The following is a 50,910-nucleotide window of genomic DNA, read 5'->3' as shown; positions in this document are numbered from 1 at the left end:
GATCGGCTTCCCCGTCTCCTCAACGATCCGGACAGCTCCCTCACGGAACTCCCGGTCGTACTTCTTCCGCTTCTCTGACATCACCACTCCTTATAGCTGATGCCTCTACGGTCCGGGGGGAACCTCAGCCGCCGCCGGGGCCGCCATCGTGCCCAGGGCCTTCCCCTTCCACCTCGCCTACAACCTGGCCGAAGAACTCGTCCGCGACGCCAAAAGAATCGGTAAAGAACCTGGACAGGAATGCTCCACACTCACCTACCACGCCCTTTTCGACTCCACCATTACTGACCCGCATCAACTCCTCGAGGGCTACCAGGACTTCACCGCCCGCCCCTACCGGCTCCACGCGCCCGCCGCCGGGCCGCCAACGGGCGGCCACGCCCCCGCGGCTGAGCCCACGAGGGGCGAGCGCACTGCCGCCTCCCCCCTGCGCGGCGCCCCCTGGCCAACGATGATCGACCGAAGCACCTGGTTCACGGGGCTGAGCACCGCCCCCGGGGCGAAAGAACCCGTGGCCTTCCCCAAAACACGCGCCGCCCGCATTCGCAAGCTCCTCTCCGACCAGGCGCACACCCCGCCGGGCGCAGAACCCGTCACGCCCCAAGACATTGACTCCGAGTGGCAGGACGCCCGGCGCGTCCTCGGACCCATGGTCACCGCGCTCGGGGACGCCGCACTCGTCTTCGACCTCATTGAACTCTCCGAGCTGCTTCCCATCCCCTATCTGGAGCAGTCCGCGAAACAGCCCCCAACGGCCCCGGCCCCCGACACCACCACCCACGCGCAGGAGGACCAGTGACATCCGCAGCCGGCTTCTCCCTCCGCCTCCGCCTGACCACCGACTGGGGAGTCTCAACCGGCATCGGCCTGGCCGGCGGCGTCGACGCCGCCGTGGAAAAGGACTCCCAGGGCCGCCCCGTTATCCGGGGGACCGTCATCGCCGGGATTATGCGCGAACAGGCATTCAACGCCGCCCACGCCCTGGACAATGCGAGCCCCACCGGCCCATGGCAGGACCTCGCCGGGGCGCTGTTCGGCAACGACCGGGCGCCGCGCCTGGTGTCCTTCTCCGACGCCGCCGTCACCCCCGCCGGCCAACGCACGGACCCGCCCGGCAGCGACTCCCCGGGCGCCGGCGCGCCCCCGCGCACCGGCACCCACGAGGTCATGAGCGTCTCCATTGACGACGACACCGGGACGGCCCTCCCGGACCACCTGCGCCTCATTGAGCGCGCCGCCGGGGGTGAGGGCAGGTCCACCGTCACTCTTCACATCGACGGCGCCTCCGGCGCCCAACTCGCCTGGACCCCCGCCCAAGTCAGGGCCGCCCGCCTCATCCTCGCCCTAGCGGCCCAACTGGTGTCCGCCATTGGCTCAGACCGGACCAGTGGCGATGGGCGCTGCCGCGCCACCCTCATGGAGGGGAACACCGCCCTCGACCGCCACTGGTGCGCCAACAACCTCGACGCACTCCAACTCGGCGCCTCCGGCGTGGACCCCACCGTCCCCAAGGCCGCAAGCCACCGGCCCGCTCGGCTCTCAAAGGCGGCCGGAAGCCGGCTCCCCCAGGGGGAAGGCGCGACCGCGCCCCTCAGGATCCGCCTGGACACGCCGCTGGTCGCCTACGAGGTCCCCTTCTCCAACGAGGTGAAATCCCTGGAGTTCCTGCGCGGGACCGTCCTGCTGTCCTGGGTGCACCGGTGCCTGCGCGGCGCCCTCCCGGACCATGCGCTCGTGCGCGACGCCGTCGTCCTCGGGCACCTGGAACTCTCCGACGCCACCCCCGTCATAGGCGGGGTCCGCGGGCTCCCAGTGCCCTTCATCCTCTCCAAGGAGAAGAACGCCCCGGCCACCGGCAACGGCGAGGGCTTTCAGGCGTTGAACCGGATGCTGGCGGCCGACCCGCGGACGGCGCACATCCCGCTGCGCCGTGAGGGCTTCGTCTACTGGGGCGCCGCCGGACAGGCGGGCCCCACACCGGTCGGCAAGCCGGCCCTGGTGGGGCGCCAGTCCACCGCCATTAATACCGCCACCGGGGCGGCCAGCACGGGCCAGCTGTTCCTCGTGCGCGCCCTGCCCGCAGGATGCCTCCTCGAGGCGGAGCTGCGCCTGTCCGACGAACTCCTCCAGGTGGTGGGGGAGGAGAGGCTCGCGGACCTGCTCACCGGCCCGGCCCTCCTCGGCTCCCGGCGGCTGTCGGGCACCTACGGGAACGTGCACTGCCACCTGGGGAGACTCAGCCGCGTCGCGGCCGGACCCGGCGCGCGGCCCTGGGACTGGGACGAGGAGGGCGCCACCACCATCTGGCTCACCTCCGACCTGATCCTGCGCTCAGCCACCCTGGGGGCGGCGGGCGGAATCACAGACCTCATGAAGGCCCTGGAGGCCGAGGGCGCCGCTGTTCACCTTCACCAGGACCGTGCCGCGAAGCCGGGCGCACGCGCGGGGGCCCGGTACGCCGCGGGCGTGCGCCACCGGCGTGTCGACTCGTGGTCCGCAGCCGATCACCAACCGCGCCCCAGCCGAATAGCCATCCAGGCCGGCTCAGTCATCCGAGTCCGCCCCGCCGACCCGGGCGCGGACGCAGAGGTCCGCAGGGCGCTGAGCAGAATCGAGCGCAATGGCCTCGGACAACTCAAAGGCCAAGGGTTTGGCCGTATCGCCGTCGGGCACCCGCTCCTGGCGCAGCAGAGCATTGCCATGCGCATGGCGGACCAGGCCGAGTTCCTGAAGACAGGGGTGGGGCAGTGAGCATCACACGCTATGAGCTCGAGGTTGAACTGCGGGCGCAGTCGCCCATCCACTCGGGAGGGACCGAGGAGAGAGTCGACCGCGGAGCGCAACGTTGCTACGGGGATGAGACGCGCCAATGCGAGCCCCGACTCTTCGCCCGGGACGCCACGGGCACCCCGGTCCTTCCGGGGCGCTCCGTGAAGGGCTCCCTGCGGGCCGCCTGCGAGGAGGCCTTTGGCGCAACCACGGCGCACCTGTGGGGCGGCCAGGACCGCGCCAGCGCCATGACCGTCCACGCCATTGCGCTCGACAGGGTTGAGGCCGGGACGGAACTGGCCGAGCGCACCGGCATCGCCGTGGACCGGTACTGGGGCATGGCCGGCGATGGCGCGCTTTTCGTCCACGAAATCCTCCCGCCTGGGGCCAGGTTGAGCCTGCGCCTCAGCGGCCGGGTGGGAGGCCTCGACGACGACGGCGACACCGACGGCTTCGAGGAGCTGCTGGGGCAGATCCTGGGAGTGCTCAAAGCGGGGCGCGTGAGTTTCGGAGGCCGGCAGAACGCCGGCTGGGGCCGCGTCGGCCTCGCCGGCGGGAAGCGGGCCTGGCGCGTTGAGAAAACGACGCTGGACTCCAAGGAGGCCCTGCGCGGGTTCCTCGATGACACGCCTCCCGGCATTGACATTGAGGCCGCCCCAGTCCCAGTGGCCAACCAAGTCCGCATAGATATCGCCTGGAACAGCCCGACCGGAATACTGGTCGCCGAGCCGCGCCCACCGGAGCGCGACCCGGACGGGCAGGAGACCGATCCCGCGCTCCCCCTGCGGGCCCGCCCCGCCCGCCCCGAGGAGCCCGCCCCGCCACTGGTGTTGCCGGGGAGCTCAGTGCGAGGAGCGCTCCGGAGCCGGGCCACCAGAATCGCCCGCACCATCCTCCTGGCCGACGACGGCGCCGCGGCCCCGGCGGATTGGTCGAGCACAGAGGTCCACGCCCAGCTCGCCCAGGATCCGCAACTGGTGCGCGACCTTTTCGGAAGCACACAGCGGCGGGGGGCCCTCATGGTCCTCGACACCCTGGCGCAGGGCAAGGAGCCCAAGGCCGTGAAGCGCACCCACAACGCCGGTGACCGCTGGACCGGGGGAGTCGCCAACGGGTTGCTGTTCAGTGAGGAGGTTCCCCTGGTGAAGTGGAACCGCATCCGCCTGGCCCTGGACCTCAACCGAATCCAGGGCGGAGACGATCAGCGCCGCGCGGCCATGTGCCTCCTCGGCCTGACTCTCGCCGAACTCGCCGCCGGGACCCTGCCCCTGGGCAGCCGCGGGACCCGGGGGCTAGGGCAGGTGAGAGTCACCGGGATCACCGTCACCGGGGCTGAGAACCTGCTGGGGGACGGGTGGAGCCTCAAAGCCGACGGCGACGACGCCACGGGGTTGGCGCGGGCCCTTCTTGACCGATTGCGGGCCGTGAACGACCTCATTGGCGCCTCTGAGGCGGGTGGCTCCTCGTGGGCGGACTACCTCAATGGACCCCCCAAGACCAATGCGGCCGAGGCCGCCCAAGACGTGGAAGGCGCGTGACACTCATGGACACCAGTAAGCTCCCACCCCTGATGGAGGGGTCCTGGACGACGTCCGCGCACACCGCGCCGGAGGTGCGCGCCGTGATTGAGCAGGCCGAGGACGAGTGGGTCGGACTGGCCCTCACCACGCACGGCGCCGTCGCCGTGCGCAGGGCTCGGGGAGCGTCGCTTACAGCGACCGACGGCAGTGAGGTGGACCTCGGCACCGTCTTCGAACTGCGCCTGTGGGCGCCGGACTCGAAGCGCGCCCGGGGAGTGCTCGCCCACGAGGCGCGGTGGCTCAACGGCTCCGGGGGCGCCACAACCACAGTCTTCGACAACCCCACCGCGGGTGAGGCGCCGTGCTGGACACGGAGCAACGAGTACCTGCAGCACGACACCCGGGAGCGGCCCGAGGGGCCGCTGACAATGACCGCCGTCGAGGTGTTCATTGAAGAACCGGGCTACTCCAACACCGTGTTCGTCGACGAATTCTTCACAGGGAGGTGGGGGTGAGATGAACGCATTTCACTCGGCCGTCAATCGCATCCCGGTTCTACGCGATTCCGCTAAGCGCCTTGAGGACGATGGCCGCCTGCCATCGGGCCTATTCGCCGACGGGCAGGCGGCCGGCCATGATCACATAGCCGCGGACCGGTGGTCGGGCACTATTGATGTGCGGATAACGGTCAAGACGCCCTTGGTGTTCGGTGAGCAGAGCCCCCCTGACGATCCGCACCAGGCGGCGACCGTTGAGCTGCCGCGCGACGCGCAGGGGCACGTGCTCGTCCCGCCCACCATGGTCAAAGGCGCTATCTCCCGCGCCTATGAGACTCTTACGGCTTCGCGGTTCCGCGTGTTCGGGGACCACAGCGACCGGCTCACATACCGAGCGGATCCCGCCGCCGCCCTACGACTCGTTCCGCTCAGAATCCTGGGGGAGAAGGAGGACGGCGACCTTGACGCCGAACTCCTACTCGGCGACGAGTACACCGTGCACGACACCGGATACAGCCGGTACCCCGTCATGCGGGCGGCCGCATTGCAAGGCGCCGACCAAGGGCACGCCCACAGGGTGTTCCGCGACGGCCCGCGCCGGCTGGCCGCACTGGCACGGCACGGTCGGAAGGTGACCTGCCACATGTCCTTGTGCCTGCATGGCGAACCCGACCACCCCAACCGGTACGCCTACTGGCAGGTCACTCACATCGCCCCGGCCGGGGATGAACCCGTTGAGGCATTTCAAATCAAAAGACATATCAAGGTGGTGGACACCCTCGACTACGTCACTGGTTACGTGTATCGAACGGCCCGTGACGGGGATGCGCCGCACGCTCTTTTCAACGGTAAACGCGACGAGCGCTTCTTCTTCAGCACCGCAGCGAATCCGGCAGAGCCCGTGACGGTCGGCTGTGATATCGCTGAGAGTTACAAGATTATTGCCAATAGTTATCTCAAGCAGCGCGATGAGGAGTCGGAGCAGGAAAAGCATCAGACCCCGAACCGGGTCACGGAGGAGGCCCGCGCGGGGGAGGGGGCACAACACCCGGGGCTCAAGTGCGGCGACCTTGCCTACGCCGTGCTCGCCGACGTCAACTACGGCACCGGGATGGAACTCGTCAAGGGCGCCGGGTACACCGTGTGCGAGGTGGTGCCCACCATGATCGGGCGGCGCGCCTACTCAGTCTCGCCCCGTGACCTTGCCGCCGCCCAGGGAGTCCTCCCCGCCGCCTCCCGTGATGAGGCGTCCGCGGCGGACCGGCTCTTCGGATATGTGGTGCCCAATGCTCAAGAGGACGCGCAGGGCGGGGATGTCGCCCTGCGCGGGCACGTGAGCGTGGGGCCGGTCAATGCCGCGGGCGCGGTCGTTGGGGACCAGCCGAAACTCTTGACGCCGCTGCTCAGTCCCAAACCGGAATCCGCCCGCCGGTTCCTCACCTCAGCGCGGGGAACCGCACCGGTGTCCGCACAGCGCGGCCCACTGCCGCGAAGCGGCTACTACGTTGCCGGGCAGCGCCTAGGCGCGGCCGCCTACCCGGTGGCGCGCCGAGTGCTCACGCAGAACGGGTTCCCCACCACCGCGACCCGGGTTTGGGTGCCACGAGGAACGAAGCGGCCCCGGGACTCGGTGCGATTGCGCGCGAAGTCCTGGGTCAAGGCCGGCAGCGTGCTCACCTGCACCATGAGCTTCAGTAACCTGACGAGGAACGAAGTGGCTGCGCTCATGTGGGTGCTTACCCCCTCGAACCTGGTGCCGCAGTCGGTTAGAGCCGGCAACCCGAACGCCGAGGGGTATCTGCGCATGGGGCTGGGCAAGCCCCTCGGGCTCGGCGTCATCAAGGTTGAGGTGCCCAAGGGCGGCCTCAGGGCCCGTCTGGGGTCGCAGTTGGCGCAGGACTACAGGAGCCTGACCGGATGCCTGGGGACTTCCGAGGAGCGAACCGAGCCCCCGCGGTTCAACGACGTTTTCAGGAAAAACCTCGACATGCTGCCCTGGGTCAAGGCCATGCAGAGAGCCGCCTACGGCTATACGGACAATGTAGAGGTCCGGCACATGCATTTGGAGGAGAACAAGACGAACAACCGGACCGACAGGCGCACCGGACGGCCGGTTGAGGGACTGGGGCTCTCCCCCGAAGACCTGGCCGGAACCAACCCCCGACCGATCAGCATTGATGTCCCCAGGGACAAGTTAGGACGTTATGCATGAGCCGCGACCCGGTACGCCTTATTAACCTGACGCCCCACGAGGTGACGCTCTTCGCTGAAGAAGGGGCGCGACTGGTTCTTCCACCGGCCGGTGGCGCCCCCCGCCTGATACTGGGCGAGGGCTCCTCGTCCAGTATTGAGGCGACCGGCCCCGCCCAGGCGCAGGGCGCGCAGGAACCGGTAACAATACGGCTGACATACGGCGAGCACGTCCAGTCCATCGACCCGCCCCTGCCCGCGCCCCAAGGCGGAGTCCTCTACGTGACCAGCCGAGTAGTGGCCGAACAGCATCCCGAGCGGACGGACCTTGTCTGGCCCAATGAGCTTGTTCGCGACGGCGCCGGCCGCCCTGCGGGTGCCCGTGCCCTCTCCAGCCTGCACGCGCCGAGAACCACGAAGGCCGAATCATGACTCTGCTGGTGCATATTGTCGGCGACAGCGATCTGGGAATCGACATCCAAAAATTCATCGGGCCGAACCGGGTTGAGATGCGCAAGAAGCGGATAGCGGTCCTGGAGCGGTTCTGCGGGCGCGGCGACGCCGAGAGCGCGATCTCCGCGGTGGTGGACCTCGACTTCGGCGACGGGACCCGATCACAAGACTTCATGAACTCGCCCCTGGGGAGCATCTTCGAGAGACTTCATGATGATGCGGAAGAAGGAGCGGGGAGTTCAACGGGCGACAATAGTCGACTGCATATCCTGCTTCTCGGATCGACAACCGGAAAGGAGGGCACGGAAACCGCCGCCATCGCCCGGGCCCTGGGAAAGGCGTTCACGGCCGAGGGCGCAGGTCGACTGCTCGAGGAAAAATATGGGCGGCGTGTGACCTGCGAAGTCTTCCATGAGGCGGACCTGCAAGAAGGGGCTTGTTTCCCTCAAGTCCAGGACCGTGTCCGCACATGGTTCAGCGGCCATCCGGCCGACTCCGCCATTGTGACCTCGATCGGCGGGGCAACTCGGATCGTTTTCATGGCCATGGGGGCAGTGGACGGGCTCGGCGTGCCCTGGCGCCTCGCTCTGGTCGCCGAGCGCGGTGAGTCGAAGGCCCGTATGGGGCGTCTCGAGGATTACCCGGAGGCCGTGACCCACTGGCTCCGATCGCTGGGGCACGTGCAAGAGGCGCGGGCGAATTCGAGGCGCGAAGCCGGGGCGGCGGGGATGGGCGGCCGCCCGGAGGAGGAGGCGCGCAAGGAGGAGGCGCTTCTGCGAACCCTGGAGCGCGCGGAGGGCGATCCGCGGGCTCTTAGCGCAGACGACCTCGGCCTCATTGTCGCATTGGAGATGGTGAGGGCCGATATCGGCGCCGCCATTCCACTGCGGGCCTGGGTGGAGAAGCAGTTCGTGGAAATGCGGGACCGTGAGGAGCCGGCTGTTCTCAGCGCCTTACCGGAAGAATTAAGGCGCCCGTATGGGGCGGCCGGCATGCTCGGACCATTGATAATGGCCGCCAAGAAACATGTGGCGAAGAATAAGGGCGCCGGTGGGGCGGCGGCCTGGCTGGCGCGACAGAAGCAACTTAATCGCATTGGAATCCAAGGCACGCATTATGCGTCGGCGCCGACGTACACCGAGGCGCTGAGTGCGCTTAAAGGTGAACTCGCGTTATACGAGCAGAAGTTGCCGACCTACGTGAAACGCCCCTGGCAGCGCACAGTCCTGTATATAGCGGCGTGCGGCCGCAGATCCGATGGCGAGCTGATCACGGAACGAGTGCTCAGGGCGAGCCCTGATGCGGAACTACTGCAGGCCCTGCCCGGAGCCGGACTGACATGCGCCCGACCGCCTTCGCCCGCTTTTCTTCTTCTGCACTCCGGGAACGAGGAGTCCTGTGCTGTGGCCAAGCGGAACGCGGACGCCGCTCGGGCGTTGCGCGCAGATGCCCGCCCCGCCTGGGGGCCGACCGCGAAGGCGGCCACGATTTGCTACAGCTCTCCCGGCGGAGGGGCGGCCGAATCCGGGGGGCGGGCATCGACAATTGCCGACCGGGTTGAGGCGGAGATCCTGGCGGAACTTGAGGAGATCAACCCGGCGGCAATAGTCCTGTGGAGCACGGGGGAGAAGCCGGTGGTCATCGGCACTTTTCTCGCCGTTCAGAAATGGTGCCTGGAACACGCGGCTCCGTTGTTCCTGCAGAGCCACGTAGAGGGATCCGGGGGGCAGTACCACCGCATCGGTCTGCGACGGGACTCTCGGGAGGCATTGCTGACCACCGCCGCTTCAGCGATGCGGAGCTTCAACTTCTTAGAGGCCGTCCGAATACTGCGGGCCGGAGATGAGGAGATGGACCGCCTTAGCGATCGGTGTAAAGAGCTGGGAAGCGCCTACGCGAATGCGGTGAGCGCCGAGGATCCTGACGCGCATGCGGCCCGCATCCTTGACGTCTTGACAACGATCGCCGCCCTGTGGGGGGAGGATCTGGACTGGATTGCCCGGTCGCGGTTAGTGGTTGTGGCATCGGAAGTGACAAGTTTCAAACACAATCGGGTGCTCATCGTTCGAAATACGAGTCTGGGAAGAAGGGGCGGAGAGGGCGAGCGCATAATACTTTCCGGCGCTCAGCAGCCGATCGGGCGATCCGGCGGGGAGAGGATGGCGAATCACAAGGACCTCTTGGAGGTTCTCGCGCGCGTCCGGAACTCTATTATTTTTACGCACGGCAACCACTCCGTGGAAGAGGTGCTGCACCGAGTCCTCAATGAGGCGAACATTCAGGTCCCCGCGGAGTTCACCTACCGCAACCTGCTTGAGCGGACTGCCGGCCTGGTTAGGGCGGCCGCCGGCACCAAGAAATACCCCGCTTTGGGGTCATCGTGCTGGGCGGACGAATTCCGTGATGCACTCAATGAGATGACGGGCGGGTGACGGCCGTTCCTGAGCCGCGCGTTCGTTCGCGCGACTCTTCCCCGCACCCGGCTGCCCACCCACGTAGACGACGACGGGCGGCTGCGACTGACCGCCCGACGCCTGCACACGATACCCCTCAAGATACGGAACGACACGCTGATCGAATCGAGCGCGCAGTTGTTCCGCGCCCAGCTCTCCGCTCATGTCAGAACCGGTGCGTACCGGGGCATCGCCGCCAGTTCCGCGCGCAACGCCGCCGTGTGCGCCTCAATCGCCTCCCGACTATCCGGGTCGACCGCACGCGCCTCACGCATCACACGAAAATGCTCAGCCCGCCAATGGTCCTCATCTGCCTTAGTATTCGCTTCATCCATCCACTCGACATACCGGCCACTGAGCTGCGTAGCCAACTCGCGCATCACATCATAGATCATCGGACTGAAATCCCGGTCATCACCAGTCATCCCGATTCCCTTCTCCCAGGCTTTTAATCATCCTACCGAAACGGCAGCCGAGCACTCCACGCGCCATAGCGCTCACCCCACGGTTTCAACATCGAGCACCCCCATCCCATAGCTGGTGTGCGAGCCGACGTTGGTGAACCGGGCCAGGGCCATGAGCTGGGAGAAGACGCGGGTGCTCTCCGCCCCGGTGAGGCCAGTGATCCGCAGGCGGCCCTCGTAGGCCTCGATTCGACGGGTGGCGAGCCGGCCGCGGCGATCCGTCCGGGGCATCCCCAGCGACGTCGTCACTGGATGCGTGAAATCCTGTGTGGCCAGAACCCGGGAGAACGCCTCCCGGTCGGGAAGCCGCGGTGCGGTTGCCGGGCTCCAGTTCCTCCACCGCCCGCACAGGCTCGTGGCCAGTGACGCCGGTGAGATCCCGGATACGTGCCGGCCTCGCGAGGTGAACACTGTCGGGCTGAGAAGATGGATCTCCCATGTGGTCGCATTATTGAGCTCCCGAAGCTCCTCCCAGGACAGCTGGTCGACCACCTGGGCGCCGGTGGCGGCGAGCGTCACATTGTTCGCCCCGCTGTCGCCCAGTCGCAGAACGCCGCCCCAGGCGAGCCAACCGTCGAGGGTGTCGAGAAGACGGTCGTCGAGGAAGCGCAACTCAATGCCGAACAAGCGCGGGCCGGCCGTCATAGCGCCCAGGCAGTAGGGCTTCGAGCCGGCCCGGTCGTGTGCCGGTCGCGCCGCCAGCGCGGGGAGGCGAGCCGCCCGCTCGGGCGACACCCCTTCAGGCAAGTCGAACACGCGCCCCCACGCCGCGTGAAGGCGCCGTGGCGTCGCGGCTGGAGCGGTCGGCGCATCGAACTGAACGAACACGGTAGAGGGCACGGTGCTGGGGGCTCCATCGGCTCAGACGGGTGGTCGGCCTCGTCCAAATTAAGAACCAAGGCAACCATGCCACGTGCGCCGTCCCGACATGGCACAGTTCGCTTTATGAGAGCCGACTCCTCCACCTCGACCTCCGCCCCGGCGCGCCCGGAGGGCCAAGACGCCCCCGCCGACCACGCGGAGGGCGGGGGCCGGCGGGCCACTGCCGGGCATTCCTTCCTCAATGTCAACGACTCCGAGGAGATGCGCATCATCCTCATTGTCCGAGCGCGGGCGACGCGCAGCTGGGAGGAGGCCTTCCGCGCGTGGAGTGACGGCTTCCCATACTTCCGTGCGGGCAACCGGGCAATGCACCGGGAGAAACGACTCGGCGCCCTTCACGCCGAGGTGGCCGAGCGCCTCCTCTCCCCCGCTAACCGACGTCATATCAAACCGGATCGTGAGATCGAGTATTGTTCGACGGCCGATGGCGGGGTCTTCATGAGGATTGGCATGCTCGAGGCGCTGAGGGTCGAGCAGCGGGAGGATGCCGACACCTCGGTCATGATTGTTGTCCACGCGATCGTCCCCAATCCCGACTACCGGGCCTTCCACCGGTTCTTCCATGACGCAGCGGAACAAGAGCACTTTGAGACGACCCTTAACCGGCTGCTCCTTGAGGCGTGCGGGGACAACAGTTGTCCTCTTGTCCTCGACCACAGCCGACGAACCGGGAACCGGTCGGACTCCATCTTCATGATCAGCTGGCTGCCCGGCAGTCGGCTCGACGCACTGTCCTCAGCAGGAAATGGCGCCATGACTCCAGGGGCGTTCAGTGAGCAACACGGCGTCGCGGTCGGATCGGATGTCATTGACGCTATAAGGAAGGAGGATGTCACATCCGGTTCCGTCGGGCGCCGTCGAGGCTCCGCCGCCATGACCGTTGCGGGGTGGGCCTGGGCCTGGCGGCCTTTCCCCTTCCCCGACGGCGTCGAGCTCACCGGGGCCCGTTTTCAGGAGGTCGCGGAGGCCACCCACGAACTCTCCCAGAGCTGGTCGGTGACGCTCTCGGAGTGCGGTGCCGCCTACATGCCTCGCCAGGACGATAATTTCGGCGGGCATGCGCGACTGGCCATGTGCACCACCCATCTCGACGTATACCTCCTCATCCTCTTGGACCGAATCCGGGTGCGCGAGTTGTCCCGCAGCCTCGGCGTCGTCGCCAAGGGGCTCCGGGCGGCAACCCATAATCTGGGGCCCCACGTGTCCAAGCAGGGCCTCATCGACCTTGAGGCGGCGATAGACGAGGCGATTGCGCTCGACAGCGAGGCGGTTCTGTTCCTCGCAGCCGAGTGGTGGGCGGATGTGACCGACAACGAGCTCGGTGACCGCATTCTGCGATGGATGCAGGTCATTGGCGGCCTGGACGAGGCGGTCGAGCAAGTCGTCAGCCAGGCGCACCTGCTGCGGGAAAGTGTCCAGAACCTCTTGGAGCGCCAGGAGCAGAGGCTGGAGGCGGAGCGGCAGGCCTCCACTCGTGTCATGGAGAAGGCCCTCGCCGTCCTCACGTTCATCGGCATGCCGCTGACCGTGCTCCTGGAACTGTGGGTCAACTGGGACCCGGCCTCGCCCTTGGCGCAGAGGGGCTGGCTTGCCTGGCTGCTGTTCGCTCTCGTCGTCTGTTGCGGCTCGGTGTCCCTCGGATGGGTTATTGCCCGCGTCTTCTTCAAGATCAACCTTGTCAGGCTCTTCTCGGAGCGCTGAGGCGGTGGGCCCCGCCCCCACGGCCCGCGCTGCGGGAGCAGGCCCGCCGCCATGCCGACCGCGAACGGGAGGCCGTGCGATAGCGGCCCTTCGCCCGCGATCGACTACCGTCTGAGGAGATCAGACACGTGAAGGGACAGACACCGATGGATCAGACCGGTCGGCCCGGCAAGGGACGCCCCCCGGGGAAGAAGGGCGCCTCCGGGCGCTTCAAGAAGCTGCGCGGGGGGCTCCTGGGCCCTCTGGCGTGGCTGACGCCCCTGGTCGTCATTGCCATCCTGGCGTGGAGCCTGCTGTCCGGCATCGGCGGGTACCAGACCATCGACACCTCCGCCGGCCTGACCCTGCTCAAAGACAATGCGGACACCATTAGTTCCATTACCGTGGTGGACGTCAACCAGCGCGTCGAAGTCGACCTCACCGAGGCCTACATCCAGCAGCCCACCAAACAAGGGGAATCCGAGCAGAACCTGGGCAAGAAGGTCCAGTTCACCTACACGGTCGCCCAGGCCGAGCAGATTGACGGACTCGTTCAGGCGGCCAATCCCTCCGGCGGTTTTAACTCGGTGGTGCCCACCACCAGCTGGTGGTCCTCCATGCTCCAGCTCCTTCTGCCCACCCTCATCTTCCTGGGCCTCATGTGGTGGCTCCTGGGCCGCATGAGCGGGGGGCGCAGCGGGGCCATGGGCTTCGGCAAGTCCAAGGCGAGGGTCGGGTCCAAGGAGATGCCCGACGTCACCTTCGACGATGTCGCCGGGGAGGACGAGGCCGTCGAGGAGCTCAAGGAGATCCGCGAGTTCCTTTCCGAGCCGGAGAAGTTCCAGGCCGTGGGCGCCAAGATCCCCAAGGGGGTCCTCCTCTACGGGCCGCCCGGCACCGGCAAGACCCTCCTGGCCAAGGCCGTCGCCGGGGAGGCCGGCGTCCCCTTCTTCTCCATGTCCGGCTCAGAGTTCGTTGAGATGTTCGTGGGCATGGGTGCTTCACGTGTGCGCGACCTGTTCGAGCAGGCCAAGGAGAACGCCCCCGCCATTATCTTCGTTGATGAGATCGACGCCGTCGGCCGCCACCGCGGAAGCGGTATGGGCGGGGGCCACGACGAGCGCGAGCAGACCCTCAACCAGCTTCTGGTGGAAATGGACGGCTTCGACGCCAACACCAACGTGATCCTCATAGCCGCCACCAACCGCCCCGACGTCCTGGACCCCGCCCTGCTGCGCCCCGGCCGCTTCGACCGCCAGGTCACCGTCGAGGCCCCGGACATGGCCGGGCGCGCGGCCATTCTGCGCGTCCACGCCAAGGGCAAGCCCATGACCGAGGATGTTGACCTCGACCAGGTGGCCAAGCGCACCCCCGGCTTCACCGGCGCCGACCTGGCCAACGTCCTCAACGAGGCGGCCCTGCTCACGGCCCGCTCCAATGCCCACCTCATTGACAACCGGGCCATGGACGAGGCCATTGATCGCGTCATTGCCGGGCCCCAGAAGCGCACCCGGGTCATGAACGAGCACGAGAAGGCCGTCACCGCCTACCACGAGGCCGGCCACGCCCTGTGCGCCGCCGCCGGCGCCTACTCCGACCCGGTCACCAAGGTGACGATCCTGCCGCGCGGCAAGGCCCTGGGCTACACCATGGTGATGCCCACCGACGACAAGTACTCCACCACCCGCAATGAGCTCCTCGACCAGCTCGTCTACGCCATGGGCGGGCGCGTCGCCGAGGAGATCGTCTTCCGCGACCCCACCACCGGCGCCTCCAATGACATTGAGAAGGCCACGACCACCGCTCGCAAGATGGTCACCGACTACGGCATGACCGCCTCCGTGGGCGCCGTCAAACTCGGCACCACCGAGAATGAGACCGTCCTGGGCCTGAACGCCACCAGCCGGGACTTCTCCGAGGCCGTCGCCGCCACCGTCGACGCCGAGGTCCGGGCCCTGCTCGATGCCGCCCACCGGGAGGCGTGGGAGATCCTCACCCGCAACCGCACGGTCCTGGAGGACCTGGCCACGCAGCTGCTGCACAAGGAGACCCTTCTGGAGAAGGACCTCGAGGTCATTTTCGCCCCCGTGGTCAAGCAGTCCGAGCGGCCCCTGTGGCATTCCGAGGCGGACCTGGTGTCCGACGACGCCTTGGCCGCCTCCTTCTCCGGCTCCACCCTGCCCCGGCGCGCCAAGGCGACGGGAGGGACCTGGGACGGCTCCAATATCGCCCCTCCCGATGTCACTGAGCCCCCCGCCCTGGGGCCGATCGAGTGAGCTACGACGCCGAGGGAGTGCGCCGCGCTGTGCGCGATCTGCTCATTGCCGTGGGGGAGGACCCGGACCGCGATGGCCTGCGCGACACCCCCGACCGCATGGCCCGCGCCTACGCCGAAATGTTCGCCGGCCTGACTGAGGACCCCGCCTCCCACGTGGAGAAGGTCTTCGACGTCGGGCACTCCGAGATGGTGCTGGTGCGGGACATCCCCCTGTACTCGGTGTGCGAGCACCACCTGCTGCCCTTCCACGGCGCCGCCCACGTCGCCTACATCCCCGGCGAGGACGGGCGGGTGACCGGCCTGTCCAAGGTGGCCCGGCTCGTGGACGGCTTCGCCCGTCGCCCCCAGGTTCAGGAGCGCCTGACCGCCCAGGTCGCCGACGCCCTGGTTGAGCGCCTCCACTGCCGCGGCGTGCTGGTCGTGGTTGAGGCAGAGCACCTGTGCATGTCCATGCGCGGGGTGCACAAGCCCGGCACCAACACCGTCACCAGCGCCGTGCGCGGCATGCTGCGCAATGCCGCCACTCGCGCCGAGGCCATGAGCCTGGTCCTGGGCGGCAGGCACTAGGCCAACCCGGGCCCCACTCGCCATTCCGCCCCGAATACGGGGTCAACGACACCCCGCCTCCGGCCCGACGACGGGCCCGAGCGGGCCCGGCAACAGGTTCACCTGAGGGGAAGCCGCCCCGGAACCCCGCCCCCGGCCCGACCGGGCCCGGCCGGGCCCGGCCCCCGGCCCTCGTGCTTCAGCGCTCCGGCCCCCACCGGGCCCCAAGAGGCACGGAGAGGATCACCGTGAAGCGCTCGGTGCTGCGGGTGGTGTCGAGGGTCCCGCCCAGGGCCTCCACCCGCCGTCGGGCGCCCGCCAGGCCAAGACCGGATGACGCCGCACCGGGGGGTTTGCCCCGCGGCGGGGGAGGGGCGGCATTGGTGGCCATGGCCTCCAACGTCCGGCCGTCAGCGTCGATTATGAGCCGTGCGCTGCCCGGGGCCGCGTACTTGGCCATATTGCTCACCAGCTCGCCGAGCACCCGCACGAGCTGCTGGCGCATGCCAGGGGGTGCGGCACCGGCCTCCAGCGCCTCCAGCCCCTCGGTCTCCAGGGTGATACCGCGCCTCGACAGGACCGCGCGGGCCTCGGCGACGACGTCGGGAAGCGGTCGCGGGGCGGAGGAGGCCAGAGCGGCGAACCCGGCAGCGCCGGCGCCGTCCCGGTCAGTGGTATCGCTCACGGCCTGCAGGTTGGCCCTCAGCTGCTCGACGGCGGTGCGCACCGAGCCCGCCATGGTCGCGAGCTCAGCGGCCAGGGGCGCGTCCGGCGACTGGGCGAGCCGGGCCCGGTCGGCGACCATAACCGCCCGGGTCAGGTCGCGCACCACTGTGTCGTGCAGTTCGGAGACCACCAGCAGGCGCTGGCGCTCCAGGTCCTGGCGGTAGCGCTCGGCCGCGGCGTCGGCCGCCACGCGCGGGCGGCGGATGAGTTCGGCGATGACCAGGCAGGCGCACCCGATGACGATGGTGAACAGGTCGAAGCTGTAGAGGTCGTCGTCGGAGGGGAAGAGGAGGAGGGACATGACCCGCTCCGCGGCGCTCGCGACCACCAGGCCGTAGGCCGCCGGGCGGCTGTAGCCGCGGGTGAGCAGCACCGAGGCGCACAGCCACGGCCCGATGAGGGGCAGGGTGGCGGCGACGTCGCCGTGCGCCACCATGTGGAAGACGTACGCGACCAGGAGGCTGAGCGCCCCGCCCACCACGGGCCGCACCGAGACCAGGGCGATGGCCAGTCCCCCGGCCGCCTCGAACCTGGACCCGACGGGGCTCTCGGACTCCAGGAGCATGGTGAGCATGCTCGCGCAGGCCGCCCACAGCAGGTGGGTGCGGCGGCGCGGCGCCCATGTGGACAGGCGCGTGCTGCTCCACGCCGCCGCCCACGCGCCGCTCGCGGCGGTCACGATGCCGCCCAGAGGGGGACGATCAGGGTGACGGTCCAGCGGCCCGCTGCCTGCCCGACAGTCAAGGCGCCGCCGAGCGACTCCACCCGCCGTCGCGCCCCCGTCAGCCCCAGGCCGGGCGGGGTGTGCGTGCCGGCGGCCCCTTTGGGCGCGGCGGCCTGTACGGCGTTGACAGCCACGGCCTTGAGGGCCCGGCCATTGCTCTCGACGGCGAGCCGCGCACGGCCCGGGGCGGCGTGGCTCGCCATATTGCTCGCCAACTCGCTGAGCACGCGCACAAGCTGCTGGCGCACGCCGGGAGGCAGGGCGTTGAGAGCTTCCAGGCCCTCGGCCTCCAGGACAATGCCGCGCCCCTCCAGGACCGTGCGGGCCTCGGCAACGACGTCGGGAAGCGGCCGCGGGGCGGAGGAGGCGAGCACGTCGAGTCTTGCCGCACCACTGGCGGCATCACTCAGGGCCCGCAAATTGGTTCTCAGCTGCTCGACGGCGGTGCGCACCGAGACTGTGAGCGCGTTGAGGTCACCGGCGAGCACCGCATTGGGCTGGGCGAGCCGGGCCTGCTCGGCAGTCATGATCGCCTGGGTGAGGTCGCGCACCACTGTGTCGTGCAGCTCGGAGACCACGAGGAGCCGTTGGCGCTCCAGGTCCTGGTGGTAGCGCTCGGCCGCGGCCTCGGCCGCCACGCGCGGGCGGCGGATGAGTTCGGCGATGACCAGGCAGGCGCACCCCAGAACAGTGATCATCATGCTCAAGCTGGAGTCGGCGTCAGCGGTGTCAATCGTTGGCGAAACCAGTTGGGAGGCGACGAATCGGGCCATAATGCTCGCAGCCACGAATCCGTAGGCCACCGCCCGGCGGAAACCACGGCTGAGCAGGACCGAGGCGCACAGCCATGGCCCCAGGAGGGGCAGCGGCGAGCCGACGGATCCCTGCGCCGCCACGTTGAAGACGCAGGCGGTCAGAAGGCTGAACGCCGCGCCCCCCAGCGGCCACACCGAGACCAGGGCCACACTCAGGCCCCCGGCCACCCTGAACTTAATCCACTCGGGCCTCAACGGGTACATGGACGCAATGGAGAACATGGTGAGCAGGCCGGCGCAGGCGACGCACAGTAGATGGGTGCGGGGCCTGGGGGACCAGGTCGAGAAACGGGACTGGCCCAGGGCAATGTCGACAATGCCACGGAGGCGGGAGGCGCCCGGGGGCCGGGGTGCAGAGGGGTTGGAAGCCCGGTGAGCGCCGGGGGACCGGTGACCGCCGGGGGACCGGGGGGCGAATCGCATACCCTTCTCCTTACTCGCCGCTTTCCTGTCCGTCCTGCCTGTGCCCGCTAGCATCCTGCCATGAACCCGACGCCCCCGATGTCCCTGCCCGCGCCATCTGGAGCCGGCTCCCCGCAGGAGATTATCCGGGTGGCCATTGTCGACGACGACCCCTTCATTCTGACCGCCCTGCGCGCCTACCTGGCCTCTTCGCCCCGAATCGAGGTCGCCTCCACCTTCGGCCGCGGCTCAGACGCCCTCGCCTTCCTGCGACGGGTGCCCGTGCACGTCCTGCTCACCGACGTGCGCATGCCCGGCATGGACGGGCTGGAGTTGCTGGGGCGCGTGCGCGCTGAGCACCCGGGGATCGCCGTTGTCGTCCTGACCTCCTTCGATGACGACGAGGCCATGCTCTCCGCCCTGTCGCAGGCCGCCAACGGCTTCCTCCTCAAGGACTCCACCCCCGAGGAGATTGTGCGGGCCGTCCAGGCGGCGGCCGCCGGCGGCACCACCATCTCCCCGGCCACCACCTCCCGGCTCGTGGCCCGCCATCTGCGCCCCGCCCGGATGAGCGCCCGCCCCGACCTGACTGAGGCCGAGCAGGGGGTCCTGGCCCTGCTGTGCGACGGTTACTCCAACGCCGAGATCGCCCAGCGACTCGTCGTCGCCGAGTCCACGGTCAAAACCCATGTCTCCCACCTCATGAAGAAGTACGGGGCGGCCTCCCGCCTCAAGCTCGTCGTCGCCGTGCACCGGGAGCGGGAGGCCGGCTGAGCCGCCCCTGCCCCCGCTCCACGTCCTGCCCTCGGCGCGCCGGCGGGGCCCGCCAGGGGCGTTAAGACCCTCTAGTCGGTGGCCAGGGCCGCCACCGGGGTCACGGCGCCGGCGCGCCCGGCGGGCCGCAGGGAGGCCAGTACCCCGACCGCGCCGGTGATCAAGAGGATCCCGGCGAGTTCCAGCCACGGGATCTGGAGTGTCAGGCCTGAACCGTCCTGACTGCCCATGACCGCGGTGACGCCCGCCAGCCCGAGCACAGTTCCCAGGACGACCCCAATGACCCCGCCCAGGACGGCGGTGAGGAGCGCCTCGGCGATGAACAACACCCGCACCTGCCCGCGCCCGCTGCCGGTGGCGCGCATCACGCCGACCTCGTGGGTGCGCTCCAGGACGCTCACGTCCGTGGTGTTGGTCAGGCCGGACAGGGAGATGAGGACGGCCAGACCGAGGATTGCCCCGATGGTGACGGCCACTCGGCGGATCTGCTGGGCGAAGGCCTCCCGGGCGTCCGCGGAGCCGGTCACGAGGAGGCCCGTGCCGCGCAGGGCCTCGCGGACCCTGAGCGTCGGTGCCTCATCCATGCCGTCGCCGCTGGTGCGCACCCACAGGGCGGAGGGCGTGGGGGCGGTTCCGGCGAGCTGTTGGGCGACGGCGGGGGTGATGACCGGGCCGAAGCCGCCCTCCTCAACGTGGACGGTGAGGGTGGCGCTGCCCGCCGGGCCGGTGAGGGTCACGCTAGTGCCCTCGGGCAGGTCGTAGATGCCGCCGACAATGAGGGTCTGGTCGTCCAGGCCCTTCAGGCCGTGATGGGAGCGGATGACGGAGTCCACGGCCGCCTCATCGACCACGTGCACGGTGATGTCATGGATGTCATGATCGTCATCGGCGTTAGCGCCGGCAGTGGAGGACAGGTGGAGGTTCAGCTCGGGGACGAGCACGGCGTCGGCAACTCCCCGGGCATTGCGGACCTGCTCGGTGATGGAGTCGGTGTCCTGGTCGGCTGTCATGCCTTCGACGCGGATGTCGATGGGGGAGCCGTTATCGAGGTAGTTGTCCAGCGAGGCCCCTATGCTGCTCAGGGCGGTCGCCATGGTGGCGGCGACGACCACGGAGACGAGGAGGGCGGCGGTGGTTGCCGCCGCCCGCCCCGGATTGCGCGCCAGGTTGCGGGCCGCCAGCTGGAGGACCGGTCGTTTGAGGACGCCGCTGAGGAGCTCGACGAGCCGGGACGCGCCGACCACCAGCAGCGGCAGGGCCACGAGCACGCCGGAGATGAGGGCGACCGCGCCCATGGCCATGAGCTCGAGGGTCCGGGCGCGCATCGCGACAATGAGAATCGCGGCGCCCCCGACGGCGATCACGGCCCCGACGATGGCGGCCGCCAGGCGGCGCCGGCTCAGCGCCCGGTCGCCGGCGACCCGGCCCGTCAGGGCGATCAGCGGGGAGACGCGGCCGGCCTGCCGGGCGGGGCGCAGGGTGGCCACGAGAGTGACCAGGGTGTCCAGGGCGATGGCCAGGGCCAGGGAGGTCCAGGTAATGGTGAGGTGCTGGGGCTCTAAGCCGTCGACGAGTCGGGCGTGCGCCAGGAGCGCGGTCAGGCCTGCGCCGACCCCTGCTCCGAGGGCGGAGCCGATCAGTCCAGTGAGCAGGGCCATGCGCAGGACCGCCAGGCGTACCTGACGGCGGCTCGCCCCGACGCACCGCAGCAGGCCGGTGATGCGCGTTTGGCGCGCCACCAGTGTGGTGAAGGTCGTGGCAATGACAATCGCGGCCACGACCGCGCAGACCGGGCCGAGGATCGTGAGCAGGTGGAGCGTGGCGGAGGCGATGCTGTTGCCGCGCTGGGCGCGCATGACAACAATGTCGTCAGCGGGGTAGACCTGGGCGCTGCCGGCGGCGTCCCTCACCGAGTTCACCAGGTCGCCGGTGGAAGTGCCGTCCTTCCCGGTGACGTACAGGGCCGCGGGGGTGGTGCCCAAGCCCAGGGCGCTCCGCTCCTCAGCGGTGGCGAAAATGATGAGTTCCCGCGGATCGACGCGCGTAATGTCAGCCCCGGGCTGGATAATGCCAACGATGGTGGCGGTGGAGGGGGTGGTGCTGCTGCTCGGGTCCTCAATGAGGGAGGTCGTGTCGCCGACTCCAAGGCTCTGGCTCTGTGCGAGCGACGGTGAGACGGCGATCTCCCCAGTGGCGTCGGGCAGGCGGCCCTCCATTAGGCGGGTGCTGCCGGCCAGGACCGGCACGTCCAGGACGAAGGCGTGCTGGTCGTGGGCAGTGCCGGGCCGGTTGAGAAAGATGTGCTCCTCAATGTAGGGGCGCACGCCGGCGACCCCCGGCGCCGCAGAGATTGTCTGCGCCGCCTCCGGGGCCAGGTCCTTTCCCTGCTCGGGCAGGACGACGACGTCGGCGTCGCCGACCGAGGCGCGGGCCCCGGCGATGATCTGAGCGGTGAATGAGTTGGAGACTATGAGGGTGAAGGCGATGAGGGTGGTGCTCATGGCCACGGCCATGAGGGCGGCGGCCGTGCGACGGATGTCAAGCAGGGAGGGCATTACCGCGCCCCCATACCGGCGCAGTGGACCGGGGCGGTTGGCGGGCCGGGCACCAGGGGCGCCGTCGCCGTGGCCCGGGTCCCACTGGGGCGCCCGACGGGAGCGTCACCGGTGATATGCCCATCGCGCAGGTGGATAACGCGGCTTGTGGCGGAGGCCGCGTCCTGGTCGTGGGTAACCATGACCACCGTCTGACCCAGTGTCTGGCACATGCGGGCCAGCGTCTCCAGGAGCGAGGATGCGGAGGCGGTGTCCAGGGCGCCGGTGGGCTCGTCGGCGAAGATCACCTCGGGGCGGCCCACCAGGGCGCGGGCTGCGGCGACCCTCTGCTGCTGGCCGCCGGAGAGCTCGCGGGGACGGTGGGTGAGACGGTCACCGATCCCCAGGGTGGACACCACCTCCTGGAACCAGTCCGGCTCGGGTTTGCGGCGGGCGAGGCGCAGGGGCAGAAGGATGTTCTCCTCGGCGGTGAGGGCGGGGAGGAGGTTGAAGGACTGGAAGATGAACCCGAGCCGGTCGCGGCGCACGCGGGTGAGCTGCGTGTCGTTCATGGAGGCCAGGTTGTGCCCGGCGATGAGGACGGACCCGGAGGTGGGGGAGTCCAGGCCCGCCAGGCAGTGCAAGAGCGTGGATTTCCCCGAGCCCGAGGGGCCCATAATGGCAACGAATTGGCCTCGCTCCACAGCGAGGTTGACGTGGTCGAGGGCGGCCACTCGCGCCTGGTCCGAGCCGTAGACCTTGGTCAGGTCCCTGGCCACGACCACGGCCAGGCGGGTGTCGGCGTCCTCCCGGGGCGCAGTGCGGTGACGGTGCTTCATAGCGGTCTCCTCGGAGTCGGAGGAATCGGAGCGTGAACTGATGCTTCGACGCTATGAGCGCTCCTTCACTCCGGGAACGCGTCGAACGTCGCGCCCGCACCGCCATGTCCACCAAAAGGCGGAGGCTCGCCGCACCGTCGGCGCCGAGCACGCTCAATACCCTGCCGAAACGAGGAGAAATCGCTGTGGAGGGCATAAGAGCCCTCCGGAGGTTGCGCGGCACGCCGCGCTGGTGCCCTGAACCGGCTAGCCTGGGGGTGTGATATCTGAGATTCCTGCACCGGCGCCGCTGCCCGAGTCCCTGGCCGCGGGGCGAACACTGGTCATGGGCATCGTCAACGTCACCCCCGACTCGTTCTCTGACGGCGGCCGCTGGGACACTGCCGAAGGCGCTGTTGCCCACGGTCTTGACCTGGTTGCACAGGGCGCCGACATCCTCGACATTGGCGGGGAGTCCACTCGCCCCGGGGCCGCTCCCGTCACCCTGGCCCAGGAGCAGGCCCGAGTCCTGCCGGTCATTTCTCAGCTCGCCGCGGCCGGCGCCGTCGTCTCCGTGGACACCATCCACTCGGCCACCGCCGAGGCCGCCGTGGCGGCCGGCGCCGTCATTATCAATGATGTCTCCGGTGGGCTGGCCGACCCCGCCATGCATCGGCTGGTGGCCACCACCGGCGTCGTTTACGTCTGTCAGCACTGGCGCGGCACGCCTGAGAGCATGGACACCCTCACCGACTACAATGGCGACGTCGTCAGTGGCGTCGAGGTTGAGTTGCGCGGCCGCCTGGCCGAGCTCGAGGACGCCGGGGTCGCCCCCGAGCAGATCGTTCTGGACCCGGGCCTGGGTTTTGCCAAGACCCACGAGCAGTCCTGGCGGCTGCTGGCCGCTACCGCCCGTCTCATTGAGGACCTGGGTCACCCGCTCCTCGTGGGTGCCTCCCGCAAGCGCTTCCTGTCCCTGGCCGTGCCCCCCGGCGCGGCCGCCGACCCCTTGGCCCGGGAAGCGGCCACCACAGCCTCCACAGCCCTGGCCGCCGCGGCGGGCGCCTGGGCAGTGCGAGTCCATGAGGTCCCGGCCAGCCGGGACGCCGTTCGAACCGCCTCCTTTTGGAAGGAATCCCGATGAGTACGACCGACAGCGCCACCGCCGACACAATCCGACTCACCGGATTGTCGGCCCGCGGCTACCACGGGGTCCTCCCCTTTGAACGGCAGGAGGGGCAGCTCTTCGCTGTCGATGTCGTCCTCAAGCTGGGGCCGCGTGGTACCGCCATTGCTGCTGTCACCGACTCCCTGAACGACGCCGTCGACTACGGCAGCGTGGCCGGGGCCGTTGTCGCCATTATCCAGGGCGAACCGGTGGGCCTGATTGAAACTCTTGCTGAGCGCATTAGTGACGCCGTGCTCGCCTTCCCCCGTGTTCAGGGGGTTGAGGTGACTGTTCACAAGCCGTACGCGCCCCTGGATGTCGCCTTCGAGGACGTGTCGGTGACCATTGTCCGCGATGGGGCCGGGGCCCCCGCCCAGGGTGCCGGGGCCCCTGGCTATGGGGCTGGAGCTCCGGCCCACACCCTTGCACCGGCCTCGGCGGGGTCGGCTCCCGGGCCGGTGTCGGCCGGGTCCGCTCCTGGACCGGTGTCGGCCGGGTCCGCCCCCGTCTCCGCCTCAGCTGGTTCCGCTTCTGCGGCGGTGTCGGCCGGGTCCGCTCCCGCAGCGGTGTCGGCCGGGTCGGCTCCCGGGCCGGTGTCGGCCGGGTCCGCCTCCGCACCGGCGGCTTCGACGCCGGCCCCCGCGGCCGCTGCGTCCATGGCGGCCGCGGCCTACGACGCGCCCGGCCCGGAGGGGGCCCGGGCCCCGTTCGCGCCGTCGGCGGGATCCGGGGCCGAGCACTCGGCCCCCGACCCCTACCACTCGGCCCCCGACCCGCTGGCCCCCGCCGCCCCCGAGGCCTCTGGCCCCCGGCCGGGAGACCGCCCTGGCGCGCCCGAGGCGGGCTCCACCTGGTGGGAGGGCGCCTCGAACCGGCCCGCCGAGCCCGCCCCCGACGCGGCCACGCCATACGCACCGCAGGGGGGTGAGCCCCCGGCCCCCTACCAGTCCGCCCAGGAGGCGGCACCCGCTCCGGCCGCGGCGCCTCCTGCTCCCGAGCCTGTTGACCCCCTCACCCAACGGCCCGACCGCCCGGTCGGCTTCGTCATTGCCCTGGGTGGAAATGTTGGCGGTGTGGTCCAGGCCCTGCGCACCGCCGTGGCCACCCTGCGCTCCACTGAGGGCGTCACCGTGACGGATATCGCCCCACTGGCGCGCACCGCCGCCCTCGTTGACGAGAACCATCCTGCGCAGCCCGACTACCTCAATACTGTTGTTATTGGTACCGCGACGCTCGCCCCGCGCGAGCTCCTCGAGCTGTGCCACACCCTGGAGGCCGACGCCGGACGCGTGCGCACCGAGCCCAAGGGGCCGCGCACCCTGGACGCCGACCTCATTACGGTTGAGGGCGTGACCTCGCAGGATCCCGAGCTCACATTGCCCCACCCGCACGCCTCCCAGCGGGCCTTCGTGCTCGTCCCCTGGGCGCAGGCGGACCCCTTCGCCGAGCTCGCCGGGCAGTCCGTGGCCACTTTGGCGCAGAATGCCCCCGACGCTGACGGTGTGCGCTGGCTGGCGCTGGACTGGCTCGACTCCGACCGCTTGCCCGCCCTGCCCACCGGCCAGTACGTTGAGCCGCCTGCTGCCGGGGAGCCCGCGGAGGGGCGCGAGGATCGCGAGGATTCCGCCACCGAGTTGTCTGAGGCGGTGGTCGACTCGGACGCGGGCGCCGATGCTGAGCCGGGTGCCGAGCCGCAGGAGAACGGGCCGTCCTCAGCGCGGAGCATCATTATGTCTGACGCGGTCCCGGCACCGTCCTCCTCACCCGGACCCATCTCCATGCCCGGCGCGTCGCGGGCACCTGGCGCACCCCCGGTGTCCAATTCGGCCTCGGCCCCTCACATGCCTCCGGCCTCCGTCCCGCACCCCACGCCGACGGCGTCGCCGTCCCCCTCGTCCAGCCCTATCACCATGCCCGGGCACACGCCCTCGCCGGCATCTGGCGTGCCCGGCGCGTCCACTGACCGGGCCCAGGATGGTTCCACTGCCGCCCCGGCGTCAGGGACCTCCGCCGCGGGCTCCTGGACCTCCTCGGCGACCTGGGACGCTGAGCGCAGGAACCCCGGGCAGGAATTGTGATGCGGCGCACGCGTTGGACGGGGGTCCTCGCGTGCTTCGTCGCCCCGGCTGTCCTGGTCTGGGTCATTGCCGACCTCACTGTCCGTTACGGCGGATGGTTCCCCATGCTCACCATGTGGGGGGCGGCCGCGGCCCTGGGGATCGCTGTGGTGGTCCTGGCGGCCGGGCTGGCGGTGCGTCGTTTTCGTGCGCGACAGGCCACCTGGATGACTCCCACCGGGGCGGCGACAACCGCGGTCGCGGCCAAGGCATCGGCGATTGTGGGCGCCATTGTTGCCGGGCTTTACGCCGGTGGATTCGTTCATGCGCTGCTCGCCCCCGACTCCCCGGCCATGAGTTCCTTGGCCTGGTCCTCTGGGGTGTGCATGGTCGCCTGCGCCCTGTGGTGCGGTGTCGGTCTGCTGGTCGAGCACTGGTGCGCCATCGACATGAGCGACGATGACGACGAGTCCGATGTTCGCTCCGGCTCTCTGCCATCGAGGGGCGCCCCCGCTTGAGGCAGTGGGGCGCCTGGTGCGCACCAAGGCCCCCGAGCTGGCGGTGGAGGCGCCCCCGCTTGAGGCAGTGGGGCGCAGCCGTCGGAGGTGATACGCAAATGGGCCTGGTGTCAGGGCTGGGAGTTGGGTATCGCCACCGCGTTACTCACAACCGACTCAATCCGTCGATCACCTTTATGAACAGTCGTATCACGTTTGTCAAGGGGCTTTGGTCCTGGGTGGGGGTGGTGTTGGAGGGCGACTTTTCGGCATGACGTCGTCGGAAGTTGTTTGCCGGGGGCGTGGAAGTGGCGTCGGTGGCGAGTGGCGTGATTGCAGGGAGAAGTGGCAGAATGGGGGCGGTGCTAGCCACCCCGTTGGGGTGCTTGCGGGGCCGGTGGCGATCCAGGCCCTTGAAGTGGCGTCATGACGCGGCTTCTGGGGCAGGGGTCAGAAAGCACCTCGCACCATAAGGTGCATTAAGACATCTCGGGAATCTGTTTTTGCATTTCCCTTGCAGTGCAGTCAGAAAGCACCTCGCACCATAAGGTGCATTAAGACAGTTCGTTCGGCGAATATAATCGCCAATATGCGTCAGAAAGCACCTCGCACCATAAGGTGCATTAAGACGTCGACAATTGGCCCGAAGAACAATAGTCCGTCGGGTCAGAAAGCACCTCGCACCATAAGGTGCATTAAGACGTCTTCTTCTCTTCGGAAGAAGGGGTCGGTTCGTTGTTGTCAGAAAGCACCTCGCACCATAAGGTGCATTAAGACAAGAGATGGACCGGGTTCGTCCATGACAGTCTCTTTTCAGTCAGAAAGCACCTCGCACCATAAGGTGCATTAAGACCTGCTCGCTGCCAAGCCTCAAAATAGAAGCCCCTGTAGGTCAGAAAGCACCTCGCACCATAAGGTGCATTAAGACCAAGGATGTCACGGATGGAGCTACTATCGACGCAAGTCAGAAAGCACCTCGCACCATAAGGTGCATTAAGACAGGAATCGACCTCCTCGACTTCAGCCAGGACCTTCTCGGTCAGAAAGCACCTCGCACCATAAGGTGCATTAAGACGACGTAGGGTTCTACGTCGGGGTCTGTGTTGTCTCGTCAGAAAGCACCTCGCACCATAAGGTGCATTAAGACACCGCGGCTTTATACCGTGGTGATGCAGGATCTCCATGTCAGAAAGCACCTCGCACCATAAGGTGCATTAAGACTCCTGATTGAGCTGTTGTCGTACAGCCTTGAGGTCAGAAAGCACCTCGCACCATAAGGTGCATTAAGACGACATCCTGAGGCGCATCAACAGTACAATCCTCAAGGTCAGAAAGCACCTCGCACCATAAGGTGCATTAAGACCTGGCCCCGCGTCATCGACCAATCCGTGGTGACGGCGTCAGAAAGCACCTCGCACCATAAGGTGCATTAAGACGAATGACAGCGCTGCAGTAATCACACACCATATGTCAGAAAGCACCTCGCACCATAAGGTGCATTAAGACATGCTCTCCGGAGTGAGCACGTCGAATTCCTCGTGTCAGAAAGCACCTCGCACCATAAGGTGCATTAAGACCGCCAAGACTTCCATCACGTGCTCAGGAATTGAGAGTCAGAAAGCACCTCGCACCATAAGGTGCATTAAGACGTGAGAATCTCGAATTCGTCATACCAGTCCTCCCCCGTCAGAAAGCACCTCGCACCATAAGGTGCATTAAGACCAGGAGCACGATGCTCAGGAGGAGCAGGATGGCCGCGGTCAGAAAGCACCTCGCACCATAAGGTGCATTAAGACAGTAGAGGAGTCAGGTGTCAGACGTCGAAATCTTTAGTCAGAAAGCACCTCGCACCATAAGGTGCATTAAGACCGCACGGTCTCTTCCGTGTGCGCGAAGGGGAAGGGTCAGAAAGCACCTCGCACCATAAGGTGCATTACGGTTCATTTCCGACGAGGAGTCGGTGGCGTTAGTCAATCAGAGTGCATCCTGACCCAATAGAGTCGATGCGGGCGCTGTTGGCTGGGCCGTCATTCCGGAAAGCCGCCGTGAATCCGGCGGTTCAGACAGGCCTCAATGAGGTTCGCGCAGAAGGTGATAATCTCCGTCGTCGTCATGACATGGCCGGCTATCCGCGAAGCCGGCTCTCCTGAGGGCCGCAGGCCCCCTTAGGTCGCCCGGCCCCAGGTGAGGGATGCGCCTGCAAGGGCCCGTGATGCACTGGGAACGGAAAACGGGAACAGCCTGTCTGCGGCCGCCAGACCGCAAACAGGCTGTTCCCGCCCCACCATGGGACGCTCAGTTCAGTGCCGCGTGGCCGCCAGGCGAATGCTCAGCGTCGCGCGCAGGACGTTTCGTGCGCAGCGCTGGAGCTCACCCAGGGTCAGGCCCTGGCCGCGTTCGTGCCCCTTACCGGCGGCCAGCCCCTCCAGCACGGCGTCATCGTGGCCGTCGTCGTGAACCGCGTCATGGGTCCGGGCGCCGGGCATGAGCACGTCCACCTGTGCGCGCACCCGCGTCGCCGAGTCCGCCAGGCCCGGGAAAAGCGGATCGGGAGCATAGCGCATCCACCAGTCGGTAATAACCAGGCCCTCATAACCCCACTGGTCGCGCAGAATAGTGGTGGCCAGGTCGTAGTTGTAGTGCGACCACTGCCCATTGACCTTGTTGTAGCTGGTCATAATGACCCGCGGAGAACTGTGGACCAAGCAGATTTCAAAACCACGCAGGTAGATCTCCCGCAACGCCCGGGCCGAGACCCGCGAATCGCACACGGTGCGCGCCGTCTCCTGGTTATTGGCGACAAAATGCTTGGGGCAGGCGGACACGCCCTGGGACTGGATGCCGCGCACCACGGCCGCCGCAATCAAACCGGTCAAGAGCGGATCCTCGCTAAAATACTCAAAATTGCGGCCGCACAAGGGGTTGCGGTGAATATTCATCCCCGGGGCCAACAACACGTCAGAGCCCTCGCGGACCATCTCCGCACCGTGAAGGGCGTAAAGGCCCTCGACAAGATCCGGATCCCAGGTGGAGGCCAAGGCAGTGCCGCAGGGCAGCAGCGAGGCGTAGGCGCTCACCCGGATACCGGAGGGCCCATCAGTAGTGACCACCGGAGGAACACCCATCTCACGCAGGGCCGGAGTCACGCCCCCGAAGGCCCCGGCATTGCCCGGCACCCCCAGCGGGGAGTTCATCGTGATGTCCCCGAAAGTCAGGTCGGCAAGCATCTCGGGGGTGAACTGGGCCAGGAAATCATCGAGCTCGGCCCGCCCCTCAGCCACATCGTGCCAACGAATGCCGCGGTCACCGGTCAACGGCAGATCCCGGGGCAGGCCCGCCAGAATGCGCTCGCGCAAGTCCACGGCCCCCACAGGGACGTCCTCCCAGGCCAGAGCCGGAGTCCCGGCAGCGTCGCGCTCCAAGGTCATTCGCCGGAACGGGTGCTCAGGGGACGGGGCCAGGGCCTGGTCGAGCCGGCGCAGAACCTCGGTGCGCTCCACCAGCACGGAGCCGGCCTCCACGGCGTCGCGCACGCAAAGACCCACCATGAGCGGGTATTCGCCGGCCTGGAGCACCCAGGCGTCAGGAAAACCAGTGGCGCCCGAATCGTCGAAGGAGGCCAGGTGCTCCAGGGGCACCGGCCAGCTCAAATCCTGGGACTGGCCGGGCGCCAACTCGCGGGTGCGGCCGAAAGCAACCAGGGTGCGCTCAGGAACGGGCAGAACCGGCCCCCGATCCGACCCAGACGCGGCCCCGCCCGCCCCCGGACCGGACCGCGGCGCGCCCGCGTAAACCTGGACCACAGTCGCACCGGGGCGGGCGCCAGTATTCGTCACCCTGGCCTCCACCGTGACGCATCCCGACCCCCGCTCCAGATGGACCTGGCCCGGGGCCACCCGCCAGGAGGTGTACCCCAACCCGAAACCGAAGGGGTAAGCGACCTCCTGGGGTGCAAGGGACTCGAAATAGCGGTAGCCCACGAGGATGTCCTCGGCGTAGTCATTAAACTCAGTGCCCCCGAAGAAGGCGGCGCTGGGGTAGTCCTCGTAGCGTCGCGCAATCGTATCGGTCAAACGCCCCCCGGGCTCGAGGGCGCCGGTCAAGACGTCAGTGAGCGCGCGAGCCCCCTCCATGCCGCCGGGCCAGGCGAGCAGGAGGGCGTCCACCCCGAACTCCTCCGCCCAGGACAGGTCCATCACATTGCCGGAATTGACGATAACGACCACCCGGGCGAAATGGTTCACGGCCTGCCCCAGCAGAGTGCGCTCATCCTGGGTGAGATAGTAGGAGCCCGGCTCAAGAAGGTTCTCGCGGTCCTCACCGGCCGCGCGCCCCACCACAACCAGCGCCGTATCGGCCTGATCGGCCGCCGCCTCCAACAGGGGCGGGCTCACGGGCATCTCCTGATAGTAGCGGGGCCACTGCCCCCACTCACCGGTGGGCGGGACATTGTCGGCGCACCAGGAGCGGTAGGCGGCTGCCAGTTCGCCGACGACGGCGACCCCCGCCTCCTCCAGACAATCCAGGAGCCTGGTGGTGTACGGAGGGTTCACGTCGCCCCCCGAGCCGTAGCCGACGGCGAACCAATCCACCTGGACGCGCCCGAGAACCGCCACCGGGGATCCGGGTGACAGGGGCAGAGCGCCATTATTGCGCAACAGGACCGTGCCCTGGGCGGCAGCGCGACGGGCTAGGGAAACAAGCTCGGGATCCACCCATCGGTCCCCACCAATGGCCTGGGTGGCCGCCTGGGCGACGTCACTGACCGTGCCGGGCGTGAGATCGGGTGCGGCGGGAATAGCTGAACTGGTGCTGTCTGTCATGTGGGGCCTCCCCATTGAAGCTCGGCGGTACACCCAACAGCTTACCTACTAACAAGTAGGTAGCGGTAGGGGGCAGGGTTCGCTGACGCCTCCATCAGCACCTGGCACCCCTGTACGCCTGTACCGGCGCGCCATGCCCCCGGCGCGCCGGCATCCTCCTGAGCTGCCGCTGCGGGGCGCCACTGCGGGGCGCCGCCGGGCTGGGAGGGCTCTTGTCGAGGGTATGGGAGTATAAGGCGCCCCAGCGACCAGGAAGTGCCACCATGAGCGAGCCCAGCCCCCAGCCTGCCTCACCGGACACTCACCCCATCTCCGCCCGCCAGCCGATCACCACCGTCCCCCAGGCCCCGGGCCCCCGCGCCAGTGACCCGGTCGGCGGCGCCCACACCGCCCCCGGCTCCCCTTTCACCCCCACGGGCATCGACTTCAACCCGGTCTCGCCCCGCCTCATCACCGCCCGGCTCCTTATGAACGGCGCGACGAACATCGTCCTCATCCTGGCCTTCGCCGGCCTCGGTCTATCCCTGAGCCCCTGGTTCCACCTCGGGGCCGCACTGGGCGCCACTATCATGCTCTGGGAACTGTGGCTCATCCCGCGTCAGGTGCGGGCCATGGGATACGCCCTGACCGAAGACCACCTCCTGTGGCGGCGCGGCGTCATGTTTCGCTCACTGTCGACAATCCCCTACGGGCGCATGCAGTACGTCGACACCTCCCAGGGGCCGCTCGCCCGACGGCTGGGCATTGCCGAAGTCAAACTCCACACCGCCTCCGCCAGCACCGACGCCACCATCAACGGCCTACCCGTGGCCCAAGCCGAACATCTGCGCCAAATCCTCTCCGAGCGCGGCGAACAGAGAATGGCCGGCCTGTGAGCGCGCACAACGCCACCGCCCGGCCCGCGCCCGGCCGGCGCGGCCGCGGCGCAAACCCAGCCGGGCGCATGGCCCTGCCCCACGGTGTCACCTGGCGCCGGGTCCACCCGATCTCCCCGCTGCTGGAGGGGTGGAAGGCGATCACCGCCGTCCTGGCGATTCTCACCGTGCAGAACCTCGACGACCTCATCCGCGCCGTGCACTACGCCAAGGAACACGGATTCAGCCCGACCGGCGGCACCCTCATCTGGATCCTCACCGGGATGGCCGGGGCCCTCCTGCTGCTGACTGGCGTACTCGTGGCCCAGTGGTGGGCCCGCAGCTACGCCGTAGACGCCAACGGCGTCTACCTGCGCAACGGCGTCCTCTACAAGCAACTGCGCCAAGCCCGCCTGCCCCGCATCCAATCCGTCGACATCGTCCACCCCCTGCTCGGACGGTTCGTCGGCCTAGGGAAACTAACCGTGGAAGTCGCCGGAGGAAGAGACTCCCGCATTGTCATCGGATACCTGCGCACCAACGACCTGGTGCGGCTGCGCCAGGAGATCCTTGACCTGGCCGCCGGCGCCACCACAGCACAAGACGCCGCCCACGACGCCGACGCCACCACAAGTGCAACCGACGCCGGCGGCGCCACCACGCCGCCCCCATCCGCGCGCCCCATTCTCGGTTTTGAAGACGTCACCGACACCCCTCTGGCGGCCGCCGGGAGCGGTGCTCAAGAGCACCCCCTGTACACCGTCGACAGCGGCATCCTCCTGGGCTCCATTGTGCGCAGCGGGCGCACCATCGCCGCCGTCGCCCTCACCCTGGTGACGGCAGGCGCAGCCATCGCCACCGCCATCCTGACCTCACGCCCATGGGAAGCCCTCATAGCGCTCCTGCCCATTATCGCCATCCCCACGGCCTTCACCTCCGCGTCCTGGTCGGCGTTCAACCGCGGCTGGGGCTTCAACGCCGCCGCCACCCCCGCCGGCATCCGTATGCGCTTCGGCCTGACCGCCGACACCTCAGTGACCCTGCCCCCAGGGCGCATCCACGCCGTCGCCCTGCGCCAATCCGCCCTGTGGCGCCGCAAGGACTGGTGGAGCGCCATCGTCACCGTCGCCGGGCGCGAGCGCCCAGACAACTCGGAGCGGGCCTCCTCCTCCACCACCGCGCTCCTGCCGGTCGGCGATCGCAGCACAGCCCTGCAAGCCCTATGGCTAGTGGCCCCCGACCTGGGCGCCCCCGACCCCAACCGCCTCCTCGCCCAAGCCCTCACCGGCCGTGACAACGAAGGCGTCGGCCCCGCCGACGCGCCCGCAGGATCCCCGCAACGCGGCTTCATCCGCCTGCCGCGCCGTGCCTGGATATGGGCGCCCCTAGGGTGGCGGCGCGACGCCATCGCCCTAACCGACACCTGCGTCATCATTCGCGCAGGCCGGTGGTGGCGGCGCGTGAGCGTCGTGCCCTACGAGCGCATTCAATCCCTCAAAGTCACCCAGGGGCCCTTCGCGCGACGCCGGCGCCTAGCCCGCCTGAGCCTGGACATGGTGGACCGGGACGTGGTCACCGCCATTAGCAACCTCGACGCCGCGGACGCCGCCCAAATCCACCACCTCATTAGTGAGCGGGCCCTGCGCCGCAGCAAAGAGGAACAACTGGACCGCTGGCTGGCCCGGGCCGTCAGCGACAGCCCTCCCGGGCAGGCATGAGACGATCGACAACATGCCTGAGACCTCCCCGATCTCCTCCACCGGCTCACGCCCCGGACGCCTGGGCGTGGGCATTATTAGCGCCGGGCGGGTCGGCGCCGTCCTGGGCAGTGCCCTGCGCGCAGCCGGCCACCAGATCATCGGCGTCCACGCCGTCTCCCAAGCCTCCCGCGAACGTGCCGACGTGCTCCTGCCCAATGCCCCCCTGCTCGACATTGAGCTCATCGTCGAACGCGCCGAACTCGTCCTCCTGGCCGTCCCTGACGACGCCCTCGGCCCCCTGGTCCAGGGGCTGGCCGACCTGCGGCGTTGGCAGCCGGGCCAGCTGGTAGTCCACACCTGTGGGGCCAAAGGCGTCGGGATCCTAAAGCCCGCCCAAGCTCTGGGCGCCATCCCGCTGGCCATCCACCCGGCCATGACCTTCTCCGGCATGAGCGTGGACCTCGCGCGGCTGGTTGGCTGCCCCATGGCCGTCACCGCCCCCACCATCGCCCTGCCCATCGCCCAGGCCCTCGTGGTCGAGCTCGGCGGCGAGCCCTTCGTGCTGGAGGAAGCGTCGCGCCCCGCCTACCACGCCGCCCTCGCCCACGGCGCCAATCATCTGGTCACTCTTGTCAGCCAGGCTGTGCGCGCCCTTCAGGCCGCCGGCGTCAACGACGGTGCCGCCACCATGCGCCCCCTGCTCACCGCCGCCCTGGACCGCACCCTGCGTGAGGGCGGGGACAACGCCCTCACCGGTCCCGTCGCCCGCGGGGATGCCGGAACCGTCGCGACGCACCTGGCCGCCCTGGAAGCGCTGCGCGATGAGGCGGGGGCGCCCCTGAGCGATGTCGTCGAGAGCTACCGGGCGTTGGCCCGCGCCACCCTGGCCCGCCGTGAAGGATGCTTACCCCCCGAGCAGACCGCTGCGCTCCACAAGGTCCTGGACCCCTGATCCCCCACTCTGCCGGCCCGTCCGGTTTCTGCCGGTCTGTCCGGTTTCTGCCGGTCCGCCCGGTTTCTGCCGGTCCGCCCGGTTTCTGCCGGTCCGCCCCGCGGGGCGGTTGGGTGGTGGGAACCAGGCGGGTTCAAGGAGAGTGCTCGGGCGGGTCGACGCCCAGGGGCTAGCCTTGGGGCATGCCCCGCACCCATGCTCCGGTCACCCTGGCCCGCACCCGCGCCGAGCTTACCGACGCCCTGGCAGGGGACTGCGCCCCCCGTGCCGTTGTTATGACCATGGGGGCCCTCCATCAGGGGCATTTCGACCTCGTCGCCGAGGCCGCCCGGCGGGTGGGCGGCGAAGGGACCGTTGTGGTCACCATCTTCGTCAACCCCCTCCAATTCGCTCCCGGTGAGGACCTGGAAGCCTACCCGCGCACCCTGGAGCGCGACATTGAGGGGCTCAGGGGCGCCCTGGATGGTTCCGGCGGGGCTCTGCGCGTGGGGCGCCTCGTCGTCTTCGCCCCCTCCCCCGAGGTCATGTACCCCCACGGAGAGCCAAACGTGCGCATTGACCCCGGCCCCATGGCCACCGTCCTGGAGGGGCGGACCCGGCCCACTCACTTCGCCGGGGTGTGTCAGGTGGTGCTCTCCCTCATGCATCTCACCGCGCCTCAGTGGGCCCTCTTCGGGCGCAAGGATGCTCAGCAGCTCGCCATTGTCAGGGCCATGGTGCGTGACCTGGCGGTGCCGGTGGAGGTCGTGCCCGTGGATATCCGTCGCGAGGCCGACGGGCTCGCCATGAGCTCGCGCAACGCCTACCTGTCCTCCGATCAGCGGCTCCAGGCCCTGGCCCTGTCTCAGGCGCTGGAGGCCGGGCGCAACGCCGCCAAGCGAGGCGATAGTGCCGCCGGCGTGCGTGAGGCGGCGCTGACCCACCTGTCCGCCGCCCCCGGGGTGGAGGTCGACTATGTTGCCCTGGTCGACCCGGACACTTTTATTGACTTGGCCGGGGCGGGGCTGGGGTTGCCCGCGCCCGGGGAGGCTGTGCCCTGCACGGGCGGGAGCGCGCGCACCGGCCTTCTGGCGCTCGCGGCCCGCGTGGGCACCACCCGGCTCATTGACAACGCTCTGGTCCGGCTCCGCTGACCAGGGCGGCCGCCGTTCCCAGCGTTGTGGGAGCAAGGTGGGTGCAGGGTGAGTGCGCGAAGCGCACGAAGAGCGGTAGTTGGAGACCACCTGTCATATCGGTCACCTGTGGTTCTCCGGCCGATGGCGCGCCGCTACGCTGGCCGACGATGAGTTCACGACTGCGGACCATGATGACGTCCAAGATCCACCGCGCCACCGTCACCCAGGCCGACCTGGACTACGTCGGCTCCATCACCGTGGACGCCGACCTTCTTGATGCTGCTGATCTTCTGCCCGGTGAGCGTGTCGATGTCTGTGACTGTACTAATGGCAACCGTTTGTCCACCTATGTGATCCCCGGTGAGCGGGGCGGGGGTGGGATCTGTGTCAATGGGGCGGCCGCTCATCTGGTGAGCCCTGGCGACATTGTCATTCTCATTGGCTACTCCCAGATGAGCGATGAGGAGGCCCGCACTTACCTGCCGAGTGTCGTCTTCGTCGATGAGTGCAACCGGGTCGTCGAGCGCGGCCGCGAGCCGGGGGACATTCCTGTCGACTCTGACGCCGCCCGGCTCCAGGGGCTTGTTCCGTCTGGGATCCCCCTGACGCGCGCCCGGGTGTGAGCGTTGCACATTCTTTCCTCCCCCAAGGAGCGAAGAAGCGCGGAATCCTGCGGATCTGCCCGGAATCCGGGCGCCCAGGAACGGAATGAATGTGCGAACGGGTACGCCATTGCACATTCATCCTTGCCGAACCGACCCCCTGCAACGAGGGATCGTTGAAATACCAACGATCCCTCACAGGCCGACGCAAGAAGAATGTGCAACACCACCGAGGACCGAGTCAATGATGGCCAGGACCGAGGCCTGCCCGGCCATAACGTCCTCGTAAGTCAGGCGCAGCACCACGAATCCGCGTGCCAGGAGCTGCTGATCACGCCAGTGGTCGTGGAGCCAGTCGGCACGGCGGGAATGGAACTCGTAACCATCGGTCTCGATGACGAGCCGGCTGTTGATGAGGAAGTCCACTTCTCCGACGCCCTCGATCGGGATTCCGTGCTCGACCTCGTGGCCACTGGAGGCCAAGAATCGGCGCAGTCGCGATTCGATGAGGGAGCGAGCACGCCCAGAGGCTGAGGCCAGAAGGCTGCGCGCGACCCCGTGGCGCCGCCCGGTTAGCAACTCCTCGACGGCTTCGCGCTCAACATCACCTCGACGAAGCGCCGCATCCGCGATGGCCAGGGCGTCGAGTTCGTCAAGGCAGACCAGGCACCGGGCGACCACCTCGGCCGGGACGACCAAAGGAAACCCGTCCAGGGTCATCGGGGTGATCCGCTTCTCGCGGTGAATGCGCATACCGGTCAGGGGCCGGGTGCGCGACGGGCGGAGCGCACGGGTGGTAGGGACCGCCACATGGATACGCCCGGGGCGCTCTACCAGGGGGTAGCCCAAGATCTCGGCCGCACTGGCGCAGGTGAGGCGGCCGCGCACGTGCCGCGCCCGGATGATTCGCTCATCGGTTCCGGGGACCAGGAGGAATCCGGGGGCGGGGCGCTCCAGAAGACCCGCTGCCACCGCGGTCTCGATAGCGGCGCGACCGCCCGCCGCCCCGTGCAACTCGTTGGTGTGGGCCGCGCCGCCCAGATCCTCCACTTGTTGCCTGAGGATCCGCATCTCGACATCCATGGAACGACTGTGACGAGTTTCGAGCCTGGTGTCACACGATGGTCTGATCCTCCGCGAGAATTGTGGATAAACCTGTGGATAGTGAGTGTGCGGCCGGAGGGCGGAGTGTGAGGCGCGGTGCCTTGCCAGTGTGAAGCGCGGTGCCCTACCCCGGCTGGCCGGCCTTGGCCGCCCGAATGCCCCAAGCGGCGCATCCGGGGTCTTGTCGGCGTGAGAAACAGCCCGCGCTCAGCTGTCCGGTCGTCGCGCGCCGCCCAGTAGACTCGCGCGCGTGACTGACGCGCCTGAGAACCAGACTACTGCCGCCATTGAGCCCGCCACGGCCGCCCCCAAGCAGGTCCCCGCGGACCCCGGCCCTGGCGAGCAGTTCGATGTTCGCGCCGGCAAGCGCGAGCGCCTGCGCGCCGAGGGCTGGGACCCCTACCCGGTCACCGTGCCCATCACCACCACCATTGCCGCCGTGCGCGCAGGCTACGGCCACCTGGGGGCTGGGGCGGAGACCGATGACGTCGTTGGAGTGGCCGGACGCGTGGTCTTCCTGCGCAACACCGGCAGGCTCTGCTTCGTCACCCTGGCCGACGGCGCCGGCACCACCCTTCAGGCCATGCTCTCGGCCAAGTCCCTGCCCACTGGTGGCCATTCCAGCCTGGCCGCTTTCAAGACCGATGTGGACCTGGGCGACCACCTGTTCATCCACGGCCACGTGGGCTGCTCGCGTCGCGGAGAGCTTTCCGTTTTCGCCGAACCCGTGCTGCGCCAGGGCGCGGACCTGGCCGGGGCTACCGACGCGGACATTGAGGTGCCGGCTTGGCGCATCGCCTCCAAGGCGCTGCGCCCCCTGCCCAAGACCTGGACGAACGAGGCCGGGGAGGCGGTGACCCTTTCGGAGGAGCAGCGGGTGCGCCGCCGCGAGTTGGACCTCATTACCCGCCCCGCCGCCCGCGACATGGTGCGCACGCGTGCGGCAGTGGTGCGCTCCATCCGGGACAACTTCCACCGTCGCGACTACCTGGAGCTGGAGACCCCCATGCTTCAGGTCATCCACGGCGGGGCGGCGGCGCGGCCCTTCATCACCCACATGAACGCCTTCGACACCGATCTTTACCTGCGCATCGCCACCGAGATCTACCTCAAGCGGGCCGTGGTGGGCGGTGTGGACCGCGTCTTCGAGATCAACCGCAACTTCCGCAACGAGGGCGCCGATTCCTCCCACTCCCCGGAGTTCACGGCCCTGGAGGCCTATGAGGCCTACTCGGACTACCACGGGATGGCCGAACTGACCCGCGACCTCATCCAGGCCGCCGCCCGGGACGCCTTCGGCCTGGCCGAGGGGCAGGAGGTTGTGACGCTGTCGGACGGCACCGAGTACGACCTGTCGGGCGAATGGGCCAAGATCGACCTCTACACCTCCATCTCCGAGGCCGTCGGCGAGGAGATCACGGTGGACACCCCCCGCGAGCAGCTGGTGGCCCACGCCGAGCGGATCGGCCTGGAGGTGGACGACTACGCGGTGGCCGGCAAGATTGCCGAGGACATTTTCGAGGAGTTGGTGGGCAACAGTCTGTGGGAGCCGACCTTTGTCTTCGACTTCCCTGAGGATACTTCCCCGTTGACCCGTTACCACCGCAGCCGTCCGGGTCTGACGGAGAAGTGGGATCTCTACATTCGGGGTATGGAGACTGCTACCGCCTACTCCGAGCTGGCCGATCCCGTGGTCCAGCGTGAGCGCTTCGAGGCCCAGGCCCTGGCGGCCGCCAACGGCGACCCGGAGGCCATGGTCCTGGATGAGGACTTCCTGGTGGCCATGGAGCAGGGCTTCCCGCCCTGCGGCGGCATGGGCATGGGCATTGACCGCGTGCTCATGGCCCTGACCGGCCAGGGCATCCGCGAGACCATCACCTTCCCCCTGGTCAAGCGCGGCTGAGGCCCGGCCCGGGGGCGGACGGCGGGGCGCGCCGCTGCTAGGGTCGCCTTATGGCCACACGACGCGCCCTGCTCAGCGCCCTCCCGGTCGCCGCCGCGGCCCTGGCCGCCTGCGGCAATGGCTCCACCAACGCCACGAAAACCACCACGCGGCCCCCGCCGTCATTCGCTCCTCCGCCGAGGCCACCGAGGAGGCGCTCCCGCCTGTTATTAGGACTCCGGAGGAGCTTGCCGGGACCAGCGTGACCATTACGCTCACCGCGGGCCTCTACATCAGTGTCGATGACGTCACCGGGTGGACCGGCACGACCGAGGACACCGGCGTCGCCATGTTCCACGCGGGCGCAGACGACGGCTCGCAGCAGTCCGCCCCTTACTTCATGGGGCACGGCACCGGTACCACTGGCGCGACCCTCACCGGGCCTGACGGTGTCCGCTATGTGTTCACGATCGTGGTGGAGGACTCCATTCCCTAACAAATGCGTGCGACGTCCGGCGGCAGGAGTCGAGTGCGCCGCGCCGGTTCTGTGTTCCTGCCTAACCGCTGGTTCCCGCCTAGCCGCTCAGGGTGGCCTCGGCGCCTTCACGGCGGGCGCGGAGGTGCAAGCGGCGCCGCCCCGGGCCCGGAACCGGGGTACTGGGCGGCACTAGGGGGTACTGAGCGCCCGGCCGCCTCCCCTTCAGTCCCTGACTTGCAGGCCCAGGTGGGCGGCCAGGAGCGGGGCGAATTCAATGAGTTGGCCGCTGCTGACGGTGGCGCCGCGCAGGGAGTCCACGCCCCCGATCGCCCCGAGTTCCAGGCCGCGCAGGTCCACGTCCGTGAGGCCGCCGCCGCGCAGGGTCAGCCTCCCCAGGCGGCGGGGCGCCCACTGCGGTCGGTCTTCGTCTGGGAGGCGCCCTGAGGCCGCACATCTTCAGGCCGACTCGGCGGCGCCCGGCCCCGGTTCTTCCGCATGCTCGCGTCCATGGTGGGCCTGAAGATGTGCAGTTCCTGAAGGGTTGCGACCTCCTATTTGAACTATTCGAAACGGACCGTGGAGTCTGCCAGCATGCGGCGGGACGCACGCGTCGTGGCCGCCACCGCCAGCCCCACGAGGGCCAGGCAGATTGCCAGGACGAGGAAGTACCCAGCGCTGGGCCAGTCCACCGTCCGCCGGGATACGCCACTGATTAGCGACCAGCCGGTCAGTGCGCCCAGGGCGATACTCCCCACCAGCACTGTGGCCACCGGTATGGCCGTCTCATAGGAGATCGCCGCACCCACGGTGCGCACTGGCATCCCCACCAGGCGCAGCAGCCCCAGGACTCGGCGCCTATTGAGCAGTGCCCCCACCGACGACACCCCCAGCGACACCGCGGAGATTCCTGCGGCGACGAGGATGCCTATGTAACCCAGGGAGGCGAACTGGTTCTCCAGGGCCCCTCCCTGGTAGACGCGCATGTCCATCCGGCTGACGGGTGAGGAGCGCAGATTGAGGTCGGAGGCGGCCAGGGCGGTGCGGATGTGTTCAATGGTGCGGTGGTCGTTGCCGGCCGTGTCCACTAGGAGGATTGGTTGGGCCTGCTCTTCCCACTGTTCCCGCGGGGGCGCCTGTGATGGCGTCATGGGCCGGTCGAAGAAGAGCCATTCGGTGCTTATGCTCACCAGTCCGGTGCTGCTCGACGTGGGGGAGGCGCCTAGCGCCTGGGCTTGCGCGGCGGGGAGGATGAGCCGGCCGGCTCCGTCTTGGCCGCCGACGATGGAGCCCTGGGCTACGGTGGTCACGCCCGGCATGGCGGCGATCTCCGCAGCGGCCTGTGCGATCGTCCCGGCATCGGCGGTTCCCGGCATGACTTGCAGGGCTGTGGGGGAGAGCCTGCCCCCGCCTTGCGTGACGGTACCGGTCCCGGCCGCGGCCGCTATGGCGACGGCGAAGACGGTCACCGCGTAGATGGCCGCCACCATGCCCGCCACGGTGCGGAATACGGCCCTGGGGTGCTGCGCGATCCGGCCGCAGCCAATGACCTGGGCGGCGGTGCGGGCCCGCGCCTGGCCCGCCCGGGCCGTCGCCCAGGTCACTAACGGGCCCGCCCACAGGATGCCGAACATGGTGGCAATAAAGGAGGCGATGATGAGCAGACCCACCAGATTCGGGTTGTGATCGCGCAGGCCAAGGGAGGATAGGAGGCCGGTGACCCCTAGTGCGAGTGGCAGCAGCGAGATCACTCGGGGCCGCTTCTCGCGCCGCTCGCGCGCCCCTCCCAGGGGGCCCAGGTCGGCGCGCCGTGTCCGCCACCAGGCTACGGCGCTGGAACCGACCACGGTCAGGACAATGGCGCCCAGGATCTGGATGGGGGATGCCAGGAGATCGGAGGGGTAGAAGCGGGAGCTGGCCAGGGTGATCTGGGCGGCCACAGGAATCATGGCCAGGTAGAGGCCGGCTCCTGCCAGGGAACCGATCAATGTCGTCGCCGCCGTTTCCAGGGCGGCCGTGCGGGCCACCTGCTGGGGGGTGGCCCCAATGAGGCGGAGCGCGGCGAAGCGCTCGGCCCGCTGCGCTGCACCCAGGTCGGTGACAATGCCCACCAGCAGGAACGCGGGAATGAGGACCGCGATTGCCCCAATAATCGTGACCGTCTGGTAGGACCTACTGGCGAAGGGCGTCCCAACGAGTTCGGTGACGACCTGGGCGGGGGTTTGGCCGTCGGTGGCGGCCACTGTCTCCAGGCCCGCCCCGACGACGGCGACCAGTGAGTCGGGCCCCTCCACGGCTCCCGGATCCAGTGTGCCAACGCGTTCGCCGTAGCGCTCCTCGAGCTCATCGGCGGGCACGGAGTCAATGAGCTGGACCAGGGCGGGTGAGGCCAGGTATTGGCCCGGTTCGGGGATGATGTCGGATCCGGGGATCCGCGCGGAGGTGCCGCCCTCGGGCCGGGCGACTTTCAGCACCGTGATTGCCTGGCCGTTGTGGATGTCGAGGGTGGTGGCGGCAGCCAGTTCGTCGCCGGCCAGTGTCTGGCCCGGCTCCAGGGTGCGGGAGTTCTCAACGGACAGGGAGGCCCAGCTGGAGCGGGCACTGCGCTCGGGGAAGGCCTGCGCGGCGGACAGCAGTATGAGGAAGAGTGCTACCCCCACCGTAATGCCGGCGACCATGCCCAGCAGTCGGCGCCGGGAGGCGCGGTCGCCCGCGACAATGAGGCGGGTCAGTGCCAGGTTCCTCATCGTGGGCCTCCGGGCGTGGTGTCCAGGGTGATGCGCCCGTCGCGCACTGTGACCTCGCGGTCGGCGTAGGCGGCGGTACGGGGGTCGTGGGTGATGATGAGCATGGAGGCGCCGCGGGCCCGCACACTGTGCACCAGGGCCTCCATGGTGCGCTCGGCGGCCAGGGAGTCCAGGGAGCCCGTGGGCTCGTCCGCGAATAGGACGCGCGGGTTCGTCACCAGGGCGCGGGCCACGGCGACGCGCTGGGCCTGCCCCCCTGACATGTGCCCGGGTAGCTTGTCGGCGTGCTCACCCAGGTCGAGTTCGGCCAGGGCCGCGCGGGCTTGGGCCAGTGCCTTGGAGCGGGGGGTGCCGGCCAGGAGCAGGGGGATGGTGACATTGTCCAGAGCGGACAGGTCCGGCAGGAGCTGGCCGAACTGGAAAACGAAGCCGAATTCGCGCAGCCTCAGGCGGGAGCGGGCGGCCTCGCCCAGGCGGGCGACGTCGGCGTCGCCATACTGCACGCTCCCGGCGTCGGGGGTCAGAACTCCGGCGACGACGTGCAGGAGGGTGGATTTGCCTGAGCCTGAGGGGCCGGTGACGGCCAGGACCTCCCCGGCGGTGACGTCCAGGTCTACGCCGCGCAGGGCTCGAGTCCGCCCGAAGGTCTTCTCCAGGCCGCGGGCGCTGATCACGACCTCGTTTGGCGGCTGCGGCCGGGTCACGATTGGTGCGGTGGTGGCGGCGATCGGACTCATGAGCGGACCTCCGCACGGAGCTCGGTGAGGCGGGCCGCGGTGATTTCAATCCAGCGCAGGTCGGCTTCTATGTGGAATAGGGCGTGGTCGGCCAGCAGCACGGTGCGCAAGTCGCCATTCAGCTTGAGGCGGGTGAGTTCGCGCATGCGCGACATGTGCTCGGCGCGCTGGAGGTCCAGGAGGTGGGCGGCATCGTCGTCGAGCATGAGGGCGATAATGGTTTTGGCCAGAAGGCTGGGTTGGATGGAGCCGGCGGGGACCTCAGGGGTGAGAAGCCATGTCTCGACGGCCTGCCGACCCGCCGGTGTGATCTCGTAGCGTTTGCGCTCCGGGCCGGCGCCGGGTTCTGTTTTCATCTGGGATATGAGGCCGTCGCGGGCCAGACGGGCCAGGGTGGCGTAGACCTGGCCGAATGCCAGGGGCCGGGTGGTGGCGAACCATCGGTCCCAGGACTGCTTGAGGTCGTATCCGTGGCCCGGGCCCGTGCCGAGCAAACCAAGAAGAGTGAGTCGGGTTTCCATGAGCGCGAATATACGCTCGGTGTATACATGTGCGGCATACTCCATTGGGAGGATCGCGTGGATGCGCGGCTACCCCCACGCGACGAGGCCGAGCCAGAAGGTCGCCCTCGGCCGGGAGGGGGTGCCGGCGTGAACCGGGCTCCGATTGCGCCGGGAGGCCGGGCTCAGACGTGGCTCCGGACCCGCGCGAAGCGTCCGGGCTCCATTCGCGCCGGGAGGCCGGGCTCGGGGCCTCGGACGGTGCCCGGCACCCCAACTGGGCCCCGGCCGTGCCGGGACGCGCAGGAATGACCCGCGGGGCTTAGGAGGAGTGGCCGCGGATGCAGGCCTCGCACTCCTCGACTCCCACGGCCCGGCAGCCCTTGGCGACCCACTGGGCAATCGCCCTGGGCTCGGCGTGGGCCAGGCGCAGTCCTCGGGCCAGGAGCACGTGGACGGGCTTACGGCGCTGGTGCAGGTCGCGGCGCAGGCGGTGCCACCAGGTCTGGAGGCGAGGACGGCGCAGCACCAGGGCTTCGGCAAGGATCCCGGCCTCACGGCAGCCTTGAACCAGTTCTGCGGCGAAGACGCCCTCGGCGACGAACACGGGCGCCTGCCCAATGTCCATGCTCGTGTACCCCACGGTGGCGTTGTCCGGCAGGGAGTACACCGGCACCTGGGCGCTGCCCTTGGTGCACAACTCAAGGATGGCGGCCATGGCCCGCTTGGCGTCCCAGGAGGCCGGGTGGTCCCAGTCAATGGTCCGGGAGGCGTCCTTCCAGTTGGCGCCCTGCTGGCCGGTGGTCCCTCCGGCCAGCAGCGGCATCTCCGGCTCGTCGCCATCACGGTAGAAGTCGTCGAGGTTGAGGCGCGGGGCCCCCACACGCCGCAGCAGGGAGGTTTTACCCGACCCGGAGGGTCCAGTCAGCAGGATGACACGCGCGCTCACGGGGCCCCAGTCTACGGGGCGAAGTGTTACTCCCCTCCCTGCTGCGCTGAGCCACCGCCTGCCCCCACGGCGCCTCATGGGGCGCAGGGGCGTCGCTCCCCGCTGCGGTGACCAGCGGCGGCGTCTCGGTCGGGGCCGGTTGCTCCCCGCTGTGCTGAGCCGCTTAGTTACTGCGCATGGCCGCGCCAATGTCCGCCATCTGGCGCTGCGTCCAAGGGGCGGCCGCGTACAGGCCCAGGGCCACGACGATTGTCACAGCCCCCAGGCCGTAGTAGTAGGTGGCGTCGCTAATGTGGCCGGTGTTCTCAATGACGACGGCGGCCAGGCCCTGGCCGGTGGCCGAGGACAGGAACCACAGGGCCATGGCCTGGGAGGCGAAGCTCTTGGGCGCCAGCGCGGTGGTCGTGGACAGGCCCACTGGGGACAGGAACAGCTCTGCCACTGTTTGGATTACGAAGACCAGCGCCAGGAACCACCATGGCGCCAGGCTCGCCCCGCCCGTCCAGGTTCCGAAGCCGACCCCGAGCAGGAGGGCGGACAGGCCGATTATGAGCACGGCGGTGGCGAACTTGACCACGGTGGTGGGGAAGCGGCCCGCGCGCCGAGTGAAGAACCATCCGACCACGGGGGCCAGGATGACGACCGTGAACGGGTTGACCGACTGGTAGGACTCGGGGGAGAAGGACCAGCCGAAGAAGGGGGTCCTCCCGTCGGTGTGGGACAGGGCGAAGGTCGCCATCTTGCCTGAAGCCTGCTCGAAGATCATCCAGAACAGGACCGCCCCAATCCACAAGGAGATGTAGGCGCGCAAGTGGCGGCGCTCGTGGTCGGCGACTTTCCGGGAGCGGAACATGACCATGAAGTAGGCCAATGAGGAGCCCGTCGCAATGAAGAAGAGAGCGTAGGCGATGGCCGAGGACATCTCGCCGGTGACCATGTAGATACCGGCGGTCAGCAGGCCCGTGCCCACGACGGCCGCAGCGGATCCCAGGAGGAGCTTGTCGCGGTCCCGGCCGACAAGGGGGTTGGGGATGTCGAAGGCGAAGGCCGAGAGCTTGTGCCGTCCGTAAATGAAGGCTCCGAGAGCCAAAGCCATGCCCACTGCGGCGGCGGCGAAGCCGGCGTGGTACCCGTAGGCGGCTCTCAGCCCGCCGGTGGCGAACGGTGAGACGAAGGAGCCAATGTTGATCGACATGTAGAACAGCTGGAAGCCGGCGTCGCGGCGCGGGTCGTCATCGTCGTAGAGGCTGCCCACGATCGTTGAGAGGTTCGGCTTAATGAAGCCGGTGCCGACGGCGACCAGGACAATGCCCAACCACGACAGGAAACCGGTGGGGCCGGCCAGGCACAGGTGGCCGGCCATAATGACCACGCCCCCGTAAAGGGCCGAGCGCCACGGGCCAATGATCCGGTCGGCGAAGATGCCTCCGGGGATCGCCAGCAGGTATACGGCGGCGCCGTAGGCGGCCAGAATGACTTGCCCGGTGTTCTCGTCGATCCCCATGCCGCCGCTGGTGACGGTGTCGGTGATGAAGTACAGGAGGATGGCCCGCATCCCGTAGTAGGAGAAGCGCTCCCACATTTCGACATTGAGCATCCAGGGAAGGCCCTTGGGGTGGCCGAACAGGCCCCGGTCCTCCCGGGAGGGGCCCGTGCGCAGTGTGCTGGGACTCCAACGGGTGGAAGCGGCGGAGCCGGCGCTGCCACCATCGGCGATGGTTGGGGCGGTAGGCATGGAAGCTCTTCCTTCCTGTAGGGGGCCAGTATTGAGTCAGGCCACAGGATCCGAGCAGCCTACTGTGCCTAAGCGCGGCAAGGCGCTGTTCAACCGAAGAATGGGAAATCGGTCATGATCTGGAAGCGGTCATGGACTGAACCGGTACGCGGGCGCCGGGGCTGATGACTGGGGCGGGCCGGCCGCACCGGGGCCACTGCCCGGGAGCCGGCCCGCCCCGGGGCTGCTCAGTGCGACTGCGCGGTGAGCGCCCGCATGCGGGCCCGCGCCCCCTGCTGGCGCAGGGCGGTCAACTCCTCGGTGAAGGCGGCGACGAAGCGCGAGTTGCCGCCCAGCTCTCCGAAGACCCCCTCGTGGGTGAGGAAGGCGCCAACTTCCCCGTCGTGCTGGCGGCGGGCCAGGGCCATGAGTTCGTCGCCCAGGGGGTCGTCGATTTCAATACGGCCGCCGGACTCGTCCGTGCCCTCCTCGCCCAGAGCCCAGGCGGCCACCATGGCGGCCCCCAACTGCACCGGTCCACCAGAGGCGAGGTTGTCGCGCACCGTGCCGAGAACGAACTTGGGCATGCGGCTGGAGGCGTCCTGCGCCAGGCGGAAGAGCGTGTCCGCAATGGCCTCGTTGGTGAAGCGCTCAAAAAGCGTCTCCACGTAGGCGTCCAGGTCAATCCCGGGCACCGGGCGCAACGTGGGGCGGGCCTCGCGCTCCAGGTAGGCGCGCACCCAGGCCACAATGTCGACGTCAGCGGCGGCCTCGTGCACATACTCAATGCCCAGTAGCCGCCCCCAGTGCGCCAGCCCCTGGTGGGAGGCATTGAGCAGACGGAGCTTCATGAGCTCGTAGGGGACGACGTCGTCCACCATCTGCGCTCCGGCCTGCTCGAAGGCGGGGCGCCCAGCCGGGAAGGAGTCCTCCAGGACCCACTGGGTGAAGGGCTCGGCGACCACGGGCCAGGCGTCCACAACCCCGTCGAGGTCGCGGACCTCCTCAATGTCGGCGGGCGTGGTGGCCGGGGTGATGCGGTCAACCATGCAGTTCGGGAAGGCGACGTTCTGGTCGATCCACTGCGCCAGATCGGCGTCGCTCATGGCGGCCTGGGCGACGACCGCGGTGCGGGCAATGGTCCCATTGCCCGGCAGGTTGTCGCAGCTCATGACGGTGAAGGGCTTGGTTCCGGCGTCCCGGCGGCGCCGCAGAGCCTCAACGATGAAGCCGAAACTGGTGGTGGGGTCCTGAGGGTGGGCGGCGTCGTGGACGGCGCCGGGCGAGGTGGTGCGGAAGGCGCCGGTGGCGTCGTCAATGTTGTAGCCGCCCTCGGTCACGGTCAGGGAGACGATCCGTGTGGTCGGTGCGCACATGAGGTCCAGGACGGCCTGGGGGTTGTCGGGGGCGTAGAGGTAGTTGTGGATGGAGCCGATGACGGTGGACTCGCGTTTGCCGCCGGGGTGTTTGAGCACGAGGGTGTAGAGGTGGTCCTGGCCGGCCAGGGCGTCGCGCATGCGGGTGTCTGCCGGCATGAGGCCGACGCCGCAAATGCCCCAGTCCCGGGCGTGACCCTGGCGCATGAGCCGGTCGACGTACATGGCCTGGTGGGAGCGATGGAAGCCGCCCACGCCCATGTGAACGATGCCGGTGGTGATGGCGGAGCGGTCGTAGGGCGGGGCCAGTGGAGCGGGGGTGGTCATGATGGGTCCTTTCGGTGAGCGCGCGGGCGGGTCGCGCAGGCGGGTCCCCTCCGCGCAGGCGTATGCGGTCGGTGGCGCACACCTCCAGGGTCCCAGGCGTTAAGGCGAGCGTCGAGGCCTTCCGGGACTCCACTCTTGGGCGGGGCGCGAGCTGCACCCGATCCGGGAATAATGAGACGGCGCGCCTGGTCCTTGGCCCTTCAGTGGCTTCTAGTGCGCGATGACGACGCCCAAGTTACGTGGACCGTGCACTCCATTGACCCGCACCAGCTCAATGTCGCTGGTCGCCGAGGGGCCGGCAATCCAGGTCATGGGGCGGGCGGGGTGCTCGCCGAGCACGTCGACCGCCTGGGGGACCGTGGGCACGATGGACCGGCGCTCCAGGACCACAACATGCTTGTCCGGCACCAGGCTGATAGCCCGGCGCCCCTGGTCGGGTTCACCGTCCAGGACAATAGTCCCTGAGATGGAGATGCCCACCCGTGAGCAGGTCAGCACCGCGTCCACCTGGTCCAGCTCCAGGGTGGCAATGGGGGCCTGACGGGAGTCCTCGCGCAACTGGCGGCCCCCGCGCGCGGCGGCTTTCTTGTACTCCTGGGGTAGGCCCGCCGGTACGACGACGACCCTCGCCTCGCCCAAGAGGGTGTCAATACCGTCAAGGACCTCGGTGTCCGCGGGTGCTTGGACGACGGCGGCCGAGTAGTCCTCCAGCTTGTCGACCATGTCGGCCACCACGGCCGCGGAGCCAGGATCATCCTGGCCGGTGCGGATGTAGTCGCGCGGAACGGGGCGCACCGGGCCGCGCTGGGAGCGGGAGATGGCGTCGCGGGCGCGCGCAAGAATAGCGGTCTTGGCGTCCATCAGTTCTCCTCCTTCGCCGGTGCGGAGGGCTGCGCCGGGGCGGGAGGCCGTGCCGGCACCGGTGCGTGGGCCTGTGCCGGGGCGGGATCCGGCGCCGCGACTGGACTGGCGGCGCCCGCGTCTCGGCCCGTCCCCGGTTGGCTCGCCTCAGTGTCCGGGTGCGTGCGCCTCCACCATTGGCGGAAGGTCTCGCTCGGCGCTACCGGCAGGTCGCGCGCTCCGGTCCACATGGAGGCGGGGAAGGGCAGGGCGCCGATACGCCCGTCCTTGCCGCCCACGAGGGCGGTGGCCTTGACCGCCTCGGAGGCCGCCTCCCACAGGGACGAGTTCGACATGACCGGTGTGGAGGCGGCCATGCCCACGTCCCACATGTCCGGCACCACCCGGCGCTTAACGTCCACTGAGCGGGCACGCAGGTGAATGAGGATTGTGGGGATGTCGATCTTGACCGGGCACACCTCCGCGCAGGCCCCGCACAGTGAGGAGGCGAAGGGCAGGGTGTGGACGGGGTCGTCGTCGGCCAGGCCCTGGGTGAGCTGGGGGGTGAGGATTGAGCCGATCGGCCCGGGGTAGACCGAGCCGTAGGCGTGACCGCCGGTGTGCTGGTAGACCGGGCAGATGTTCATGCACGAGCCGCAGCGGATGCAGGCCAGGGCCGAGCGCCCAATGGGGTCGGCCAGGGTTTTGGTGCGCCCGTTGTCCATGAGCACCAGGTGGAACTCTTGGGGGCCGTCGCCGGGGGTCACGCCCGTCCACATGGAGGTGTAGGGGTTCATGCGCTCGCCGGTGGCCGAGCGCGGCAGCAACTGGGAGAAGATCTCCACGTCCTGGAAGCGCGGCACCAGCTTCTCAATCCCCATGAGGGTGATGAGGGTGTTGGGCAGGGTCAGGCACATGCGGCCATTGCCCTCGGACTCGAAAATGGAGACCGTGCCGGTCTCGGCCACGCCCATATTGGTGCCCGAGACCGCCACCGAGGCGCGCAGGAACTTGTGGCGCAGGTGGGAGCGGGCCGCCGCGGTGAGTTCGCGCGGGTCATCAGACAGGTCGGCGGGGGCGTCCTCCATGCGATCCAGGAAGATACCGCGCACCTCCGAACGGTTGCGGTGGATGGCCGGGACCACAATGTGGGAGGGCATATCGTCGGCGAGTTGGACGATCATCTCCGCCAGGTCGGTCTCGTGGGCGGTGATACCCCGGTCGGCCAGGTACTCATTGAGGTTGGTCTCCTGGGTGGCCATGGACTTGACCTTGACGACGTCGTCGACGCCCTTGGAGGCGATGATCCCCGCAATAATCCGATTGGCCTCTCCAGCATCGCGCGCCCAGTGGACCACGCCGCCGCGGGCGGTCACATTGGCCTCGAACTGCTCCAGAAGCTCGGGCAGACGTGCGGCCACCTCGGCCTTGACGGCCTGGGCGGCGTCGCGCAACTGCTCCCAGTCGGGCATTTCAACGACGCGCTGGGCGCGCTTGGAACGAATAGTGCGGGTGGCGTGGCCCAGATTGCGGCGCATCTGGGTGTTGGCCAGGGTGCGGTGGGCGCCTTGCGGGAAGGTCGTGCCCCAGCGCAGGGTGTTCTCCGGCTGCTCGACGTCGGTGCGCCAGCCGCCGGTGCGGGGCATCCCCAGGAATGTCTGCGACATTAGCGCGCCACCTCCTGCTTGGGGGCGAAGGAAACGTTCCCGGTGAAGGGGGCCTCCTTGGTGGAGGCCAGGATTTCGGCCAGATGCATAATCCGCACCCCGGCGTTGACGCGCGACAGCCCCCCACCAATATGCATGAGGCAGGAGTAGTCGCCAGTGCACAGCACCTCGGCGCGGGTGGCGATGACGGCGCTCATCTTGTCCGCGAGCATGGCCGTGGAGGTCTCGTGATTCTTCATGGAGAAAGTGCCGCCAAAACCGCAGCAGACGTTCTCATCGGGCAGTTCCACCAGGGTCAG

The 50,910-nt window shown here is 68.6% G+C and carries 39 protein-coding genes and 1 CRISPR repeat array (1 of these 40 cut by a window edge); of the genes, 21 read left to right on the top strand and 18 right to left on the bottom strand.

The features are described from left to right. Window positions 1–148 precede the first annotated feature (148 nt). The 7 genes from EUC46_RS04220 to EUC46_RS04190 all read left to right on the top strand — a co-directional run bounded on the left by EUC46_RS04220 (window position 149) and on the right by EUC46_RS04190 (window position 9,861). Window positions 149–799: a hypothetical protein gene (locus EUC46_RS04220; protein WP_128772942.1), complete on the top strand. Its 651-nt coding sequence runs from the start codon at window positions 149–151 to the stop codon at window positions 797–799. Continuing rightward, the gene (locus tag EUC46_RS04215) at window positions 796–2,751 is read left to right on the top strand and encodes an RAMP superfamily CRISPR-associated protein (RefSeq protein ID WP_128772941.1); all 1,956 of its coding nucleotides are present in this window, start codon (window positions 796–798) and stop codon (window positions 2,749–2,751) included. The genes EUC46_RS04220 and EUC46_RS04215 overlap by 4 nt, the downstream gene beginning before the upstream one ends. Next, a complete protein-coding gene (locus EUC46_RS04210) occupies window positions 2,748–4,307 on the top strand; it encodes an RAMP superfamily CRISPR-associated protein (RefSeq protein ID WP_164918744.1) in 1,560 nt (519 codons plus the stop codon). Before EUC46_RS04215 ends, EUC46_RS04210 begins: the two co-directional genes overlap by 4 nt. A 5-nt stretch (window positions 4,308–4,312) precedes the next feature. Beyond that, entirely contained in the window at window positions 4,313–4,804 is a 492-nt protein-coding gene (locus tag EUC46_RS04205; RefSeq protein WP_128772940.1) for a hypothetical protein, read from the top strand. Window position 4,805: 1 nt separating this feature from the next. Continuing rightward, on the top strand, window positions 4,806–6,998 hold the full coding sequence (locus EUC46_RS04200; protein WP_128772939.1) for a hypothetical protein: 2,193 nt from the start codon (window positions 4,806–4,808) through the stop codon (window positions 6,996–6,998). After that, the gene (locus tag EUC46_RS04195; protein WP_128772938.1) at window positions 6,995–7,408 is read left to right on the top strand and encodes a hypothetical protein; all 414 of its coding nucleotides are present in this window, start codon (window positions 6,995–6,997) and stop codon (window positions 7,406–7,408) included. Before EUC46_RS04200 ends, EUC46_RS04195 begins: the two co-directional genes overlap by 4 nt. 77 nt (window positions 7,409–7,485) lie before the next feature. Next, on the top strand, window positions 7,486–9,861 hold the full coding sequence (locus EUC46_RS04190; protein ID WP_164918743.1) for a hypothetical protein: 2,376 nt from the start codon (window positions 7,486–7,488) through the stop codon (window positions 9,859–9,861). Between the two features lie 182 nt (window positions 9,862–10,043). On the opposite strand, the gene EUC46_RS04180 is transcribed toward EUC46_RS04190, so the two are convergent. Both EUC46_RS04180 and cas6 read right to left on the bottom strand, forming a co-directional pair. Beyond that, window positions 10,044–10,307 (bottom strand): hypothetical protein, encoded by a 264-nt coding sequence (locus EUC46_RS04180; RefSeq protein ID WP_128772935.1) that lies wholly within the window; start codon window positions 10,305–10,307, stop codon window positions 10,044–10,046. A gap of 72 nt (window positions 10,308–10,379) precedes the next feature. Next, window positions 10,380–11,186: a CRISPR system precrRNA processing endoribonuclease RAMP protein Cas6 gene (cas6, locus tag EUC46_RS04175; protein WP_128772934.1), complete on the bottom strand. Its 807-nt coding sequence runs from the start codon at window positions 11,184–11,186 to the stop codon at window positions 10,380–10,382. Window positions 11,187–11,291: 105 nt separating this feature from the next. On the opposite strand from cas6, the gene EUC46_RS04170 reads away from it, so the two are divergent. The 3 genes from EUC46_RS04170 (at window position 11,292) to folE (ending at window position 15,753) form a co-directional block, all read left to right on the top strand. Next, complete coding sequence (locus EUC46_RS04170; protein ID WP_128772933.1) at window positions 11,292–12,929, top strand: hypothetical protein; 1,638 nt, start codon at window positions 11,292–11,294, stop codon at window positions 12,927–12,929. 146 nt (window positions 12,930–13,075) lie between these two features. Next, window positions 13,076–15,184, top strand: coding sequence for an ATP-dependent zinc metalloprotease FtsH (gene ftsH / locus EUC46_RS04165; protein ID WP_128772951.1), 2,109 nt, complete (start codon window positions 13,076–13,078; stop codon window positions 15,182–15,184). Then, on the top strand, window positions 15,181–15,753 hold the full coding sequence (folE, locus tag EUC46_RS04160) for a GTP cyclohydrolase I FolE (RefSeq protein WP_128772932.1): 573 nt from the start codon (window positions 15,181–15,183) through the stop codon (window positions 15,751–15,753). The genes ftsH and folE overlap by 4 nt, the downstream gene beginning before the upstream one ends. Window positions 15,754–15,931: 178 nt before the next feature. On the opposite strand, the gene EUC46_RS04155 is transcribed toward folE, so the two are convergent. Beyond that, window positions 15,932–17,137 (bottom strand): sensor histidine kinase, encoded by a 1,206-nt coding sequence (locus EUC46_RS04155; protein WP_241655378.1) that lies wholly within the window; start codon window positions 17,135–17,137, stop codon window positions 15,932–15,934. Next, window positions 17,134–18,420, bottom strand: coding sequence for a sensor histidine kinase (locus EUC46_RS04150; protein ID WP_241655377.1), 1,287 nt, complete (start codon window positions 18,418–18,420; stop codon window positions 17,134–17,136). The genes EUC46_RS04155 and EUC46_RS04150 overlap by 4 nt, the downstream gene beginning before the upstream one ends. A 78-nt stretch (window positions 18,421–18,498) precedes the next feature. Between EUC46_RS04150 and EUC46_RS04145 the strand changes: the two genes are divergently transcribed. After that, window positions 18,499–19,173, top strand: a complete 675-nt coding sequence (locus tag EUC46_RS04145) for a response regulator (protein WP_128772949.1) — start codon at window positions 18,499–18,501, stop codon at window positions 19,171–19,173. Window positions 19,174–19,244: 71 nt separating this feature from the next. Here the strand turns inward: EUC46_RS04145 and EUC46_RS04140 are convergent, their stop codons facing one another. Then, entirely contained in the window at window positions 19,245–21,728 is a 2,484-nt protein-coding gene (locus EUC46_RS04140) for an FtsX-like permease family protein (protein WP_128772930.1), read from the bottom strand. Then, window positions 21,728–22,546, bottom strand: coding sequence for an ABC transporter ATP-binding protein (locus EUC46_RS04135; protein ID WP_128772929.1), 819 nt, complete (start codon window positions 22,544–22,546; stop codon window positions 21,728–21,730). The genes EUC46_RS04140 and EUC46_RS04135 overlap by 1 nt, the downstream gene beginning before the upstream one ends. A gap of 262 nt (window positions 22,547–22,808) precedes the next feature. Between EUC46_RS04135 and folP the strand changes: the two genes are divergently transcribed. From folP to EUC46_RS04120, 3 genes are read left to right on the top strand one after another with little or no spacing between them, the layout of a single operon-like run. Beyond that, complete coding sequence (folP, locus tag EUC46_RS04130; protein ID WP_128772948.1) at window positions 22,809–23,669, top strand: dihydropteroate synthase; 861 nt, start codon at window positions 22,809–22,811, stop codon at window positions 23,667–23,669. Next, window positions 23,666–25,771, top strand: a complete 2,106-nt coding sequence (gene folK / locus EUC46_RS04125; protein ID WP_128772928.1) for a 2-amino-4-hydroxy-6-hydroxymethyldihydropteridine diphosphokinase — start codon at window positions 23,666–23,668, stop codon at window positions 25,769–25,771. The genes folP and folK overlap by 4 nt, the downstream gene beginning before the upstream one ends. Beyond that, entirely contained in the window at window positions 25,771–26,268 is a 498-nt protein-coding gene (locus EUC46_RS04120) for a DUF3180 family protein (protein WP_128772927.1), read from the top strand. The genes folK and EUC46_RS04120 overlap by 1 nt, the downstream gene beginning before the upstream one ends. Before the next feature lie 428 nt (window positions 26,269–26,696). Further along, window positions 26,697–28,187: direct repeats of the CRISPR family, unit length 37 nt; unit sequence GTCAGAAAGCACCTCGCACCATAAGGTGCATTAAGAC. 360 nt (window positions 28,188–28,547) lie between these two features. Here EUC46_RS04120 and EUC46_RS04115 read toward each other — a convergent pair. Beyond that, window positions 28,548–31,070: a glycoside hydrolase family 3 protein gene (locus EUC46_RS04115; protein ID WP_128772926.1), complete on the bottom strand. Its 2,523-nt coding sequence runs from the start codon at window positions 31,068–31,070 to the stop codon at window positions 28,548–28,550. A gap of 263 nt (window positions 31,071–31,333) precedes the next feature. Here EUC46_RS04115 and EUC46_RS04110 point away from each other — a divergent pair, with 263 nt between their 5' ends. The 5 genes from EUC46_RS04110 (at window position 31,334) to panD (ending at window position 36,314) form a co-directional block, all read left to right on the top strand. After that, on the top strand, window positions 31,334–31,945 hold the full coding sequence (locus tag EUC46_RS04110; protein ID WP_128772925.1) for a PH domain-containing protein: 612 nt from the start codon (window positions 31,334–31,336) through the stop codon (window positions 31,943–31,945). Then, window positions 31,942–33,642 carry a PH domain-containing protein gene (locus EUC46_RS04105; protein WP_128772924.1) on the top strand — a complete coding sequence of 567 codons (1,701 nt, stop codon included), beginning with the start codon at window positions 31,942–31,944 and terminating at the stop codon, window positions 33,640–33,642. Before EUC46_RS04110 ends, EUC46_RS04105 begins: the two co-directional genes overlap by 4 nt. A gap of 13 nt (window positions 33,643–33,655) precedes the next feature. Next, window positions 33,656–34,576, top strand: a complete 921-nt coding sequence (locus tag EUC46_RS04100; RefSeq protein WP_128772923.1) for a Rossmann-like and DUF2520 domain-containing protein — start codon at window positions 33,656–33,658, stop codon at window positions 34,574–34,576. 182 nt (window positions 34,577–34,758) lie between these two features. Next, window positions 34,759–35,709, top strand: a complete 951-nt coding sequence (gene panC / locus EUC46_RS04095) for a pantoate--beta-alanine ligase (RefSeq protein WP_128772922.1) — start codon at window positions 34,759–34,761, stop codon at window positions 35,707–35,709. Window positions 35,710–35,858: 149 nt separating this feature from the next. Then, window positions 35,859–36,314 carry an aspartate 1-decarboxylase gene (gene panD / locus EUC46_RS04090; protein ID WP_128772921.1) on the top strand — a complete coding sequence of 152 codons (456 nt, stop codon included), beginning with the start codon at window positions 35,859–35,861 and terminating at the stop codon, window positions 36,312–36,314. Window positions 36,315–36,488: 174 nt separating this feature from the next. On the opposite strand, the gene EUC46_RS12890 is transcribed toward panD, so the two are convergent. Continuing rightward, window positions 36,489–37,376 carry an endonuclease domain-containing protein gene (locus tag EUC46_RS12890; protein WP_241655375.1) on the bottom strand — a complete coding sequence of 296 codons (888 nt, stop codon included), beginning with the start codon at window positions 37,374–37,376 and terminating at the stop codon, window positions 36,489–36,491. 271 nt (window positions 37,377–37,647) lie between these two features. Here EUC46_RS12890 and EUC46_RS04080 point away from each other — a divergent pair, with 271 nt between their 5' ends. Both EUC46_RS04080 and EUC46_RS04075 read left to right on the top strand, forming a co-directional pair. Further along, window positions 37,648–39,300: a lysine--tRNA ligase gene (locus EUC46_RS04080; RefSeq protein WP_128772920.1), complete on the top strand. Its 1,653-nt coding sequence runs from the start codon at window positions 37,648–37,650 to the stop codon at window positions 39,298–39,300. Window positions 39,301–39,541: 241 nt separating this feature from the next. Next, a complete protein-coding gene (locus EUC46_RS04075) occupies window positions 39,542–39,775 on the top strand; it encodes a hypothetical protein (protein ID WP_128772919.1) in 234 nt (77 codons plus the stop codon). 204 nt (window positions 39,776–39,979) lie between these two features. Here EUC46_RS04075 and EUC46_RS13245 read toward each other — a convergent pair whose 3' ends face one another. The 10 genes from EUC46_RS13245 to EUC46_RS04030 form a co-directional block, all read right to left on the bottom strand. Beyond that, a complete protein-coding gene (locus tag EUC46_RS13245) occupies window positions 39,980–40,114 on the bottom strand; it encodes a hypothetical protein (RefSeq protein ID WP_277750471.1) in 135 nt (44 codons plus the stop codon). 203 nt (window positions 40,115–40,317) lie between these two features. Further along, on the bottom strand, window positions 40,318–42,501 hold the full coding sequence (locus tag EUC46_RS04070) for an FtsX-like permease family protein (protein WP_128772918.1): 2,184 nt from the start codon (window positions 42,499–42,501) through the stop codon (window positions 40,318–40,320). Continuing rightward, a complete protein-coding gene (locus tag EUC46_RS04065) occupies window positions 42,498–43,238 on the bottom strand; it encodes an ABC transporter ATP-binding protein (protein WP_128772917.1) in 741 nt (246 codons plus the stop codon). Before EUC46_RS04065 ends, EUC46_RS04070 begins: the two co-directional genes overlap by 4 nt. After that, on the bottom strand, window positions 43,235–43,759 hold the full coding sequence (locus EUC46_RS04060; protein WP_128772916.1) for a PadR family transcriptional regulator: 525 nt from the start codon (window positions 43,757–43,759) through the stop codon (window positions 43,235–43,237). The genes EUC46_RS04065 and EUC46_RS04060 overlap by 4 nt, the downstream gene beginning before the upstream one ends. Window positions 43,760–44,060: 301 nt before the next feature. Then, window positions 44,061–44,687, bottom strand: a complete 627-nt coding sequence (locus tag EUC46_RS04055) for an ATP-binding protein (RefSeq protein WP_128772915.1) — start codon at window positions 44,685–44,687, stop codon at window positions 44,061–44,063. Between the two features lie 163 nt (window positions 44,688–44,850). Beyond that, entirely contained in the window at window positions 44,851–46,422 is a 1,572-nt protein-coding gene (locus tag EUC46_RS04050) for a peptide MFS transporter (RefSeq protein WP_128772914.1), read from the bottom strand. 227 nt (window positions 46,423–46,649) lie between these two features. Beyond that, window positions 46,650–48,104, bottom strand: coding sequence for a mannitol dehydrogenase family protein (locus EUC46_RS04045; protein WP_128772913.1), 1,455 nt, complete (start codon window positions 48,102–48,104; stop codon window positions 46,650–46,652). A 210-nt stretch (window positions 48,105–48,314) separates the two neighbouring features. Continuing rightward, window positions 48,315–48,965, bottom strand: a complete 651-nt coding sequence (locus EUC46_RS04040) for a LutC/YkgG family protein (RefSeq protein ID WP_128772912.1) — start codon at window positions 48,963–48,965, stop codon at window positions 48,315–48,317. After that, entirely contained in the window at window positions 48,965–50,611 is a 1,647-nt protein-coding gene (locus EUC46_RS04035) for a LutB/LldF family L-lactate oxidation iron-sulfur protein (RefSeq protein WP_241655374.1), read from the bottom strand. The genes EUC46_RS04040 and EUC46_RS04035 overlap by 1 nt, the downstream gene beginning before the upstream one ends. Beyond that, a protein-coding gene (locus tag EUC46_RS04030) for a (Fe-S)-binding protein (RefSeq protein WP_128772911.1) crosses the window boundary here: on the bottom strand, window positions 50,611–50,910 show its 3' portion. 498 nt of this gene lie beyond the right edge of the window; 300 of the gene's 798 nt are visible here — the last part of the coding sequence; the start codon falls outside the window, past its right edge — the gene reads right to left on this strand; the stop codon is at window positions 50,611–50,613. Before EUC46_RS04030 ends, EUC46_RS04035 begins: the two co-directional genes overlap by 1 nt.

The sequence above is a fragment of the Actinomyces oricola genome (assembly GCF_004104015.1).
GTDB classification, from domain to species: Bacteria; Actinomycetota; Actinomycetes; order Actinomycetales; family Actinomycetaceae; genus Actinomyces; species Actinomyces oricola.
The sequence above is the reverse complement of the archived record's forward strand: the minus strand, read 5'-3'. Positions and strand labels throughout refer to the sequence as shown.

Coding starts and splice junctions, on each gene's coding strand:
- EUC46_RS04205 (WP_128772940.1), top strand. CDS start 4,313: ATGGACACCAGTAAGCTCCCACCCCTGATGGAGGGGTCCTGGACGACG.
- EUC46_RS04200 (WP_128772939.1), top strand. CDS start 4,806: ATGAACGCATTTCACTCGGCCGTCAATCGCATCCCGGTTCTACGCGAT.
- EUC46_RS04195 (WP_128772938.1), top strand. CDS start 6,995: ATGAGCCGCGACCCGGTACGCCTTATTAACCTGACGCCCCACGAGGTG.
- EUC46_RS04190 (WP_164918743.1), top strand. CDS start 7,486: ATGCGCAAGAAGCGGATAGCGGTCCTGGAGCGGTTCTGCGGGCGCGGC.
- EUC46_RS04180 (WP_128772935.1), bottom strand. CDS start 10,307: ATGACTGGTGATGACCGGGATTTCAGTCCGATGATCTATGATGTGATG.
- EUC46_RS04170 (WP_128772933.1), top strand. CDS start 11,292: ATGAGAGCCGACTCCTCCACCTCGACCTCCGCCCCGGCGCGCCCGGAG.
- ftsH (WP_128772951.1), top strand. CDS start 13,076: ATGGATCAGACCGGTCGGCCCGGCAAGGGACGCCCCCCGGGGAAGAAG.
- EUC46_RS04150 (WP_241655377.1), bottom strand. CDS start 18,420: ATGCGATTCGCCCCCCGGTCCCCCGGCGGTCACCGGTCCCCCGGCGCT.
- EUC46_RS04145 (WP_128772949.1), top strand. CDS start 18,499: ATGTCCCTGCCCGCGCCATCTGGAGCCGGCTCCCCGCAGGAGATTATC.
- EUC46_RS04140 (WP_128772930.1), bottom strand. CDS start 21,728: ATGCCCTCCCTGCTTGACATCCGTCGCACGGCCGCCGCCCTCATGGCC.
- EUC46_RS04135 (WP_128772929.1), bottom strand. CDS start 22,546: ATGAAGCACCGTCACCGCACTGCGCCCCGGGAGGACGCCGACACCCGC.
- folK (WP_128772928.1), top strand. CDS start 23,666: ATGAGTACGACCGACAGCGCCACCGCCGACACAATCCGACTCACCGGA.
- EUC46_RS04120 (WP_128772927.1), top strand. CDS start 25,771: ATGCGGCGCACGCGTTGGACGGGGGTCCTCGCGTGCTTCGTCGCCCCG.
- EUC46_RS04115 (WP_128772926.1), bottom strand. CDS start 31,070: ATGACAGACAGCACCAGTTCAGCTATTCCCGCCGCACCCGATCTCACG.
- EUC46_RS04110 (WP_128772925.1), top strand. CDS start 31,334: ATGAGCGAGCCCAGCCCCCAGCCTGCCTCACCGGACACTCACCCCATC.
- EUC46_RS04100 (WP_128772923.1), top strand. CDS start 33,656: ATGCCTGAGACCTCCCCGATCTCCTCCACCGGCTCACGCCCCGGACGC.
- panC (WP_128772922.1), top strand. CDS start 34,759: ATGCCCCGCACCCATGCTCCGGTCACCCTGGCCCGCACCCGCGCCGAG.
- panD (WP_128772921.1), top strand. CDS start 35,859: ATGAGTTCACGACTGCGGACCATGATGACGTCCAAGATCCACCGCGCC.
- EUC46_RS12890 (WP_241655375.1), bottom strand. CDS start 37,376: ATGGATGTCGAGATGCGGATCCTCAGGCAACAAGTGGAGGATCTGGGC.
- EUC46_RS04070 (WP_128772918.1), bottom strand. CDS start 42,501: ATGAGGAACCTGGCACTGACCCGCCTCATTGTCGCGGGCGACCGCGCC.
- EUC46_RS04065 (WP_128772917.1), bottom strand. CDS start 43,238: ATGAGTCCGATCGCCGCCACCACCGCACCAATCGTGACCCGGCCGCAG.
- EUC46_RS04060 (WP_128772916.1), bottom strand. CDS start 43,759: ATGGAAACCCGACTCACTCTTCTTGGTTTGCTCGGCACGGGCCCGGGC.
- EUC46_RS04050 (WP_128772914.1), bottom strand. CDS start 46,422: ATGCCTACCGCCCCAACCATCGCCGATGGTGGCAGCGCCGGCTCCGCC.
- EUC46_RS04045 (WP_128772913.1), bottom strand. CDS start 48,104: ATGACCACCCCCGCTCCACTGGCCCCGCCCTACGACCGCTCCGCCATC.
- EUC46_RS04040 (WP_128772912.1), bottom strand. CDS start 48,965: ATGGACGCCAAGACCGCTATTCTTGCGCGCGCCCGCGACGCCATCTCC.
- EUC46_RS04035 (WP_241655374.1), bottom strand. CDS start 50,611: ATGTCGCAGACATTCCTGGGGATGCCCCGCACCGGCGGCTGGCGCACC.